Raw genomic sequence first — 50,368 nt, 5'->3', positions numbered from 1 at the left:
ACTGTTATTTTGAAAACAAGGCGGCAGCAGCTTGCACCACTTCCACCTTGAATATATTTTGCTCTATTTGCACCGCATTTCGGTGTTTACACAGAATTTGGGACAGACCCGAACCTCAAAAAAATGGCAAGGTGGAAATGGAATGACTCTGCCCATTTCCTATTTTCGATTCTATTTTCCCGAATATGTGCTGAAAACCCGGTTGCCGCCTAATTGCGCAACCGGTTTTTTCGACAGGCTGGGCATTTCAAACGCAGTTTGAAATGCCCAGCCTGTTACGGGGGTTTTGGTCCGGTAATGGCCGGTGGCTTGGACCACTCAACCACATATGGTTTTTTCAATAACTGGGGCTATTTTCGGATGCACTCTGCTTCTCCTTTGCTGCCGCACATTGGCAGTTTGGGATAGCTGGGCACCATTCATTGCCAGTCTTCCGCAACCACCGGGCTGCGGCAGCAAAAAGAGAACGGCAGAGCATCCGGGCGGGACCCGGAGTTTCTACTGTAGCCAAGACCGAACATAGGAGTCCAAGCTCACGACTACTACCAGTCCAAACCCCCGTAACAGGCGCCGCGCCCGTTCCGGGCGAAGCCCGGAATGCCGCCGCCAGAGCCTTTTTCTCTTACACCATCAAAAGGCGCATTCTCTTTTTCCTCTCCAGGAAAAAGAGAATGGGGGTGTTGCCCCGCGGCGGAGCCGCAAGCCTTCGGGCTTCCCCGGCACTCCTCCTGCACTCCGGGACGGGGCGCAAAACAAAGGGGGCGGCATCCGCCGCCCCCCTGTTTTCCGGTTACATCTTCTCCGGCGCGTCCACGCCGATGAGCTTCAGACCGTTTTTCAGCACGATCCGGGCGCAGTCCGCCAGCTTCAGACGGGCTGCGGCCACCTGGGGCTCCTCGCCCTTGATGCGGCAGGCGGTGTAGAACCGGTGGAAGCAGGCCGCCAGCTCCTGGAGGCAGCGGTTGATGTGGCTGGGATCGTAGTCCCGGGCCGCCAGACGGATCTCCTCGCAGTACTGGGCCAGCTGCTTGATGAGGGCTTCCTCGGCCTCGCCGGGCAGCAGGTCCATGTCCACGTCCGCCACAGCGGGGACGGTCATGTGCTCCGCCTCCATGGCCCGCAGCAGGGAGCAGATACGGGCATGGGCATATTCCACGTAGTAGATGGGATTCTCGGAGTCCTCCCGGACCGCCAGGCCCAGGTCGAATTCCATCTGAGTGTCCGGTTTGGCGTTGAAGAACCACCGGGCGGCGTCCACGGGCACCTCGTCCAGCAGATCGGACAGGGAGATGGCCTTGCCGGTGCGCTTGCTCATCCGAACGACCTCGCCGTCCCGCAGCAGCTTCACCAGCTGCATCAGCACCACGTCCAGACGGTTGGTGCCGTCCAGACCCAGAGCGTCCACGGCGCCCTTCAGACGGGCCACGTGGCCGTGGTGGTCGGCGCCCCAGATGTTGATGACCCGGTCAAAGCCGCGGACGCCGAACTTGTTCCGGTGATAGGCGATGTCGGCTGCAAAGTAGGTGTAGAAGCCGTTGCCCCGGCGCAGCACGTCGTCCTTCAGGTCCAGCTTCTCGATCTCCTTCTCGGACTTGCCCGCCTTCCGCAGGTTCTCCGCTAGGATCTCGGCGGTCTTCAGCCACAGGGCGCCGTCCTTCTCATAGGTCCAGCCCCGGTCCGTCAGAAGCTGCACCGTGTCGGCCACAAAGCCGCTCTCATGGAGGGAGGACTCGAAGAACCACACGTCGTAGTTGATCTTGTAGCGCTGGAGGTCGGACTTCATCTTGGGCAGGTTCACGCTGAGACCGTACTGGGCCAGGGTGTCCCGCCGCTCCGTCTCGGGGGCGTTCAGCAGCTTGTCCCCATTGGCGTCATAGTAGGCCTGGGCCAACTCCTTGATGTCCACGCCCTGATAGCCGTCCTCGGGGAAGGGGACATTCTCCTCGCCCTTGATGATCTGGAGATACCGGGCTTCCAGGGATTGGGCGAACTTGTCGATCTGGTGACCGGCGTCGTTGACGTAGAACTCACGGGTGACGTCGGCACCGCAGGCGGAAAGCACGGAGGCCAGGGTGTCGCCCAGCACGCCGCCACGGGCATTGCCCATGTGCATGGGGCCGGTGGGGTTGGCGGAGACGAACTCCACCATGATCTTCTGGCCCTTCAGGTTTCCGGCGGTGCCGTAGTCCGGGCCCTCGGACTCCACGGCGGCCAGCACGTCCCGGTACCAGGTGCGGTTCAGACGGAAGTTCAGGAAGCCGGGGCCGGCGATCTCGGCGGAGGCGAAGTAGCTGCCCTCCAGGTCCAGATGCTCCAGCAGGATCTGGGCGATGTTCCGGGGCGGCATCCGCAGGGCCTTGGAGGCGGACAGAGCGAAGGTGGTGGTGAAGTCGCCGTTCCGGGTGTCCTTGGGGATCTCTACGGGAGCGGTCTTGACCTCCGCCTGGGGGAGCTTTCCGGCGGCCGCGGCGGCCTGATAAGCGGCCATGGTCAGGCTGGCGGCCTGGTCTTTTGCGTTCTGGATCATGTTAATCATATGAATACCCCTCTTTTTAATTAGGAATTAGGAATTAGGAGTTAGGAATTAAGAACCGGGAGTTGAGAATCAGGAATTTAGCAGCGGCCAATTTCTCATTCCTCATTCCTGATTCTTAATTTTTCGTCCGTACCCGGATGCGGAAGGCGTTCTGTCCGGTGGCGGTGTGCTGGATGGCGATGGAGTACCGGATGTCCAGCAGGCCGCCACGCTCTGTCAGGCTGCATCGGAGACGGCTGGTCTGGATGTCCACGCTGAGGGCACCGAAGGGCGTCTCATACAGGGAGGTGTGGCGGCAGCCCTCCTGGAATACCATCTGGGAGTTCACCTTGCCGGTGCGGGTCAGCACCACTTGACCGTCTTTCACCGTGAAGGTGGTGGTGGTCCCATCCAGGCCGGTGAGGGCCGTCTCCTCGTAGGACAGCAGGAAGCCCTCCTCCGTGACGGTCATGGTCCCCTCGGTCATCAGCTCCGAGTGGTCGCCGTCGGTGCCGTCGAAATTCTGGATGGCCCGGATCGTCAGGATGACGGGAATGGTCTTGGTGTCGGTGTTCGTCAAAGTCAACCCTCCTATGCTGCTGTGCAGATCCTCCCGGAGAAATGGGGAGGGCGGCCACGGAAACAATGGCCGTTACAAATAATATATTATACTATGGCAGAGCGGGGGTCGCAAGACGATTTTTCCGGCTTTTCAAAATTTTTGCGGCAATTTCTCGCCGAAAGAGTATAGCTTTTTTATGGAGAGTTTGCTATAATCCTCTCGAGTATCAAAAACATGCGCAAGAACCATTGCCTGGACGACTGGATCGGAGGTGTCTGAAGTCCATGAATATTGAATTGACGGAACAGCAGTACCGGTATCTGCTGGATTTGGTGTACGTAGGGAACTGGGTGATGAATTCCGCCCGGGAGAATGACCGCATCCGGGAATATGACCAAGTGGAGAGTCTGATCTTCTCCCACGCGCCGGCCCACGGCATGAAGAAGCTGGTGGAGCTGCTGGACGGAGAGATCATCCCGTCCCGGGCCTTTGCCGACGGCGGCATCCATGAGGCCATCGCGGACTACGAGGATGTGGCGTTTTACGAGATCCTGGCGGAGGAGATGGCCCTGCGGGACATGGACGGCGAGCCCCTGACACGGGAGAACTACGAGCAGCTCATGGAGCGCATCGACACGTATCTGGACGAATTCGACCAGCACGGGACGGATCATATCTCGGTGGATCTGGATGATGAGTAAAGCGAGTAAAGGGGGAGCAGGCTCCCCCTTTAGAATCCCCGCCACCAGTCTGCGGAGTGGTGCCGCCCAGGGCGGCTGGGGTCTCGGTATTTTTCCGCCGCACAGAAGGTGAATTGCCCCGCAGGGGCAAGAGAAGCCCCTCTGGAGGGTGTCGCCGGAAAAATGATTATGGCATCTTTGTTTGCCCGGAGGCAAACAAACCGGGGGAAACCTATGGTTTCCCCCTGGCCCCTCTTCCTTTTTTGAGGGGCTTTTTTCTTAATCGATCATTTTTACATAAGCAGAAAAGAGGAGCGTTATGGAGGAGAAAGCGAAGGTCTATTTTGCGGATTTCCGCGCCGACTGGCGGGAGAATCTGCCGCAGAAGCTGGCCCGTCTCATGCGGACGGCGGGCTTTGACACCATTGACATGGACGGCAAGTACGTGGCCATCAAGATGCACTTCGGCGAGCCGGGGAACCTGGCGTACCTCCGGCCCCAGTGGGCCCGGGTGGTGGCGGATATGGTGAAGGAAAAGGGCGGCAAGCCTTTCCTCACCGACTGCAACACCTTGTATGTAGGCGGTCGGAAGAATGCCCTGGACCATCTGGAGTCCGCCTATCAGGATGGCTTCACTCCCTACGTCACCGGCTGCCACATCCTCATCGGCGACGGTTTGAAGGGAAGCGACGACGTGGAGGTGCCGGTGGAGGGCGGACAGTACGTCAAGTCCGCCAAGATCGGCCGGGCCATCATGGACGCCGACGTGTTCATCTCCCTGACCCACTTCAAGGGCCATGAGCAGACCGGCATGGGCGGCTGTCTGAAGAACATTGGCATGGGCTGCGGCAGCCGGGCCGGCAAGATGGAGATGCACAGCGCAGGCAAGCCCTTCGTGAAGCAGAAGAAGTGCATTGGCTGCGGGGCCTGCGCCAAAATCTGCGCCCACGGTGCGCCGCTGATCGCCGACGGCAAGTGCACCATCGACCACGACCGGTGCGTGGGCTGCGGCCGCTGTCTGGCCCTGTGCCCCAAGGACGCGATTCAGGTGGGCTGCGACGAGGTGCTGGACATCCTGAACTGCAAGATCGCCGAGTACACCAAGGCCGTGGTGGACGGCCGGCCCTGCTTCCACATCGCCCTGGCCCGGGATATGTCCCCCAACTGCGACTGCCACGCGGAGAACGACGCCCCCATCACCCCGGACGTGGGCATGTTCGCCTCCTTTGATCCCGTGGCACTGGACCAGGCCTGCGCCGATGCCGTCAACGCCCAGCCCGCCCTGCCCGGCTCCGCCCTGTTTGACGAGGGCTGCGACCACGAGGACCACGACCACCTCCACGCCGTCCATCCGGACACCCGGTGGCAGGTGGCTCTGGAGCACGGCGAAAAGCTGGGCATCGGCACCCGGCAGTATGAGCTCATCAGGATTTAAGACCAGGAGTCTGCAAAAGCTCCCCGGACGGCAATTGCCGTCCGGGGAGCTTTTGGTCATATATCGGGGGAGAGCGGTCACGCTTTCAGACCCTTCAGCTCCCACCGGCGGCCCCGGTAGCGGGCCACGAAGAAGACGGTCCGGCAGACCCAGTCGATGTACATGGCGAACCAGATACCCAGCACACCGAATCCCAGACCGCGGGCGAACCAGACGCCGAAGATCACCCGGAAGATCCACATGGACAGGGAGGAGACGGTCATGGTAAAACGGGTATCTCCCGCGGCCCGCAGAGTCTGGGGCAGCTGGAAGGCGAGGGGCCACAGCAGGATGCCCACGCCGCCGTGGGAGAACAGAATGACCCGGGCGTAGGCGTTGGTCTCCTCAGACAGGCCGTAGATCCAGAGGATCACCGGCATCAGGGCGAAGATCAGCAGATTCGTCAGCAGCATGGATGCATAGCCCCACTTCATCAGCTTCCGGGTGTAGAAGCGGGCCTTTTTCATGTCTCCGGCGCCCACGCACCGGGACACCACCGTCACCATGCCGAGGCCGATGGACTGAGGCGCCATGCACTGGAAGGTGCCGACGATGTTGCCGATGGCGTTGGCCGCCACAGAGGCGGTGCCGAACACCGTCACCGCCGACAGCAGCATCAGCTTGCCCAGCTGGAACATGCTGCCCTCAATGCCGTTGGGAACGCCGATGTACAGGATGTTGCGGATCATGCTTCGCTCATGACGAAAGGAGAAGGGCCGGGACAGGTGCAGCACCAGATCCTTCCGGAACAGCAGCACCACCATCAGGACCGCCGCCACGATCTTGGACACCAGCGTGGGGATGGCCACACCGGCCACGCCCATGTGGAAGCCGAAGATCAGGATGGCGTTGCCGGCCACGTTGATGCCGTTCATTAACAGGGAGACGACCATGGAGATGTTGGAGTTGCCCATGACCCGGAACAGCGCGGCGCCGGCGTTGTAGATGGCCAGAAAGAACGTGGACGATTCCACGATCATAAAATAGGTGTTGGCATAGGCGGCCACGTCGGCCTCGATGGCGCCGAACACCACATGGAGGATGAAGCCCTTCAGAAGATACAGCAGCGCCGTGATGACCAGCGCACACTCTCCCATAAACAGAAAGAGCTGCTGGGCGGAGTGGTTGGCCTTCTCCATCTCCCGGCGGCCCAGATACTGGCCCGCCACAACGGCGCCGCCGGTGGCCAGCGCCGCGAAGGCACTGACCAGAAGGACGTTCACCGAGTCCACCAGGGACACGGCAGATACCGCCGCCTCGCCCACCCGGGCCACCATCATGGAGTCCGCCAGACCCACGGTGATGGCCAGCAGCTGCTCAATGACCAGCGGAATGATCAGCTTTCGCAGGTCCCTGTTGGAAAATTCAATCGATGTCTCTGACTGCATGGAGTTCCTCTTTCATGTCCGACTGCCCGTAAAAGGCCCGGGGACTGGCGTGAAATGTGTTCTGGAAGGCCCGCAGGAAGGTGGAGTATTCCTGGAAGCCGGACTGCTCGGCCGCCTTCATCACCGGCACGCCGCTGCGGATCAGCTCTCCCGCCCGCAGCAGACGCTTCTGGTTGATATACTGGTGGACGGTGTAGCCGGTGACGGCTTTGAACCGGTGCATCAGATAGTACCGGGACAGGTAGAACTGCCCCGCCAGGGTGTCCACATCCAGCCGGTCCGTCAGATGGGCGCCGATATAGCGCAGGACAGCCTCCATCTTGGGGTCCACCCGGTAGGAATCCGTCTGCTCCGCGGTCCGGTCCTTGAGAATGTCTCGGTTTACCTGGATCAGAAGCTGCTGGCAAAGGGTGTCCGCCAGCAGAGCGCCGCCGAATTCCCGGGAGCGCAGAGCCTCCTCCAACTCCTGGATGGCGGCCATATAGCGCAGCTTCTGCTCCGGATCCAGACGCAGCAGGTGGAAATTCCGCTGCCGGGCCAGCTCGAAGCAGGCGGCCAGATTCGTGTCGGAGCCGCCCCGGCGTTCCAGCCAGTCCCGGCCCAGCCAGACCACCACCCGCTCGTAGGGGGCGGAGGGATCGATGGCCACCCGATGGATGGAGCCCCGTCCCACCAACAGCAGGTCCCAGGGGCGGAGAAAGTAGGTGACGCCCTCCACCACATAGGTCACCTGTCCGCCCAGGCACAGGATGAGCTTGTCGAATTCGTGGTAATGATCCTCCAACTGCTGGGCGCGGCTGTCCTTCAAATGGAACAGCCGGAAGTCCTCGCATAGATAACCCCGTTTGTCCGCATTTGCGCCCATCTGTTGACCACCGCCTTTCGCCGCAGCTGCGGCCGCTATATCTTACCGCACTTTCCGCCAGGTTACAATCAGAAAACAGACGAAAATTCCGAGAAAAATCGATGGAATTTGACCAAATCGTCCAGAGGGCGCAATGGGCGAAATCCTGTTTTTCAGGCCGCTTCCGCCCAAAAATTTATGAAATTCGGAGAATTGCATTGACAGTGCCTTTTTGCTATACTGAATAACGGTGTAAAATCTTTGAAAAATTTTGGAGAGGAGCTGTCGTATGAGCCGTGCGGACGAGGTATTCATTCAGAACTGCCGGGATATTTTGGAGAACGGCGTCTGGGATACGGAGCAGGAGGTGCGCCCTCACTGGGAGGACGGAACGCCTGCCCATACGGTCAAAAAATTCGGCATCGTCAACCGCTATGACCTGCGGCAGGAATTTCCCATTCTTACCATCCGCCGGACCTACTGGAAGACGGCGGTGGACGAACTGCTGTGGATCTGGCAGAAGAAGTCCAACAACATCCGTGACCTGCGGGGCCATATCTGGGACGAGTGGGCGGATGAGAGCGGCTCCATCGGCAAAGCCTATGGCTATCAGCTGGGGGTGAAGCACCACTATCCCGAGGGGGATATGGACCAGGTGGACCGGGTGCTGTACGACCTGAAGCACAACCCTGCCTCCCGCCGCATCCTCACCAGCCTGTACAACCACGCGGACCTCAGCGAGATGCATCTGTATCCCTGCGCGTGGTCCATGACTTTCAACGTCTCCGGCAATGTGCTCAACGCCATTCTGAACCAGCGCAGTCAGGATATGCTGACGGCCAACAACTGGAACGTGACGCAGTACGCCGTCCTGGTGCATATGCTGGCCCAGGTCTCCGGCCTGGTGCCCGGCGAACTGGTCCACGTCATTGCGGACGCCCACATCTACGACCGGCACGTGCCCATCGTGGAGAAGCTGCTCTCCGCGCCCCAGTCCCCGGCGCCGGAATTCAGAATGGACGGTTCCGTGACGGACTTCTACCAGTTCACACGGGACAGCTTTGCCCTGGAGGGGTATACCCCCGCGGCCTTTGATGAGAAGATCCCTGTTGCCATTTGAGCGATCGAGGAGGAATACAGATTTATGAACGCCATCGTAGTCGTGGATGAAAACTGGGGCATCGGCAAAGAGGGAGGACTCCTGTTCTCGCTGCCCACAGACATGAAGCACTTCCGCTCCCTGACCATGGGCGGCACCGTCATCATGGGACGGAGGACCCTGGACTCCTTCCCCGGCGGCAAGCCCCTGAAGGGACGGCGGAACATCGTCATCACCCGGAACCATGCCCTGCACATGGAAGACGTGGAGACGGTGGACAGTCCCGAGGCGGCCCTGGCCCTGGTGGAGGGGGAGGACCCCGAAAAGGTGTGGGTCATCGGCGGCGGCAGCGTGTACACCGCTCTGGTGCCTCACTGCAAGCGGGTCTACCTGACCAAGGTGGACGCCACGGCGGGCGATCCCGACACGTATTTCCCCAACCTGAACAAGCTCCACAGCTGGAGCGTGGAGCAGACCAGCGAGCCGGTGACGGAGAACGGCGTCACCTACCGGTTCATTGATTATGTAAACAATAACATGTGAGTCCGGCAGCAGCTGAAACGGAACAAAGTCCCGGCGGGAACTCCCGCCGGGACTTTTCGCGCTGTGTGGGGTTTGAACGGTCCGCGGCCTTATGCCGACGGACCTTCGCCGTCCCGGAGACTGCACAGTCCGGCGCCGATGGCCGTGGCGAAGGTGGCGTTCTCCGGAATGATGTAGTGAATGCCGTAGAGCTTCTCGAAGTTCTGAAAATTGGGTCCCGCCTGGTCCAGGGTGGTCATGGAGCCGGTGAGCACCACCGTGCGGGCGCCGCAGCTCTGGCAGGCCAGTACCGTCATGGTGCCAATGGCCTGCAATACCAGATTCACCACGCCGGCGGCCAGATCGGCGGGGGAGGCGTCCTCCGCCAGATTGCCGAAGTTGGCGGCGGTCATGTCCGGGTCCAGGGTCGCGGCGGCGTTCCGGGAGATGTCCTTGATGGTCAGATCCACGTGGTTCAGGTCCCCCTGGGCCGCCAGCTTCTTGATCTGGCCGAACCGCTCCATGTCCACCAGCTTCCGGCACAGGCCTCCCAGGGTGCCGCCGCCGATGCCGCTGCCGCAGAGATGGCGCACCGTGCCGTCCTGCTTCGCGTACAGGAAGGCGGTGCCGGTGCCCATGGTCACCACCACGGCATCGTCCTGCCCGGACAGGGCCAGGGCGCCGGTGCCGCTGGCGGAGAACTCGTCCACCCGGCGGGTGGGGATGCCGTAGATGTCCCCCTCCACGTAGGACGCGCCCACGCCGGTGAGGACGATCTGCCGCACGTCGTTCAGGGACAGACGGTTGCTGTTGAGAAAATTGCCCAGGGCGCCGAACAGGGAGGTGAGCTGGTCCTCCGCCCGCACCCGGAGCATGGCCAGGACGGAACCGTCGGGCCGCAGGCCCACGATCTTGGTGGTGGAGCCGCCGATGTCGATGCCGAGAATGATATCCATGGAAAAACCTCCAGTCGATGAGACGCCGTTACCGGATGACGTTCCAGTACAGATACAGGCCAAAGGGAATGAGGATCTGTAAGATCAGAATGGCCGGGATGCCGAAGCGGAAGGTCTTGTGGAGGGTCTTGTGATGCCAGACCCGCATGCCCAGCAAAGCGCCGACGCTGCCGCCGATGGCGGCCAGCAGGAACAGCGTCTTCTCCGGCACCCGGCGGGTGGCTTCATGGGTCTCCTTCCGTTTGGCCTTCAGCTTGTCGACGCCGAAGACAAAAAAGGTGACGATATTGATGAGGAGCAGCCAGCAGGCCAGCCAGCCCCAGGGCGAGCCCAGGACGGCCCAGATGAAATCATTGTGGGCCTCCGGCTGATAGACGGCGAGAACTGTGACCATGGCGGCACCTCCGCATAAAAACAGGTTGACCGGAAAAACCGGACAAGTCATTCTACCAGATAATCCCCCTGTTTTCAACCCTGTCCGGCCGGGGACTGACCAAAAGCGCCGCCGACGGTCCGGCCATATCGTCCATCCGTCGGAAATGGCTGGACGGCGGCGAAAAATCCCCGTATACTATGGGCAGAAGGGGGGCGGAGCGCTTGAAGGCGGAAGTGAAGCTGGACCCGGCGGAGCCGGAGGTCCGGGTGGTGATCCACGCGCCTGCCGTCACGGAGGAGGTGCGGGAGCTGCTGGCCCGGCTGGAGCCGGGGGCGGGACTGCTCCCCGGCTTCCGGGGAACGGAGGTGACACCTCTGGACCCGCTGGACATCCTGCGGTGCTACGGGGAGGACAAGGGCGTCTTCGCCCAGACGGAGACGGGGACGTATCAGCTGCGGCTGCGGCTGTATGAGCTGGAGCGGCGGCTGCCGGGGGACCGGTTCGTCCGGGTCTCCCACTCGGAGATCGTGAATCTGCGGAAGGTGACGGCCCTGGACCTGTCCCTCACCGGCACCATCCGCATGACCCTCACCGGCGGCGTCACGGTGTACGTCTCCCGCCGGTACGTGAAGAAGATCAGGGAGGTGCTGGGATTGTGAGCGAGCGCAAGGAACTCTTCCGGGAAGTGCTGCGCCGGGCGGGCATCGGATTTCCCTGCGGCGCGGCGGCGGTCTATCTGGTATTCCTGTTGGGAGGACTGTTCGCCTTTCCGGTACAGGAGGGGAACAGCGTTCCGGTGGTGACCGCCGCCATGGTGGAACAGTGGGGAAATCCCGTCACGGCGGCCCTGGTGCAGTTTTTATGGTCCGGCCTTTTGGGTGCGGTGCTGGAGACGGCAGAAGTGCCCTTCCGGCTGGAGCGGCACACCTGGATCTGGTCGGGCGTTCACTTCCTGTTGACGGCGGCGGTGTTTTCACTGGTGGGATACCAGTGCCGGTGGTTCCCCTACCGGGAGACATGGCTGTGCATACTGGGGCTGCTGTTGCTGTGCTATCTGCTGATGTGGGCAGTGCGGTATGTGGGCTGGCGGCAGGATGTCCGGGCCATCCGCAAAGGCGTGGGCCTACCGGAGGAGCCGGAGCGTCCCGTCTGGCGGAGGGCTGTGCCCTACGGGCTGCTGGCAGTGGGCGTGGAACTGATGCTGCCCTGGCTGCTGCGGGTATTGGACGCCCGGGACGTGCCGGTGCTGACCGGAATTTTCTATCCTTTCCTCATTCTGCCGCTGTTCTGCTTTTTCAGCAGTGCATCTCTGGGGAAGCGGTGCCGGCGGCTATGGCTGTGCTACCCGGTTCTTTGTGGTGCGCTGACGCTGCCGTGTGTGTTCCTGCTGTACAACTCCAGCGCTCTGTTCCAGGTCTGGGTGGCGGCCATCGCCGCTCTGGCGGGAGGATTGCTGGGGACGCTGCTCCGCCAACGGACGAAGCGCGGGTGAGAGAGGCGGCGGATCGGTCAAAGGGAGGAACCACGGAAATGAGGGAGGCATTGCGGCGCGTCAGTCTGGCTATGCTTGCAGCCGCGGTCATATGCGTGGGCTGCACGCTGTCCGCGCCCAATCTGGGCAGGACGGTTTATATCGGCTCTTTCAAGTTCGGAGTTGAGCTGTGGAGACTCTGCTATGCCCTTTATGTGCTGACCATGTGCGGCCTGTTCGTCGCCTCGTTCTTTGTAAAAGACCGCCGGAGATCAACAGGTGGGACGCCGGAGCAGCCCGGCGGTTCCGGACCGCCTGCTAATTTTTAGGGAAATTGGGAACAAACCAGCCTCCTCCGCCGTCTATACAGGCAGAGGAGGCTGATGCTTTTTGAAAAAGTGGAGTTTGTTCCTGGGCATCTATTTCTGCCTGTGCCTGATTCTGGGCGGCTGCGGGGCGGCCCAAACCGCCGGGAAGACCGGCGGAAGCGCCCCGGCGGGCGCGTCCGTCTCCGGAGAAGATCTCTCTGCCGGTGGGACCGAAGCGGCGGAGGGCGTCACGGAGACCTTCCGGGTCATTCAGGCGGACGGCGGCGTCCTGCTGCTGGCGAAGGAGAACGGCGATTCGGGGGACGTCTATACACTGGTGACGGAAAACCTGCCGTCTGATTCCGACGAAAATCTCACCGCCGGGGCGCTGGCGGAGATCACATACGACGGCATGATCCTGGAGACGTATCCCGCCCAGTTCGCCAATGTGACCTCCGTAAACATTCTGCCCGACGGCTTCAATGACCTGTGCGCCCTGTATCTGGACGTGCTGGAGGACCTGTGGACGGTGGATCCCGGCCTCAACAGCGACGGCCTGACCTATATCGGCGCGGACCTGTCCCGGACCCGTCTGACGGACAGCGAGCAGTCGGCGGTGGCCTGGGCCTTCGCCGCCCGCCACAGCGGGGAGCCGGTCACCGGCACCTTCCAGGAACTGGCAGAGCAGGGCTATTTCACCGCGTCCCACGTCAGCACCCTGGCACCGGAGGAGGGGGAGCCCATCCCGGCGGCGTGGTATCAGTGGGAGGACGGCTGCCTGTTCTCCGTCACGGAGACGGAGGGCGATGTGTATTTCCTGCCCGAAGGGGAGGAGGCGGTGTCCTTCGACGCGCAGAAGTGGCGTTCCGGGACGGGGGCTTATTTCTTCTGTGACTGCACCGCCTTCCGGGACCGGGACGGCCATTGGGTCGGGTATACCGTGGGCGCCGAGGCCATCTCCTGAGTGGGAAAATGGGGTGGAAAAATCCCGTTCTCTCTTGTAAATTCAGCCGGAAGGGAGTATACTATTTGCATTTGTACGGGAAATACACGTCCCTTCCATCATAACAAGAAAAACGGGTGAATCATTTATGAGTTACACAAAGATCGCGTCCATCTACGCCGACAGCGACGTCCATGCCGGCAAGGAAGTCACGGTGGGCGGCTGGGCCCGCACCATCCGGGACATGAAGAACTTCGGCTTCATCGAGCTGAACGACGGCTCCTGCTTCAGAAACCTGCAGGTGGTCATGGAGGCCGGAAGCCTGGAGAATTATAAGGAGATCGCCGCCCAGAACGTGGGCGCGGCACTCATCGTCACCGGCACCATCGTGCTGACCCCGGAGGCCAAGCAGCCTCTGGAGCTGAAGGCCGCCGCCATCGAGGTGGCCGGCCCCTCCACGCCGGACTATCCCCTCCAGAAGAAGCGCCACACCGTGGAGTATCTGCGGACCATCCAGCATCTGCGGCCCCGGACGAACCTGTTCTCCGCCGTGTTCCGGGTGCGGTCCGTGGCGGCCATGGCCATCCACGAGTTCTTCCAGAGCCGTGGCTTCGTCTACGTCCATACCCCCATCATCACCGCCAGCGACTGCGAGGGCGCCGGTGAGATGTTCCGGGTCACCACCCTGGACCCCCAGAATCCGCCCCTAAAGGACGACGGCACCGTGGACTTCTCCCAGGACTTCTTCGGCAAGCCCGCCAACCTGACGGTGTCCGGCCAGCTGAACGCGGAGAACTTCGCCATGGCCTTCGGCGACATTTACACCTTCGGCCCCACCTTCCGGGCGGAGAACTCCAACACCCAGCGCCACGCCGCCGAGTTCTGGATGATCGAGCCGGAGATGGCCTTCTGCGACCTGAAGGGCGACATGGACGTGGCGGAGGCCATGATCAAGTATATCATCAAGCGCACCATGGAGCGCTGCCCGGACGAGATGGCCTTCTTCAACCAGTTCGTTGACAAGGGCCTCATTGAGCGGCTGAACCATGTGGCGTCCTCCGACTTCGGCCGGGTGACTTACACCGAGGCCGTGGAGATCCTGAAGAAGCACAACGACCAGTTCGACTACAAGGTGGACTGGGGCACCGACCTCCAGACGGAGCACGAGCGGTTCCTGACGGAGCAGGTGTTCAAGCGCCCGGTGTTCGTCACCGACTATCCCAAGGAGATCAAGGCTTTCTACATGCGCCTTAACGACGACGGCAAGACCGTGGCCGCGGCGGACTGCCTGGTGCCCGGCATCGGCGAGATCATCGGCGGCAGCCAGCGCGAGGAGCGGCTGGACATTCTGGAGAGCCGCATCCAGGAGCTGGGTATGCGGAAAGAGGACTACTGGTGGTATCTGGATCTCCGGCGCTACGGCGGCTGCAAGCACGCGGGCTACGGCCTGGGCTTCGAGCGGATGGTGATGTACCTCACCGGCGTCAGCAACATCCGGGACGTGCTGCCCCATCCCCGCACCGTGGGCAACGCGGAGTTTTAAAGAAATTTCCAAGGGGGACTTCGTCCCCCTTAGACGCAGAAAGGATCCGGCCCCAATGAGGCCGGATCCTTTCTGCTGAACCCCCTCACCAGTGACATCGGTCACTGGTGTCGCCGCCCACGGCGGCTGGGGTATCGGTATTTTTCCGACGTACACGCCGCCGGAAAAATGATTCCGGCAGGTTCTTTTGCTGCGGGCAAAAGAACCGGGGGAAACCCACGGTTTCCCCCTGGCCCCCTTTCCCGGGATGGTGAGTGACGGGGACGCTGCGGTTCCAAGGACACTTTCTTGCGGGGTAGATGTCCTCACCGGTCTGTTTTTTCTCCGGCGGCGGGGAGATCCATGCCCTCCTCCCACAGGAGAATGGCGTCATCGCCCTGGCCCAGATAGATATGAGTGACCTCTGCCGCACCGCGTTCCTCCGCCGTCTCGTTATAGGCCGCCACATCGATCTCATAGTCCTCGTCCCACAGGCCGCCGACAGTACTGCGGCTGCCGATCAGGACCGGACGCAGAGGACGGACATACATGCTTCCATTCTCATCGTAGGTATAGCGAACCTCCCGCAGGTCTTTTTCGTCGTTGACAAACAGGTGGAAACGGACCACGCCGTCTTCCTGGGACAGGTCTGTGATCTCAATATCTCCGTTGTCCACCGGAAGCCAGTTGACGTTTGCCAGCAGCTGCCAGCCGCCGGTCAGGAAGCCGCAGAGGACGGCCGCCACGGCCGCGCCCCTCAGCCGCGCCCGCCATTTGCTCCGGGCCCACTCCTTTGAGATCTTCCGCACCGCCGCCGCATCGTCAGCGGCGGCTTTCTGCTTCTCCGGCAGCGGCGCGTCCAGGGCGGACAGCGCCTCCCGGCAGGTTTTGCAGGATGCCAGATGCTCCTCCACCGCCGCCTGACTGGCGGCGGAGCAAACGCCGTCGTGGTACAGCGGCAGCAGGTCCTGAATGATATCGCAGTTCATTCCAATGCCTCCTTCAGCTTTTTCCTGGCCCGGAAGTAGATGACCCGGGCCCAGCTCTCGGTCTTGCCGAACAGCTCGCCGATCTGCGCGAAGGGCAGCTCTCCGAAGGTCCGCAGGGAGAACACCTCTTTATACGGCTCCGGCAGCTGATGCAGCAGGTGGTGGAGCCGCCGGGCGGTGTCCCGGTCCGCAAAGCCCTCCTCGATGCCGCCGTCGCCGGGCTCTCCCTCCAATTCGCCCTGGTGCTTTTCCCGGCGGCACAGGGACAGATACTGATTCCGGGCAATCTGGCACAGCCACACCCGCAGCTGACAGTCCCCGCGGAAGGAGTCGATGGAGGTCAGGGCCCGGAAGAAGGTCTCCTGGGTCACCTCCTCCGCTGTGGCCGCATTTCCGGACAGCGCCAGCACATACCGGTATACGTCGGCGAAGTATCGCCGGTAGATCTCCTCAAAGTCCGGTTCCGTTACTTGCTCACCGCCTTTCGCACGTTTCATCCATAAGACGCCGGGGCTGTGGATCCGTTTCAAACTTCCCGGCTTTGTTCGGGCAAAAAAGAGGTATCACAGATGTGATACCTCTTTGTGTTCGGATGGGAACTGCTTACAGGATGTGCATGCCGCCCACGTAGTACTTGTTGTGAGAGCCGCTGTACAGATCGCTGATGATGACGCCGCCCTGAGAGGGGGAGGAGGAGTGGATGAACTGTCCGCCGCCGATGTAGATGCCCACGTGAGAGCAGGCCTTGCCGTTGGAGTAGGCGGGGTTGCAGAAGAACACCAGATCGCCGGGCTGCAGCTGGCTGCGGTCATAGCTCCGGGTGCCCTTGCCGCTCTGCCACTGGCTGGTGGCGGAGTGGGGCAGGGAGACGCCGAACTTATTGTATATGTACATGGTGAAGCCGGAGCAGTCGAAGCCGCTGGGAGAGGCGCCGCCGTAGACATAGCGGGTGCCCAGATACTGCTTGGCGGCAGCCACGATGCTGGCGCCGGCTTCGGAGGCGGCGGGAGCGGTGGTGGTCAAATCCACAAAATCGCTGCGGACATAGCCGGTGGTGCCGCTCTGGAAGGTGACGCCGTACCAGCCGTCCGCGAAGGAGTTGACGGTGACAGAGGTGCCCTTGGAGGCGGAGGTGACGATATTGGCCTCGGTGGAGGCTGCGTCACGGACGTTGACGCCGTCGCCGTTGATGCGGCCGGGAGCGGTGAACAGACCGTCCTGATCCGGGATCAGGTAGTCAGCAAAGATATAGCCGGACTGGCCGTTGAAGGCGATGGGATACCAGCCGTCCTGAGCGTCGCCCAGCACGGCGACAGCGGTGTTTTTCTCCAGATTGGTGATAATGGAGGAGGACGTACTGGCCTCTGTGCGCATTCTGACGCTGGAGCCGGTGACGGCGCCCACGTATGCCGCCTGATCGGCGGCCAGCGCGGTGGCACCCAGCAGGAGGGTGGTGACGGCGGAGAAGAACAGAACTTTGACTGCCTTGCCTGCAAAGTGTGTCATCAGTTACGTTTCCTTTCTGAATATCTTGTGTAGAGTGGGAAGGGACGGGAGAAAATCGGTTATTTCTCCTTGCCGGCCAGAGCCCGCTCCAGCCAGATGGCGCCGATATCCATAGCGGCGTAAAGACTGTCCTTTTCGCTCCGCTTGACGATGCGGTCCCGGGAACGCAGGTCCGGGTCCGTCAGCTGAAGCTGGACGGAGACCTTGGTGGCGACCTTCAGGTCCTGCACGGTCTTGGTGTCCAGAACCTGCATCATGATGATATATTTGTCAGCCATAGAGCCGTAATAGATCAGATTATCGACCCGGCGAAGGGGATGACCCCGGTAGACAAGGCCCTCGGCCTTGGTTTTCGTATCAGCCATAATATGCTCCTTTGAAACTTTTGTAACCGAATTGTAACATATCTTTTCCAATGTGTCAATATTTGCCCTTGTTTTTTCTGACGGAAAAAATCATCCAACATTTGACACAATCTATAAAAAACTGCAAAAAATCCCGCCGGAACAAGCGGAGAATCATTCCATTCTCCGGCTTGCCGGCGGGAAAATCCGTCGAAAGCTGATTACAAATTGTTACCGATTGTTACTGGTTCAGATAGTTCCGCACCAGTACCTGCAGCAGCTCGTCCCGATCGATCTTCCGGATGAGGGTGCGGGCGTTATTGTGGTTGGTGATATAGGTGGGGTCCTCGGACAGGATATAGCCCACGATTTGATTGATGGGGTTGTAACCCTTTTCCTCCAACGCCTGATAGACCGTGGAGAGGATCTGATGGATCTCCGCGTCCTTTTCCTGGGGGATGCGGAACTTCCGGGTAAAATCGTCCATACAGACACCACCTTTCCTTGCGCTGATCCCAAGTGATCCTGAATACACCTTAGTATACTCGCTTTTTCCCGGCCTGTAAAGAGAAATTTCAAAAACTCTCCCTGGAAGAAGACGCCGGAAGGGCCGCCGCGGCGGCCCTTCCGGAACATGGATGGATATGCAGGGCGGAGCTTTTTACCGCAGCACGGCGTCCAGCTCGGACTTCAGCAGCTCCAGGATGGACTTGACGTCTTCGTCGGCCTCTTCGGCGGTGAGGTTGCGGTCATCGGAGCGGAGGGTCAGGCTGAAGGCCACGCTCTTCTTGCCCTCGGGGATGCCAGTGCCGGTGTAGATGTCGAACAGGGCCACGTCCTTCAGCAGGCCCTTGGCGCCCCGGCGGATGCAGTCCTCCAGCGCGCCCACGGTGACGGCCTTGTCGCAGACCACGGCGATGTCGCGGGTGACGGCGGGGAACTTGGGCAGGGGATGGTACACCGGCATGCCGCCTTGGCAGGCGAACAGGGCGGGGAAGCGCAGCTCGGCGGCGTACAGCTCGCAGTCCACGCCGTAGTTCTCCGCCACGTGGGGATGGATCTGGCCCAGGACTCCCAGCAGCGTGTCGCCGCACCAGACCTTGGCGCAGCGGCCGGGATGGTAGGAGGGATTGGCGGTCTCCGCCTCGTAGCGGACGCCGGTGATGCGCATACCCTTCAGCACCGTCTCCACGGCGCCTTTCAGGGTGTAGAAGTCCATGTCCTCGCCGTATGCGCCCAGGGACAGCACCTTGGGCTCATCGGCCATGCCGGAGCCGTCGTTTTTGGCGAAGTAGGTCCGGCCCAGCTCATAGAGCTTGGCGGACTTGTTCCGGAAGTTGTAGTTCCGGGCCAGGATCTCCAGCATGGAGGGCAGGGTGGTGGTGCGCATGATAGAGGTGTCCTCACCCAGGGGGTTCAGGATCTTCATGGAATTCCGCAGGGGGGAGTCTGCGGGCAGGTCGATTTTGTCGTAATAGGCGTGAGAGATGAAGGAGTAGGTGATGATCTCGCTGTAGCCCGCCGTGCGGCACAGCAGACCGGCGGTGCGCTCCGCCTGCTGCTCCTCGGTGTAGCCCACACGGGGGGAGACGCCCCGGGACAGGGTGTCCGGGATGGCGTTGTAGCCGTGGAACCGGGCCACCTCCTCGGCGATGTCGGCCATGCCCTCCACATCGGCGCGCCAGGAGGGGACGGTGATGGTGTTTCCGTCCAGCTGGAAGTCCAGCCGGGTCAGGATGTCCCGCATCTCGCTCTCCGGCACGTCGATGCCCAGCAGGCCGTTGACCTTCTCCGGCTCCAGGGGAATGGTGTGGGGGGCGGAGTCCCTGGCGATGACGTCCATGACGCCGTCCACCACTTCGCCGCAGCCCAGCAGCTCCACCAGCTCGCAGGCCCGCTGAACGGCCTTCATGGTGTTCATGGGGTCCAGACCCTTCTCGTACCGGGCGGAGGCGTCGGTGCGCATGCCCAGGGCCAGGGCGGTGCGGCGGATGGAGGCGCCGTTGAAGTTGGCGGACTCGAACAGCACCTGGGCGGTGTCGCCCACGATCTCGCTGTTGGCGCCGCCCATGACGCCGGCCACGCACACGGGCCGGTTCTCGTCGCAGATGCAGAGCATATTGGTGGTCAGCTGATGGTCCTTGCCGTCCAGGGTCTGGATGGTCTCGCCCTCCCGGGCGGTGCGGACGATGATGTGGCCGCCCTCCACGCAGGAGAAGTCAAAGGCGTGCATGGGCTGGCCGTACTCCAGCATGACGTAGTTGGTGATGTCCACGATGTTGTTGATGGGCCGGACGCCGGAGTTCCGCAGCCGCTCCCGCATCCAGGCGGGGGACGGGCCGATCTTCACGTTTTTCACCATCCGGGCGGTGTACCGGGGGCACAGGTCCGGGTCGTCGATGTCGATGTCCACCAGCTCCGCGATGCTGCCGCCGCAGCCCTTGATCTCCGGAGTGTGGAGAGTCAGGGGCTTGTTGAAGGTGACGGCGGCCTCCCGGGCCAGACCGATGACGCTGAGGCAGTCGGGCCGGTTGGGGGTGATTTCGAACTCCACCACATGATCATCGGCGCCGATGACGGCGGCGATATCGTCGCCGGGCTTCACGCCCTCCTCATGGAGGACGAAGATGCCGTCGGGGATGCAGTGGGGGAACTCCTTCTGGTCGGCGTGGAGGTCCTCCAGGGTGCAGATAGTACCGGACTTGGTGTTGTAGGCCACCAGATCGCCCTCATGGATGTTGGCGCAGGCAGTGGCGGCGTCCACGGTGTCCTCTCCGGTGTACAGCTTCAGGTCATAGGTGAAGCCATCGCCCACCACGGAGGTGACCCGGGCGGCGATGACGGGGCCGTAGATCTTGTGGCCGGGCTGGACGCCGGCGGGGATGGAGGGCTTGTCCTTGTCCAGGGGCTTGTAGTCGTTCAGCAGGGCGGCGGGGGTGATGACGGCGTAGGGATAGTCATGCTCGGCGGTGAGGCCCAGCTCCTTCAGGGAGCAGAGCATGCCGTTGGACAGCACGCCCCGGAGCTTGCCCTTGGTGATTTTCACGCCGCCGGGCAGCAGGGAGTTGTGCTTGGCCACGGGCACCAGATCGCCCACGTGGATGTTCCAGGCACCGGTGACGATCTGGGTGGGCTCATCGCCGCCCACGTCCAGCTGGCAGACCCACATGTGATCGGAGTCGGGATGGCGCTCCATGGAGAGAATGCGGCCCACGGCCACGTTTTTCAGGGAGTCGTTGAGGACGGTGGTGGTCTCCACCTTGGAGCCGGAGAGGGTCATGGCCTCGCAGAAGTCATGGTCGTTGGCATCCACCTGAACGAACTCATTCAGCCATTTACGGGAAAGTAACATATATCAAACACCTCATAAATCAAAGGATTGACGCGACAGGAAAAGGGGAATCCGGGAAAGGTGCAAAGGAAAAGGGAGGGGCCAGGGAACCGCAGGTTCCCGGTTCTTTTGCCCTCCGGGCAAAAGAATCTGCCGGAATTATTTTTCCGGCGGCGTGTACGTCGGAAAAATACCGAGACCCGTGCGCCCCTGGGGCGCACACACCAGTCCGCAGACTGGTGAGGGGGAATCTAAAGGGGGGACGCAGTCCCCTCTTTAAAACTGCTTCAGGAACCGCACGTCGTTCTCGAAGATAAGCCGCAGGTCGCTGATCTTGAACTGACCCATGGCCAGACGCTCCAGACCGAAGCCGAAGGCGAAGCCGGAGTAGACCTCCGGGTCCACGCCGCAGTTCCGCAGCACCTTGGGATGGACCATGCCGGCGCCCAGCACCTCGATCCAGCCCTCGCCCTTGCAGGTGGGGCAGCCCTTGCCGCCGCACTTGTGGCACTGGATGTCCATTTCGCAGCTGGGCTCGGTGAAGGGGAAGTGATGGGGGCGGAACCGGGTGACGGTGCGCTCACCGTAGATGCGGCGGATGACGGCGTTGAGGGTGCCCTTCAGGTCCGCCATGGTGATGCCCTTGTCCACCACCAGACCCTCGATCTGATGGAACATGGGGGAGTGGGTGGCGTCCACCTCGTCCTTGCGGTACACGCGGCCCGGGGAGATCATGCGGATGGGCACGCCGTAGGTCTCCATGGCCCGGATCTGCATGGGGGACGTCTGGGTCCGCAGCAGGGAGGCGGAGTCCTCGGTGAGATAGAAGGTGTCGGACCACTCCCGGGCGGGATGGTCGTCGGGGGTGTTCAGCTTGGTGAAGTTGTAGTCGGACTGCTCGATCTCCGGGCCTTCGAGAATTTCAAAGCCCATGCCGATGAAGATGTCCTTGATCTCGTCCAGCACCGTGTACATGGGGTGCTTCCGGCCCACCTCCACGGGCTTGCCGGGGACGGTGACGTCCACGGTCTCGGCCTCCAGACGGGCGGCCATGGCCTTCTCCGCCAGCACGGCGGACTGGGCCTCGATGGCCTGCTCCAGGGCGGCGCGGACGTCGTTGGCCATCTGGCCCATGACGGGGCGCTCCTCCGGGGACAGCTTGCCCATCTGCTTCAGGACGGCGGTGAGCTCACCCTTCTTGCCCAGATACTTGACCCGGAGGGCCTCCAGCTCCGCCCCCGTCCGGGTGGCGGCGATGGCCTCCAGCGCACTATGGCGAATGGATTCCAGTTGTTCTTTCATATCAAAACTCCTTTACTTGGATGTGGATGACAAATTCAGAAATGGGCGGCAGCGTACCAGCACCAGTACATGGCAAAGCAGGACCCCAGCAAAATGGGAAGGTATCCGGCGGCTACCGGCCAACCCCGGCGGATGCCATGGCGCAGGGCGCTCCACAGGGCCAATCCCAGTCCCACCCCGCAGAACAGGGGGTAGACGCCCAGCATCATCAGCATGAACAGCGGGAGACAGGCGGGATAGGGCAGCAGAAAGCCGAACAGCGCAATATACAGCACCGGCAGGAGCCGCAGGCTTACCTGGTACGGGATGGTCCCCGGTTCGCGGCGGTCCATGGGCGTCTCCTCCTTACGGGGCACCTCCCGGGCAGCAAAAAAGCCCTCCGTCCCAACTCCTTGGGACGAAAGGCACGTTCCTTCCGCGGTACCACCCAGCTTCGCGCCATGGGGCGCGCACTTGCAGCCCGGATAACGGTGGGCGGACCGCCATGTCTCCATGGAAGCTCCCGGGCGAACCAAACCGGGCGTCCGCAGTCTGGCTTGCAGCCGGTGACCAGACCTCTCTTGGCGGCGTATCGCGGTTATTTTCCCGTTCATCGCTGATATCAAATAACACTTATAACACACAAACAGCCAAAATGCAAGAGAAAAATCCCATTCCGGCGGGCTTTTCCGGACAAGGCGCCGTTGCAATCCGCCGCCGGCCTCCTTATAATAAACGTGATAATCAACGTGATCACAAAAACGACGCAACAAGGAGGAAGCGCACATGAGACTTGCCACGGCGGAGCAGATGCGGGAACTGGACTGGCAGGCCATTCAGGACCGGCAGATTCCCTCCATCGACCTGATGGAGCGGGCAGCGGAGGGCGTGACGGAGGCGGCGCTGTCCCTGCTGCCGGACAGACCGGGAAAATGCCGGGCGGCGGTGTTCTGCGGCGCGGGAAACAACGGCGGCGACGGCATCGCCGCCGCCCGGATGCTGTTTCTGGCGGGGGTGAAGGTCCGGGCGTTTCTGGTGGGCCGCTACGACCGCCTGACCCCCGACTCCCTGGAGATGACGGGACGGCTCAGCGAGTGCGGCGTGGAGCTGGAGCCCTTCGACCCGGACAGCGACGACCAGCGCCGGTGGACCATGACCGCCCAGGTGTGCGTGGACGCGGTGTTCGGCGTGGGCCTCAGCCGGGACGTGGCCCCGGACTCCGCCTTTGCCGCAGCCATCCAATGGATGAACGACAGCCCCGCCGGGATCGTGGCGGCGGACATCGCCTCCGGCGTGGATGCGGACACCGGGGCCATCCGGGGCTGCGCCGTCCGGGCGGACCGGACAGTGACCTTCTCCCTGACGAAGATCGGGCAGCTGGTGGGAGACGGCGCGTTGCTGTCCGGCGAAGTGACGGTGTGGGACATCGGCATCCCGGCGGAGCTGATTCGGAGCGTGCCCTGCCGGACCTTCTCCCTGGAGACGGAGGCCGTCCGCTGCGCCCTGCCCCGCCGGAGGCCCGACGGCCACAAGGGCACCTTCGGCAAGGTGCTCATCGTGGGCGGCGCCGTGGGCTACACCGGCGCGCCGTATCTGACGGCCTCCGCCGCCGTGGGGTCCGGCTGCGGGCTGGTGTACCTGGGGGTGCCGGAGGCCATCTGGCCGGTGGAGGCGGCCAAGTGCGTCTCCGCCATGCCCTTCCCCCTGCCGGACCGGGACGGAAAGCTGTGCGCCGCGGCCCTGCCGGAGATCCGGAAGAAGCTGTCCGGCTGCGATGTGCTGGCATTGGGGCCGGGACTGGGCCGCTCCTTCCAGACAGAGCGGCTGGTGCGGGAGCTGCTGGAGGAGACGGAGAAGCCGGTGGTGCTGGATGCCGACGGCATAAACGCGCTGGAGGGTCATATAGATGTACTGGACCGGCGGCGGGGCCGGGTCACCATTCTGACGCCCCACGACGGGGAATTCGCCCGCCTGGGCGGAGATCTGTCCGGCGGGGACCGGGCGGAGACAGCCCGGCGCTTCGCCGTGGACCACGGCTGCACGCTGGTGCTGAAGGGCCACCGTACCCTGATCGCCGCGCCGGCCGGAACGGTGCTGGTGAACACCACCGGGAACTCCGGCCTGGCCAAGGGCGGCAGCGGCGACGTCCTCACCGGCGTCATCGCGTCGCTGCTGGCCCAGGGAGCGTCCCCGGTGTGGGCGGCGGCCTGCGGCGTCTGGCTCCACGGCCGGGCGGGGGATCTGGCGGCGGAGGAGCTGACGGCCTACGCCATGACGCCGGAAGACGTCATCCGCGAAATGCCGCAGGCATTTCGCGAATTAGGAGTTAGGAATTAGGAATGATTTTTCCGCCTCCTCCTCAATTCCTAATTCCTCATTTCTAATTCCTAATTTTGAATCGGGGTGTTTCGGTGCGCAGATGGAAGACATGCGTACCAATGATGGCCCTCTGCCTGCTGCTGGCCGGATGCGGCGCGGCGGGAGAGGGGGAACCCGCTGGGGACGCCGACGCGCTGCGGCAGACCTACCGGGAGATGGCGGGCTGCGCCATGACGGCGGAGGTGACCTGCGGCGGGGCGGAGGACGTGACGGCCTTCACGGTGCGGTGCCAGTACGACCCGGCGGGGGAGAGTACCGTGGAAGTGACCGCGCCGGATACCGTGGCGGGCATCCGGGCCACTGTGGACGGGGAGACCATGGCCCTGGTATACGACGGGCAGGTGTTTCCTCTGGGGAACCTCAGCAGCGAGGACATCGCCCCGGTATCCTGCCTGCCCCGGCTGATGGATGCCCTGCGGGACGGCTGGCTGCTGGAGGAGAACGGCGAAAAGATGGACGGCGAGGACTGCGTCCGGCTGAGCCTGGACCAGACGGGGGAAAACGGCGGCAAGGTGGTGTCCACCCTCTGGCTCCGCCGGTCCGACGGAACGCCGGTACTGGGGGAGATGGCCGTGGAGGACACGGTGATTTTGCAAGCCCGGTTTACAGACTTTGCATTTGGTGATATAATCACAAAATAGCATTTTTCTGCATGCCCCGTCCTGATAGGACGGGAGGATACCAAAGAATCCAAAGGGGATACGCGCATGGACACGATATTGCGGCGGACCTGGGCGGAGATCGACCTGGACCGTCTGGCGGATAATTATGAGAAGCTGCGGCATCAGATGGGGCCGGAGGCCAAGTACCTGGGCGTGGTGAAAGCCGACGCCTACGGCCACGGCGCCGTGATGACGGCGAAAAAGCTGGAGAAACTGGGGGCGGACTATCTGGCCGTCTCCAATGTGGAGGAGGCGGAGGAGCTGCGCCATCACGGCGTGGGCCTGCCCATCCTGCTGCTGGGGTACACCCCGGCGGAGATGACCGAGACCCTTGTGGACAACAATGTGACCCAGGATGTGCCGTCTCTGGAGATGGCCCGGGCCTATTCCCAGGAGGCCCGGCGGTGCTGCCGGACCCTGCGGGTCCATCTGAAGCTGGACACCGGCATGGGCCGTCTGGGCTTCCAGTGCGACGAGGCCCACTTTGACCGGAGCCTGCGGGAGATCCTGGAGGCCGTCCGGCTGCCGAATCTGGAGTGGGAAGGCGTGTTCATGCACTTCTGCGTCTCCGACGAGCCGGAGAAGCCGGAGAGCGCGGCATTCACCCGCCTCCAGTATGACCGCTTCTGCCGCATGATCCGGGCGGTGGAGGAGGGGGCCGGGATGAAGTTCGCCATCCGGCACTGCTGCAACAGCGGCGGCGTACTGTTCTACCCGGAGTACGCCCTGGACATGTGCCGCCCCGGCATCGTGCTGTACGGCACGGAAAAGATGTCCGTCGATTTCGGATTGAAGCCGGTGATGACCCTGAAGAGCACCATCGGCCCCATCAAGGAGTACGCGCCGGACACCTCCGTCAGCTATGGCCGGACGTATGTCACCGGGGAGAAGCGGCGCATCGGCGTGGTGCCCGTGGGCTATGCAGACGGACTGCCCCGGACGCTGTCCAACCGGTGGAGCCTGATGACCAAGGACGGTCCCGCGCCCATCCGGGGCCGCATCTGCATGGATATGTGCATGGTGGACCTGACGGACCTGCCCAACGTCCGCACCGGCGACGAGGTGGTGGTTTTCGGCGACGGGAATCCGGTAGAGGACATGGCGGAGGCCGTGGGCACCATCACCTACGAACTGCTGTGCGCCGTCTCAAAGCGGGTGCCCCGGGTGTACATCGAGAATGGCCGCGTGGTGGATCGGCACTTGCAGCTGATGCTGTGACATCTCTGCCGCCCCGGCGCCTCCGTCACAGGACGGCGGACTCCGCATACAATGGAATGGGGCGGGAATTGGGCTTTTCAGCCCCTTGACAAAGTATAAATTCCGCAGCCGCGTGGGAGAATGAAAGTGGCCTCACCGCCGGGCGTCCGGCGGCGACGGGTACTACTTTCGGCGGAGTGTGAACTTTGTGGATACAAGTGTGAAGCGCGGTGAGATCTATTATGCCGATCTCTCTCCTGTGGTAGGCAGCGAACAGGGGGGCGTCCGCCCGGTGCTGATCATTCAGAACGACACCGGCAACCGGTACAGCCCCACCGTCATCGCGGCCGCCATCACGTCCCAGACCGGCAAGGCCCGTCTGCCCACCCACATCGAGCTGCCGGTGGAGGAGGAATGCGGTCTGACCAAGGACTCCGTGGTCCTGCTGGAGCAGGTCCGCACCCTGGATAAACGCCGGCTGCGGGAGCGGATGGGCCGCGTGGACGACAAGATCATGGAGAAGATCGACACGGCAATCGCGGTGAGCTTCGGGCTGCCGCACGACCGCATGGTTTGAGGGGCCATGTCCGCGGAAAGGGAATACATACTTCCTTTTCCGCGGATGGGCCGTCCCGATACAAAAGACTGTCAGGAGGTACATATGCGACACAGAGGATGGATGGCGAGGGTTCTGTTTCTGGCGCTGACGGCGGCGGTGAGCGCCACCGTGTTCGCCGCGGCGGCGGAGCCCGGCTCTCAGAGCGACCCGCTGGTGACTCTCAGCTATCTCAACGACACCTATCTCGCCCAGGTGCTGGACAAGGTGGACGCCAAGATCGCCCGGCGGAACAGCACCCTCAGCGCCCAGATCGACCTGTCCGGCGCCGACGTGGTGCTGCCGGACAGCGGAAGCAGCGCCGCCTTCAGTGTGGTGACGCTGTCCCAGGGCCAGACCCTGACAGGGGCCATCGGCTGCGAGGTGATGCTCCGGGTGGGCACCGCCAGCTGCGTGTCGCCCTCCTCACCGGGACTCATCGACGAGACCTCCGGCTCCACGCTGGACGACGGCAAGGCCCTGACCCAGAACCATCTGTACATGATGACCATTGACGGCCGGGGCGTCAAGGCCACCGCCGGAACGGTGAAGCTCCTGGTCCGGGGCGGGTATACCATTGCGTGAATTTTCCAAAACCGCATAAATCAGCCCCGCCGGCGCATAGACTGTGCCGGCGGGGTATTTTTCTGCGGAGCGGGGGTGCGGCGTATGGACAGGGTACCGGTGGTGCTGAACGGACAGACCGTGGGGGATCTGACGGCGGCAAAGGAGGGACTTTACGTCCGCTGCCAGGCCCGGTGCCGCCTGGAACCGGGGACGCTGGCCCGACTGTACGCGGTGGGGAAGACGGGGGAGGCCCGGCTGGGCATCCCGGAGCCCCGGGACGGCGCCTTCTGCCTGGACCGCCGGGTGGCGGCCCGGGAGCTGGAGCCGGCAGGCTTTCTGTTGCGGGGAGAGCTGCGGCCGGTGGGGGCGCCGGAGGAGGACACCGGTGCGTGGCAGCCGGTCTCCGATCCGGAGCGGTTGTTCCGGGGGGACTTCCTGCGCCGGGAGCTGCGGGGCTGTCAGGGCGTTCTGACCCGGACGGGGGACGGTGTGCGGTACGTGGCCCTGCCCTTCGACTGCCGCCGGCCCTTCCTGCTGACGGGACTGTTCTGCTTCGCCCGGGTGCGGCGCATCGGGGGCCGGGATTACGCGGTGTTTGCCTTCGACCGCTGGGAGATGCCGGTGTTCCGGTGAGCGGCCGACGCCGAAAGTTCCGGAAAAGCGCCACAAGATTGAATTTATGTCTACCAAATTTCCAAAAGATGTGATATACTATCTCTAACTACAGACCGTTCTGGTCCGTGGTCCCACGGAAATGCCAAGGAAAACCGCCGGGAGCACCGGCGGAGATACGGAGGTAGACCATGAGATGTCCATTTTGCGGTTACAGTGAGAGCAAGGTGATCGATTCCCGGCCCGCCGACGAGGGCAGCAGCATCCGCCGCCGCAGAGAGTGCCTCTCCTGCCGGAAGCGGTTCACCACCTATGAGACGGTGGAGAGCCTGCCCATGGTGGTCATCAAGAAGGACGGCAGCCGCCAGAGCTTCGACCGGAACAAGATCCTCCGGGGCATGATCCGGGCCTGTGAGAAGCGCCCGGTGTCCCTGGGCGCACTGGAGACCATCGCCGACGAGATCGAGCAGGACCTCCAGAACTCCATGGAGCGGGAGATCCGCACGGAGGTCATCGGCGAGCAGGTGATGACCCGCCTGAAAAAGGTGGATGAGGTGGCCTACGTCCGCTTCGCCTCCGTCTACCGCCAGTTCAAGGACATCGACACGTTTATGACCGAGCTGAACAAGCTGCTGGCGGACAAATGAGCCGCCGGAGGGCTACAGGATATTTTTCAGGCTGAACCGCTCCATCTCGGCCAGCAGGCGGAGCTGGTCCCGCAGATCCGCCACCTCCGCCTGAAACTCCGAGGGCTCCTGTTCCCCGGCAAAGGCGAAGGCCCGGCGGTACATGGCCTCCGCATCGTCTACGGCGTCGTGCTTCTCCACGATGTGGAGGTAGGTCTGATGGCCGGACCAGTCGTCGTAGCTCTGCTGAAGGGCGTCTCCGGCGGCGTCCCAGTCGCCCTCCGACGCCAGCGCCGCCGCTGTCTCCAACTGGGCGGACCACCGCTCTGTGTGATCGGTCATGAGCTGGCAGTTCCAGGCGGAGAAGGCCAGAATGCCGCAGAGAGTAAGGATGGGCGCCAGAAACGACTTCATCTCCCGCCCTCCTTCTCCAGACAGCAGACCGACCCGTCTCCCGCCAGGGTGAACAGGAACACCTCTTTCGGGGAGCGCAGTCCCCGGGCAGTGAGCTGCTCCCGGAGCCAGTCCTCCGTCTTCTCACAGAGGGCCAGGTTCCGCCGCAGGACCCGCCCGTCGTTGATGAGGATCAGGGGCAGGGTCACGTCGTCCTCCACCGGCTGGCGGAGCTGCTTCGCCGTTGGCGGCTGTTCCTGTGCCCACGGGAGGATGGACAGCTGGCCGGAGTTCTCCAGCACCGCGTATTTCACGGCGGAGAGGTCGCAGTAGCCCTGGGTCCGCAGCTCCTCCATCAGTTCGTCGATGGTGAAGCGGTTTTTCCGCATGGCCGCCTGACAGACCCGTCCCTGGTCGATGAGCACCGTGGGGACGCCGCAGGCCAGGTCCCGGAACCGCAGGCTCCGCAGGGACAGCTGGCTCAGCAGCATGGACAGCGACAGCAGTGTCAGAATGGGGATGACCCCCGCCAGCAGCGGGATGCCGAAGTCCTGCATGGGCACTGTGGCCAGGTCCGAGACCATCATGGTCAGCACCAGCTCGCTGGGCTCCAGCTCGCCGATCTGCCGCTTGCCCATGATCCGCAGACCGGCCATGATGAGAAAATAGAGGATCACCGTGCGGAGAAACGCGGTGGCCATTGACATCCCTCCCTGACGGAGAGAGTATCTGCCGGAGAGGTCATTTTTATCCATTTTGGATATTTCCCCGCACCGGGGATCTGTCATATACTGTTGTTCACAGCGTCCAAATCGCAGTAGGGAAAGGAGGTCCATGGGTCCGTCCCATCAACAGCGCCATGTGCCCGGCACCGGTGTGCCGGGATAACGAGGAGAGGGGAGCGTCAGGACACGGTCCTGCAATCGAACTTTCGGCGGATGCCCCTCCGCGCCCACGGGCGCGCACATCCCGTACAAATACGCGGGCGACCGCGGAACAGAAGCGGGATGACCGTGGTGAAAAGGCAAATGAACTGCGCGTTTGTCCTTCTCGATAACCAACCACTCTGTAATGACTATCAGGAGGATTTTTGACTATGTGCGGAATTGTCGGATTTGTGGGAAGAGAGCAGGCGGCCCCCATTCTGCTGGACGGCCTCCAGCGGATGGAGTACCGGGGCTATGACTCCGCCGGCGTGGCGGTGCGCTCCGAGGAAAAGGGCCTTCAGGTGAAGAAGACCAAGGGCCGGCTGAAGGTCCTCAGCGACCTGATCCACGGCGGCGCGGACCTGGAGGGCTGTCTGGGCATCGGCCACACCCGCTGGGCCACCCACGGCGAGCCCAACGATATCAACGCCCATCCCCACGTCAGCGAGAACGGCCGTATCGCCCTGGTCCACAACGGCATCATTGAGAACTATCTGGAGATCAAGGAGCACCTCCAGAAGCTGGGGGTCAACTTCGTCTCGGACACCGACTCCGAGGTGGTGGCCCAGCTGCTGGAATACCACTACAACGAGTGCCACAATATGATGGAGGCGGTGGGCCGGTGCCTGCGCCGCATCGAGGGCTCCTACGCCTTCGGCATCATCTGCGCGGACTATCCCAACACCCTCATCGCCGCCCGGAAGGACAGTCCCCTGATCCTGGGCTACGGCGAGAACGGCAACTTCATCGCCTCCGACGTGACGGCCATCATCAAGTACACCCGGGATGTGGCCTACATGGACGATGGCGAGATCGCTGTGCTGACCCCGGACTCCATCGACGTGTTCGACGACGAGCTGGTGCCCGTGGAGAAGGAACACCACACCGTGGACTGGGATGTCTCCGCGGCGGAGAAGGGCGGCTATCCCCATTTCATGTTCAAGGAGATCATGGAGCAGCCGGAGGCCATCCGGCGCACCGTGTCCCCCCGCATCAAAAACGGCCGTGTGGTGCTGGACGGCATCACCCTGACGCCGGAGTACGTCCGGGACATCTCACGGGTGTTCATCATCGCCTGCGGCTCGTCCTACCACGTGGCCATGGTCAGCAAGTACAACTGGGAGCGGCTGACCCGCCGTCCGGTGGAGGTGATGCTGGCCTCGGAGTTCCGGTACTGCGACCCGCTGGTGGATGAAAAGTCCCTGGTCATCGTCATCAGCCAGTCCGGCGAGACGCTGGACACCATGGCCGCCATGCGGGAGGCCAAGCGCCGGGGCGGCCGGACGCTGGCGGTGGTGAATGTGGTGGGTTCCTCCATCGCCCGGGAGGCGGACGACGTGCTGTACACCTGGGCCGGTCCGGAGATCGCCGTGGCCACCACCAAGGCCTACTCCACCCAGCTGGCACTGATGGATCTCATCGGCCTGTATCTGGCGGATGTGCTGGGCACCGTCAGCCCGGAGGAGTACGACGCCATCGTCCGGGGGACGGAGGCCCTGCCGGAGCAGATGGAGAAGGTGCTGGAGACCACCAAGGACGTCCAGTACTTCGCCTCCCGCTATTTCAACCACGATTCCATCTTCTTCATCGGCCGGAACCTGGACTACGCCATGGGCATGGAGGGCTCCCTGAAGCTGAAGGAGATCAGCTACATCCACTCCGAGGCCTACGCCTCCGGCGAGCTGAAGCACGGCACCATCTCCCTCATCGAGCCGGGCACGCTGGTGGTGGCTCTGGGGACCTACGGGCCGCTGTTCGACAAGGCCATGAGCAACGTGGTGGAGGTGAAGGCCCGGGGCGCCGAGGTGCTGGCCCTGACCACGGAGGAGTTCCGGGAGAAGATGGAGAAGACCGCCGACGCCACTGTGGCCGTGCCCACGGCCCATCCGGTGCTTCAGCCCTCCCTGGGCATCGTGCCCCTCCAGCTGTTCGCCTACTACGTGGCACTCCAGCGCGGCTGCGACATCGACAAGCCCCGGAATCTGGCGAAGAGCGTCACCGTGGAATAAGATTTCCCCTACGGAAAATAGGAAACAGGACCCCATCCCGGCTGTCCAGCCGGGACGGGGCCTTTGCACTGCCCTTGCCGGAAGTTGTGAACTTTCTATGAAAAAGGAAAGGTTAACATAAGATACCAGTTGACCCCATGGAAAAGATTTGTTATGATGGCAGACAAGGCAAGTACTGGAAAGGACCCCCGCGGAGACTTTGCCGCGGGGACTTTTTGCGGATATTTCTTCGACATTTTTCACCAGAGGGAGACGAAAATGGGCAAGAACAGACTGACAAAACGCATCCTGGCCCTGTCCCTGGCAGCGGCCATGGTCCTGCCGGTGTGGGCGCGGGCCGCCTATCAGGACACCGCTGGCCATTGGGCGGAGCCTGCCATCGAGAAGTGGAGCGGGGACTACCACATCCTCAACGGCTATGAGGACGGCACCTTCCGGCCGGACGCCACCATCACCCGGGGCGCCTTCGCGGGCATTCTGTCCCGGTTTCTGAAATACACCAAGGAGGCCGACGCCTCCACCTTTTCCGACACCGCTGGGGACTACTGGGAGAGCGACATCCTGAAGCTCAACGCCGCCGGGGTGTATCTGGGCAACAACGGCCAGGCGCTGATCTACCACAACATCAGCCGCCAGCAGGCCGTGACCATGATCGGCCGGGCCTTCGGCCTGGCGGAGACGGAGGGCGAGTTGCCCTACGCCGACGGCTACGTGGTCCAGGACTATGCCAAGGGATACCTGCTGACCATGTACAACGCCGGGTACATCACCGACGTGGGACTGGACCGGTGCTTCCGGCCGGAGACCCCCATCACCCGTGCGGAGGTGGTGAACCTGCTGAACAGCATGATCTCGGAGCTGTTCCAGGACAGCGGCACCTACACGGAGAATGTGGAGGGCACGGCCCTTGTCACCGCCGTGGACGGCGCGGAGTTCAGCAATCTGACCATTTCCGGTGACCTTATTCTGGCCCCCGGCGTCACTGGCACCGTCACCTTGCGGGACGTGACCCTGACGGGCACGGTGCGGAATCTGGGCACCGGCATCGTGGAGACCATCACCACGCCTCAGGAGCAGCCCGTTGAGGAACAGCCCGCCGAAGATCCGGAGCGGGAGTATCCCTGGATCGAGGCGGACCGCACCGCCGTGGACGGCAACTACAAGGTCTCGGTATATGACGATCTGGAGCGGAACACCCTCACCGCCGATGACTTCTACTGGGATGACCGGGGCCGTCTGGTGTGCACCAATGAGGACTTCCGGACCCGGTTCGGTATCGACGTGTCCGCGTACCAGAACCGGCGCTGCCCCAACAACACCATCGACTGGGAGGCCGTGGCCGACGACGGTGTGGACTTCGCCATGATCCGGGTGGGCCTCCGGGGCTACAGCGGCGGCACCATCCTGTCGGACGCCTTCGGCACCCAGAACATCGACGGCGCCATGGAGGCGGGCATCGAGACCGGCGTGTACTTCTTCTCCCAGGCCATCACCGTGGAGGAGGCCATCGAGGAGGCGGACTTCGTCCTGCGCATCCTGGAGGAGCATGAGATCGACGGCCCCGTGGCCTACGACTGGGAGTTGGGCACCACCTCCTACCGGGCCCACAGTCTGGCACCGGAGATCGCCACTGCCTGCGCCGTAGCTTTCTGCCAGCGCATTGAGGAGGCGGGCTATCAGCCCATCGTGTACATGGGCAAGGAGGTGGGCTACAACAAGTATAACCTGCCCCAGCTCCAGGACTATCCCATCTGGTTCCCGGAGTACCGCTATCCCGTCAGCTCCCCGGAGCGGGTGTATCCCAGCTTCTACTATCAGATGGACTACTGGCAGTTCTGTGACGGCGACACCCGGTACACCACCGCCGAGGTCAACGGCATCACCGGCCCTGTGGACATGAACCTCCAGTTCATCCGCCGGAAATAAACGCATGAAAACCAGATGCCCCCCGCTGCCGGAAACCGGCGGCGGGGGGCTTTGCTGTCCGTATGGCTCATGCAGCTCCGTCCAGCGCGGCGGCGAAGTCGTCCAGATGATCCCGCAGGTTCTCCGGCACGTCCTCCGCCCGCATCCACAGCACCGTCCGGCCCTGCCGGAGCAGCAGATACTGGACATCCCCGTCCGCTGTGTACCAGACGCCGTCGAAGCGGCTGTCCGCCAGCGGCTCCGCCGACGCTGCCATGGGATTCACGCTGTCCGGATACTCCTCTTTCAAAAACGCCCGGAAGGACTCGCTCCGGGTGGCGCCGGGGAACTCGTCGCGGAGGATCTCCCGGGTCAGCGCCTCCGCCAGCCCCGGCACCTTCAGCCGCCAGAAGTTGGTCCGGCCCTGAAGACGGCTGTCCTGGCCCATGGCGAAGGTGACGCCGCCGTCGCCAATGGTGTAGCTTTCGCCCAATATACTGTCCGTCCGGGTCACGTAGTTGGCCGCCCGGCGCTCCGGCGACGCTCCCAGATCCTCCACCTGCACGTAGGCGATGGGCCAGGAACACCCGGCTGGGTTCCCCGCCCACCGCTCCACCACAGGCTCCAGGGCGGAGAAGCAGGGAATGAGAAGAAGTTGGAGAGGAATCAGCGCCGTGACGCCCCAGAACCACCACCGGCGGCCCTGACGGTACGGCGCACTGTGTTCCATGGGGATGCCGGCCCGCAGGGGCTTCAGCAGCCGCCGCAGGGCGAGCCAGTCGTTCAGGGCCAGTCCGCCCCACAGCAGGCTCATCTGGAAAGCGGCGGGCCGGAAGACCAGCAGGGCGGTGGGTTCCTGGATCACCTGCCAGACGGAGATACGCATGAGATTCAGCAGGACGATCCCCACCGACAGGGCGAACAGCACCGCCCACAGAAAGGTATTGAGCAGCAGCTTCCTCCGCAGCCGCCCGAAGGCGATGGCCTGGGTCTCCGGGTCTGTGTGGATGGGGGACGGGTCCGGGCGGCAGGCCCGGAACAGCCACAGCGTATGATCGTAAGTAGAGACGACGAACTCCCACCCGGCGGCGCCGTACAGCTCCGCTTTCTCCGGGTCCGGCCGGAGATTGCCGTCGCCGGGCTCCAGCCGGTAGACCTCCGCCCGGGGCTCCCCCTTGTCGAACAGGGCGCCGTAGTCGCCCCAGAAGCCGGTGATGAGACGGCCCTTCCGGGCCTGTTCCCCCAGCCACGTCTCCATGGCCGGGACATTGTACACGCTGGTGGGCAGGACACGCAGCATGGCGATCCCTCCTTATCTGAAATCATTTAAAACTGTTTGGAACCGGCAGCTACTCCGCCAGCGCCGCCGCCAGGGCCTCCGGATGGTCCCGCAGGTCCGCCGGACCGTCATACTCCACCGTCAGGACGGCACAGCCCAGCCGGGCCACGGCGTACTGCCGTCCATCCCCCCGGCCCCAGTAAAAGCTGTCCAGCGTGGAGACGGGACAGGCCGTCAGGTCAATATAGTGGCTGCGAGTGGTCATATATTCCACCAATTCCCGCTCCAGCTCCTCCGCCAGCGGGACTGTCAGCAGGCGGTAATACTCCGTATGTGCGCTGTCCGTCACAACACCGGAGGTGTCCGCGGCATAGTGGTCCACCTGGTACATCCGGGGGATCAGCTCCAGCTGTTTCGTGTATGCCCGCCAGACGTCCGCCTCCGTCAGCGACGGATTGAGATCGGTGACATCCACGTACCAGGCGCGGGCCATGGCTTCGGGATCGTCGTCCATCCGGTGGAATCTGTCGGCGTTGAACAGGCCGTTGCACACGATATAGAAGTAGCCCACTATGAAGGCCAGCCACAGGACCCGTGTCCGCCATTGTCTGGCCCGGTAGGGGGCGGGGCGGTCCATGGGGACGCCGGTGTGAAGCCGCCGGTACAGCCGCCGCAGCGTCCGGATGGTCCCGACGCCCGAGGCCGTCATCCCTACAATGGACAGGCACCAGAGCGTGAACTCTCCCGGCGCATCGTTCTCCGACATATTGAGCAGGAAGCCCCGGCCATTTCCGGGCAGCGCCAGAACAATGACAAACAGCAAAGCCACCAACAGCAGGTCGATGAGATAGCTCCGCCAGACCCGCCGCCGCAGCCAGCGGTAGCCCTCCGCCTGGGTCACCGGATCCGTGTCCATCTCCGGCGCCCCGGGGTCGTCGCACCGCCAGACGTGGAAGCTGTCGGAGATGGCGGCGGCGTACCGCCAGCCCCGCAGCTCGCAGAGCTCCCGCTGCTCCGCGTCCGGCTCTTTTTCCTTCCGGGTCAGGGGCGTCAGGCGATAGCGTGTGGGCCGGGGCTCCGACCGCTCGAAGGTCCCTGCCGTCCGGAAGAAGCGGTAGTCGAAGCCCGTCAGCTGCCAGCCGTCCTTTGCCATGTCCTCCAGCCACGTCTCCACCGCCGCCGGGTCGTAGCGGGCGGGGAGGATCTCGCTGCACGTCTGGCCGCAGGCCGAACCCAGGGCCTTGTTCTCGTTGTCCATGTGCGCTCCTTTCTTCAGTCCGTGTCCGCCAGCACCGCCGCCAGCTCCGGAAGGTGGTCCCGCAGGTCCTCCGGCGCGGCGGTGCGGCAGTACAGCACCCGGCCGTCCTTCCGGGCGGCGAAGTGCTGGATGCCGTCAGAGTTGACATAAAACGCATCATCAAAGCAGTCTGTGTCCAGCGTCTCCGCCGGGAGACCGCCGTCCTCCGGGATGTAGGCCTCCGCCAGTTCCCGCAGCAGAGGGCCGGACAGGGCAGGAAAGTACGGGAGATAGACCGTCTGCTGGGTGTCGCAGACGATGCGGATGAGATCTTTGGTGCTTCGTCCGCTGTCCCTCCACAGCAGATCGCAGTCTCCCTGGGCCACGGTGACAGTCCTGCCCAGGAACGTGCGGAAGCGGGTGACTTTCGCGCCGTCCGCCGTGCCGCCCAGCGCGTCTACCGCCGCAAAAGGCGTCAGGTCGTCGGCGAGATCCACATGTTCCGGTTCCCAGACGGACAGCATCCCGCAGGCCAGATACAGTGGGATGCCGCAGGCGGCCAGCAGATAGACGGTCCGGAAGGGAATGCGGGACTTCCGACGCTCCATGGGTACCCCGGCCCGGAGACTCCGCATCAGCCGCCGCAGGGTCCGGAGACCGGAGAACTGGACGAAGGCGGTATAGACCAGCAGCAGGGCGAGATACACCACCAGCCAGCTTGTTTCCGCGTCCTGCATGATGTTCAGCAGGAAGTGGCGGTCCCGGGCCAGATTATAACCGGCGATCCCCACCATTCCTATGATATAAGCCAGCCACAGCGCCATTTGGAGCAGGAACCGCCGCCACAGATAGTCATAGGCGTAGCTGTCCGCCGTGGGGTCCGTCCGCAGGGGGACGGGGTCCGGCGACGTGGACCGCCACACCAGAAAGGCGCCGCCTCTGGTACGGCAGACGTACTCCCAGCCCGCGGCGGCGTAGTCCGCCAGCTTCTCATCCGACGGCTCGTACTCCCGCTTCGCCGCCGGTTCCAGGCAGAACCGGCACTCCGACGGCACGCCCTCCGCAAAGGACGCCCAGTTCCGAAGCACCCGGCCCCGCCGGGCCTGCCGCTCCAGCCAGTCCTCCAGTCCGGGGACATCGTATTCGCCGCAGGGCATCCGGTCGCCCCAAAGAAAGTTCCGCAGCCAGTTCAGCACCCGTTTCATGGTTCGCCGCCTCCTCTTTCCGGCAGTCCCAGGGAGGACAGATACAGCTGTCCCTCCCGCTCGCCGTCGGCTACGCACAGCCGCAGCCGGCCTAGCTCCTCCCGGTACAGGGCACGGCCCCGCTCCGTGATGCGGTAGGTCCGCTTCCGGCCCTCTACCGCCGTCTCCTCGATAAGCCGCTCCTCCTGGAATTTGGCCAGGATGGTGTACAGCGTGCCGGGGCCCAGGGTCACCCGTCCGGCGGTGGTGTCGTCGGTGTACTGCATGATCTCCGTGCCGCACCGCTCCTGCCGCAGCAGGGACAGCAGAACGTAGAACATGGGCTCCGTCAGTACCCGCAGCGGTTCTCTGGCCATGTGCTCCACTCCTTTTATCGTAAAGCGATATCATTAGTCGATATTATCTGCTCTCAGTGTAATATCGCCTAACGATATTGTCAATAGAGAACCGGGAAATTTCTGCAAAAATCACCAGAACGCTTCCGGAAGAGGGGGAGCGTGCCAGGCCTGCCAGGTTTTGTGGCTTGTTACCGTTTGTCATTTCCTGTATCATTTCGTTACGAAATCACCACAGAAAGGAAAGACTTCCATGAAGGAAAGACTTTTGGCAGGCGCTGCCGCCGCCCTGTTGTCCCTGACCGCCCTGACGCCCACCGCCGCCGCGGCCCGGATGGTGCCGGTGACGGTGAACGGATCTCTGCTCCCGTCGGCGTCCTATCTCAGCGGCGGCGTCACCGCCGTGTCCCTGCGGGCGCTGCTGGAGACGGCGGGCTGGACCGTGACCTGGGACAGTCAGGCGGGACAGGCTGCCGCCCGGTGCGGGGACGCGTCCCTCACCGCACGGCCCGGAGAGACGGTGCTGACGGTGAACGGCCAGGACCGGGCCACCACGGCGCCGGTGTTTCTGCGGGAAGGGCGTACATACGTGCCGGTGCGGTCCCTGTGTCAGGCCCTGGGCTGGGAGGTGTGCTGGGACGGCGCCCTGGGCGGCGCCGCCGTCACCACCGGCATCCAGGTGAACGGCGCGGCGGCGGAGGGACCCGCCTGGACGGAGGAGGACCTGTACTGGCTCAGCCGGGTCATCAGCGCCGAGAGCCGGGGCGAGTCCTTCCAGGGCCAGCTGGCGGTGGGCAGCGTGGTGATGAACCGGGTGGCCTCCGATGAGTTCCCCGACACCATCCGCGAGGTGGTCTTCGACTGCAAGGACGGCGTCCAGTTCGAGCCGGTGAGCAACGGCACCATCTACGACGAGCCGTCGCCCCTGTCGGTGACGGCGGCGAAGCAGATCCTCAGCGGCGGGGAGAGCGTGGTGGGGGACTGCCTGTACTTCTACGCCCCAGCGCTGTCCCAGGGGAAGTGGATCAACGCCAACCGGACGTATTACACCACCATCGGCTGTCACCGGTTCTATCTGTGACGGACGGGGAACGGCGGGCCGCATTGACTTTTTTCCGGCGGGGGGATACAATAAGGCTATTCCAACGACAAAGGAGCCTTCGCCATGCTGTTTTCCAAACATCCGCGGACCCTCTACGGCAATGCCCCTGTTCATGAGGTCATCTGCCAGCTCCGCTTTCCCACCATTCTCTCCATCAACAACACCGAACCGGCGGACTTTCAGGAGGCCATCCGGGACGCCTTCCCCCGGTATGTGAAGCGTCAGGAGGCGGCGCCGCCCCAGCTGGTGGGCGCCGGCGGCCCAAATCCCCAGCTCCGGCAGGCCCCGCCGGTGAGCAACTACAACTTCCTCTCCGCCGACAATCTGTGGAAGCTGAATCTGACCCAGAACTTCATCGCCCTGTCCACCCTGCGCTATACCGGCTGGGAGGACTTCGCCCACCAGCTGGACAAGCCCCTGGCGGAGTTCATCTCCATCTACAAGCCCGCCTTCTTTGAGCGGGTGGGCCTGCGTTATGTCAACGTCATCTCCCGGAAGAAGCTGGGTCTGGAGGGCACGCCCTGGGCGGACCTGATTGCCCCGGCTTACACCGGCCCTCTGCAGGAGCCGGACGTCCGGGAGGAGAACTTCCTGAACTGCGCGGCAGACCTGCTGCTGAAGCTGGACTCCAGCTGCCAGGCCAAGATCCACGCCGGTCCCGGCCGTCTGAAGGCCGCGCCCAACGCGCCCCAGGACCCGGAGGTGAAGTTTGTCTTCGACATGGACCTGTCCATGGGCGGCCAGCTGTCCTGCACGCTGTCCGCCGGAGCGCTGGAGACCCTTCACGCCCACGCCACGGAGATCTTCGAGGGCGCCGTCACCGACACCCTGCGGAACGCCATGGACCCTCAGTGAGCCTGCGGCGCCGGAACGAAAATAACCGGGCGGTATCACATTTCCGTGATACCGTCCGGTCTTTCTGTCTGCTGGATTCAGCTGACGGCTCATGACTGGCTGGGCGTCCCGGGCTTCTTCGGCTGCCGCTCCGCGGCGGCCACGCCCAGGGTGATGAGCACCGCGCCTGCCACGGCCACCGGGGAGATGGGCTCCCCCAGGAAGAACGCCGCCGCCAGAATGGTGATGAAGGGCACGGCGTAGAGGAAGCTGTTGGTGGCCACCACGCCCAGCTGGGTAAAGGCCTCGTTCCAGCACACGGAGCACACGGCGCTGCCCAACAGGCCCAGAAACAGGTAGTTCAGGATCACCTCCGGCAGGAGCAGGGGCTCCAGCGGTAGGGGCGCGCCCTCCAGCAGCACCATGGGCACGGCGGTCACCATGCCCCAGAAGAGGATGCGGCGGCTGATGAGCAGGGAGTCGTACCGTCCGGTGAACCGCTTCATCAGCACGGAGTAGCAGGACCAGAAAACGGCGGCCAGCACCGAGAGAAGATCGCCCTTTGGATTCAGCTTCAGGAGAAACGCGCCGTTGAACACCACCAGCACGGCCCCGGCGAAGGCCACCAGTAGCCCGATCACCGTACCGGAGTGGAACTTCTCGTCCGTGGTGAAATGGGCCATCAGGGCGGTGAAAATGGGGGCGGTGGCTACCAGAATGCTGACGTTGGCGGCCTGGGTGGTCATGAGGGCGGTGTTCTCCGCCAGGGCATACAGGGAGCTGGAGAACAGTCCCATCAGGAGGAAAAGGACCTCCTCGCCCTTTTGCAGCCGGAGCCGCCGGGGCCGCAGCAGCCACAGAAAGCCCTCCGCCAGAATGAAGCGGATCAGCATGATCTGGGTGGGCGTGTAGTATCGGAGAAGGACCTTGGTGGAGATGAACGTGGCACCCCACACCACCACGGTGAACAGGGCGCAGATGTAGCCCAGCAGCTTGCCCCGGTTTTTCATAAAAAATTCCCCCAGTCTGCCTGTCAACGGCGCAGATCAAGCATTCGGACAGAGAGAGGGCGGCTCTGTGTTTTTCGATGAACCGTGTTTTTTCAAGGAAATTCCCTCTGTCAGAGACAGCTTATCACACGGGGGAGAAAAAGGCAATATGTAACGGCGGGAGCAATGCCCCCGCCGTGGATTCAGCGGTCCCGCTGGTCGTTGGCCTGGTTCTGCTTGCGGTTTTCCTTCTGATTTTCCTTCTGGTTCTGGTCGTTGTTCTGACGCTGGTTATTGTTCTGATTGTTGTTCTGGTTCTGGTTGCGCTGATTGTTGTTCTGCATAGCTCATGCTTCCTTTCCATAGTATCAGGGTTCAGCTCCTGAGTACGGCCCTATTCTGCCCGGGCCGGCGGCGGTTTATGCGCGGAATATCCCGCCGTCCGGCGTGCCGCGGGAAGAACTGATTTTTATCGTGTTTTTTCAAAAAATGATTGACACCGGGAAGAACATGTGCTATATTATTTCAGCAAAACAAAGCAGGCTGAACGCATCCGCCTCACCTCCAGCGATCGCAAAGAGGTTTACATGGTGATCAGACCGCCGAAGAGCGGTTTGTTGACATGACGCCCTCCGTCCTGTGGACGGAAAGGGCGTGCTGTCCGGTGAGATCACGCGGATGCCGTTGCGGCATCCGCGTTTTGTCATATTCTGAATGGAGGTGCTTCGACCATTAGTAAAGCAGTGCATGAACTGAATGAGGACATCCGCGACAAGGAAATCCGTCTGATCGGGGACGACGGCGCCCAGCTGGGTATCATGTCTTCCGCAGACGCTCTGCGGATCGCCGATGAGAAGGGTCTGGACCTGGTGAAGATCTCCCCGCAGGCTGTGCCCCCTGTGTGCAAGCTGATGAACTACGGTAAATTCAAGTTTGAACAGGGCAAGCGGGAGAAGGAAGCCAGAAAGAACCAGCACGTTGTGGAGATCAAAGAGGTCCGCATGTCTCCGGGCATCGACATCGGCGATTTCAACACGAAGCTCCGGAATGCGCAGAAGTTCATTGCCGACGGCAACCGCGTCAAGGTCTCTGTCCGCTTCCGCGGCCGCGAGATGGCCCATACCGAGATCGGCCGGGACCTGCTGACCAAGTTTGCCGAACAGTGTGCCGAAACAGCAACATTGGAGAAGTCGCCGAAGCTGGAGGGACGGATGATGTCCATCTTCCTCGCTCCCAAGGCAGGCAAGTAAATCCACATTCAATTGTTTTCAAATAACGGAAGGAGATTGCAATTATGCCGAAGCTGAAGACCCATAGCGGGGCCAAAAAGAGATTCAACCTCACCAAGACCGGCAAGGTCAAGCGCGCCAAGGCTTTCAAGAGCCACATCCTCACCAAGAAGGACACCAAACGCACTCGCCGCCTGCGTGCCATCAGCTATGCCGACGCCACCAACGTGGAGGCCGTCCGCAAGATGATTCCCTACAAGTAAGCTACGAGACGTTTTAGAATAGGAGGATAATCGAAAATGGCAAGAGTGAAAGGCGCGATGATGTCGCGCAAGAGAAGAAATAAGACCCTGAAGCTGGCCAAGGGCTACTGGGGCGACAAGTCCAAGCACTTCAGAATCGCCAACGAGGCGGTCATGAAGTCCGGCGTTTACGCCTATGCCGGCCGCCGCCTGAAGAAGCGTGATTTCCGCTCCCTGTGGATCACCCGTATCTCCGCCGCCTGCAAGCTGAACGGCATGAACTATTCCACCTTCATGCACGGCCTGAAGGTCGCCGGTATCGCCATCAACCGCAAGATGCTGGCCGAGATGGCCGTCAACGATGCCGCCGCTTTCACCCAGCTGACCGAGATCGCCAAGAAGGCCTGATTTTCTGTTGACGCAGATCCCTCCCCGGAGAACTTCCGGGGAGGGTTTTCGTATGCCGGGATCCTGTATAAAAATCGTCCATTCTGTCCAAACTCTGGAAAGAAGCGGATACATAGCCGGGCCACCGCTTTCGGAAAAGCGCCCGGCGGCGCATGGAGGTTTTTATGACAGATACCAACAATACGGCAAAGACGTCGCGGCGCTGGAAGCGTCTGGAGCTTGCGCTGCTCATCGGCCTGCTGGCCGCGCTGATCTGGGGGATGTGGTCCATCCGAAGCCAGCAAGTGCTGGCGGACAAGGTGGTGCGGCTCCACATCCTGGCAAATTCAGACTCGGAGGAGGACCAGGCCCTGAAGCTCCAGGTCCGGGACGCCGTTCTGGAGCGGGCGGAGGAGATCCTGGAGCGCGCCCATGACCGAAGCGCGGCGGAGGAGGATCTGCGGGAGGCTCTTCCGGAGCTGCGGGAGATCGCACTGGAGACGGTGGCCGCCCAGGGTTATGACTACGATGTCACGGCGGAGCTGACTGACGCCGCCTTTCCCACCCGGGAATACGACGGCTTCACCCTGCCAGCCGGAGAGTATCTGGCGCTGCGGCTGGTCATCGGGGCGGGGGAGGGGCACAACTGGTGGTGCGTGGTATTTCCGCCCCTGTGTGCCCAGACCACCACTGACGTGGCCCAGACCGCCATGGCCGCCGGACTGGACGGCGGCGACGTGAGCCTCTTGACGGAGGAGAGCCAGGGCTACGTGCTGAAATTCAAATCCATCGAGCTGTGGGAGGGCCTGCGGCAGCGGTTCGGCTGACGGGATGGGTCCGTCTGCGGGCCGCGCTGTGAAATGAATGGGAACATTGATATTGGGTGTTGCGATTACGCAATATTTGCGATATAATATAGAGAAAATCGTTTAATTATAGCAGAGGCCATAGCGTTTCTGGTTCCGACCGGCGGGAGGCCGGGGATGCCGTCTATCCGGAAGGCGTCCGAATGAGGAGGAGACATGACTTTGGATGTGGTTGCTCTAGGGGAACTGCTGGTGGATTTCACCGCCCTGGGCACGGATCAAAACGGATACCCCACCATGGCTGGCCATCCGGGCGGGGCACCCAGCAATTTTCTGGCGGCGCTGAGCCGCTACGGCGCCGGCACCGCCCTGCTGGGGAAGGTGGGCGCCGATCATTTTGGCTCTCTGCTGCTGGAGACCCTGCGGCAGGCGGGCGTGGACACCAGCGGCGTCCTGACGGATCCGTCAGTGTTCACCACCCTGGCCTTTGTGACGCTGGACGGGCAGGGGAACCGGTCCTTCAGTTTCGCACGGAAGCCCGGGGCGGATACCTGCCTGCGTCTGGAGGAACTGGACCTGTCCCTCATTGATCAGGCCCGGGTCTTCCACTTCGGAAGTCTGAGCCTTACCGATGAGCCTGCCAGAACGGCCACCCGTGAGGCGGTGGCCTACGCCCGGCAGCGGGGCAAGCTCATCACCTGCGACCCCAATCTCCGCCGTCCTCTTTGGACGTCTCTGGACGAGGCCCGGAAGCAGATCCTGTGGGGGATCAGCCAGGCTGACGTGGTGAAGATCAACGGCGAGGAGATTCGGTTTTTGTGGAACTGCGGCCCGGAGGAGGGTGCAGATCGCCTGTTGGAGGAGTACGGCGTCCAGCTGACCATGGTGACGCTGGGAGAGAAGGGCTGCTATCTCAAGAACGCCTCCGCGTCCTGCCGGATGTACTGCCCGCCTGTCCGCCCGGTGGACAGCACCGGAGCGGGGGATATCTTCGGCGGCGCCGCTCTCAGCCGTCTGCTGACGCTGGGCAAAGCCCCGGCGGATCTGACGGAGCAGGAGCTGGAGGAAGTGGCGCGGTTCGCCTCCACTGCCGCCAGCCTGTCTACGGAGCGCTCCGGCGGCATCTCCAGCATCCCGGATCTGGAGAATGTGCTGGCACGGATGCATACATTTTGACAGACAGCGCAATGCCGCCCCGAAGCAGCTGCTTCGGGGTGGCATTTTCTGTCTGGGCACAAGGCCCGGAAGAGAAGGGAGAGACGTTATCTTGCGATCTCGGTGCCGATCTCCTGGAGCTTCTTGTCCACCCAGGGACGCACATAGGTGCCGTGCTCCACGATGTCCTTCATGATGCCCTCCTCGGTGACGACCACCTTTTCAGCGGCGGCCGCGATGGCCTCCGCGTCCTCCGGGCGGATGACGATGACGCCGTCGGCGTCGCCCACCAGGATATCGCCGGGACGCACCACGATGCCGCCCACCGTTACCGGCGTGTTGATCTCGCCGGGGCCGTTCTTATAGGGGCCGTTGGGGGTGACGCCGATGGCGTAGACCGGGAAGTCCTCCATCTGGCCGATGGCCTCGGAGTCCCGGATGCTACCGTCCACCACGATGCCCGCCACGCCGCGGCTGCGGCAGTAGGTCACCATCAGCTCACCGAAGATGGAACGGCTGGCGCTGCCGCCGGCGTCGATGACGAACACGTCGCCGGGCTGGGCCATGTCCATGGCCTTGTGGAACATCAGGTTATCCCCCTCGGGCACCTTGATGGTGAACGCCGTTCCCAGCAGCTTGCTGCGGTTCATGGGACGGATGCGGTAGTTCATGGCCGCGGTACGGCCCATGCAGTCGTCGATGTTGGCCACCGGGATGTCCGCAAACCGCTGCACCAGCTCCCTGGCGGGACGCTGGATATTCTCAATGATCAGATTGCCCTTGCTCATGCTTGTTCTGCCTCCAATTATCGTTGGATCCGGCTCATGGCGGCTCGGATCTGGGTCAGCGCCCGCTTCAGATCCTCCTCGCTGGCGGCGAAGGAGAACCGGACGCAGCTGTCGTCGGTGCCGTAGGCGACGCCCGGTACGCCCACAACCTTGGCGTTTTTGAGGATGTAGTCGCAGACGCCCTCAGAGTCCATGCCGGGGATGTCGAACTTCACCCAGGCGTAGAAGGCGCCCTCGGGGATGCTGCACTCCACGCCCTCAATGGCGTTGAGGCCGTTGACGAACAGATCGCGGCGGCGCTCATAGCTCTGGCGCATCTCCTCAATCTCTTCCGTGCAGTCCAGCGCCACCACGGCGGCCTTCTGGATGAAGCCGCTGACGCAGGTGACGGTGTGCTGGAACAGCTTGTACATCACCGCCTTGATCTCCGGCGTGGTGGCCAGATAGCCGATGCGCCAGCCGGTCATGGCCACGCTCTTGGAGAAGCCGTTCATGGTGATGACCCGGTCCGCCACAGAGGGATAGGAGCCCATACTGACGTTCTCATGGCCGGTGTAGGTGATGCGCTCATAGATCTCGTCCGCCAGAAGCGCCAGATTGGGATGGCGCAGCAGGAACTGCTCCAGCACATCCGCCTCACTCCGGGTCAGGGTCCGGCCGGTGGGGTTGTTGGGGTAGTTGATGATGAGCATTTTCGTCCGGTCTGTGACGAACTGCTCCAGCTGCTCCAGGGTGATACGGTAGTTGTCCTTCCGGGACAGCCGGACGGGCACCGGCTTGCCGCCGGAGGCCTCGATGATGGAGGGATAGGAGACCCAGGCAGGCTCCAGGTACATGACCTCATCTCCAGCGTTGACGAACGTCCGCACCGCCAGATAGACGGCGAACTTTCCGCCCGGCGTCACCACGACGCCCTCCGGAGAATAGTCGCAGCCATTCTCCTCTTTCAGCTTTTTCACGATGCGCGCCCGCAGCTCCGGCAGACCGGCGCCGACGGTGTAGTGGGTGTAGCCTGCGGCCACCTGGCGGTACAGCTCCTCCCGGATCTTCTGGGGGGTATCGAAGTCCGGCTCGCCGCCGGAGAGATTGACGACCTCCGGGTCCGCCGCCTGGAGCTGCCGGGCCTTTGCCATGAAGGTCATGGATTTGGAGGGCTGGAGCCCTAGGATCTCCTGATTGAATTGCAGCATTACTTTGCTTCCTTTCCATTTGCGCTGCTGCCGAAGACAGCCTTATCCAGCCGGCCCAGCTGGCTGGCGATGATGGTGGTGCCGGTGAGATCGCTGACGTTGTTCAGAACGGTGTGGGCGGGGTCAATGGTGGGCCAGATAGCGGCCAGGATAGGCACCATGGACAGAGGCATTCCCAGTGCCTCCAGCAGCACGGTGGACATGACCACGCCTGCGCCCTTGACGCCGGCGGCGCCGATAGAGAGGATGATGCCCAGGAACACGAACTGGGCGATGCGGCCGAAGGAGATGTCAAAGCCGTAAAGATGAGAGGAGAAGACGCAGAACAGGCCGATGAACAGGGCGAAGCCGTTCATGCCGCAGGTGTTGCCCAGAGGCAGGGTGAAGCCGTAGATATTCTCGGGAACGCCCAGCTTCTCCTCAGCGGTGCGGATGGAGACCGGCAGAGTGGCCGCGGAGGAGGTGGTGGAGATGGCCACCAGCATGGGCTCCGTGATCTTCTTCATGAAGCGGACGCCGTTCAGCTTGGCGAAGAGCTGTATCAGTAGAGGATACAGGACGAACAGGATCAGCACGGCGCAGATATTGTCGGTGATCAGGAAGCTGATGACTTCCTTCATGGTGGCGGAGCTGATGGTGCTGACCATGGTGGCCATCAGGGAGGCGATACCGATGGGAGAGAAGGCCATGACGAATTCCGTGATCTTCAGCATGGTTTCGCTGGCCTCGTCGATGATGTGGACCAGTCTGGAGACCCGCTCGCCCAGATACAGCAGGGCCACGCCCAGGAACAGGGAGAAGATGATGATCTGGAGCATATTGGCGTTGGCCATGGCCTGGACCACGTTGTCCGGGAACCAGGAGACCACATTGTCAATGAAGTTGTAATTCACGCTGTCCACCTGAGCGGAGGGGTCCAGGAACTCCGTGGTGCCGCTGCCGAGGTTGACGAGGAACGCCGCCGCAATGCCGATGATGGAGCAGAGGCCGGAGGTGATGACGATGTACAGCACGAACCGCAGACCCACGGTACGGAGCTGCTTCGCGTCGCCCATCTTGCAAACGCCGCTGGTGATGCTGAAGAACACCAGAGGAACGATGAGCATCTTCAGCATTCTCAGGAAGATGCTGCCCAGGGGAGACAGCATTTCCGCCGCCTGCGGAGAGATAAAGCCGATAGCGAGACCGATGACGATGCCGATGAGGATCTTCTTGCCAAGGGATAATTTCTTCATGGAGAACCCTCCTGAAATTTTTAAATAAAGATATTTTTAATTTTTTATTTATAAATAAAAATATCTTTATTTGTATGATATTATAGTGTCCGTGGGAAATGATGTAAATTGACGAATTCACAAAAAATTCACAAACCTTTTTGCCCTTTTGTGAAAAATCAACGGATGCCATCTGGATTTTTCAGGAACGATATAGTACAATAGGTCGGAAAAACGGCAGGCGTCCTGCTTTCCGCAGAGAAAGGAAACAGACTTTCATATATGAATGACAGACTGAATGAATTGCTGACCGTGGCCCAGCTTTCCCCAAAGCTGAAGATCGTGGCCGATTATGTGGTGGATCATCTGCAGGAATGCTGCTTTCTGTCCTCCATGGAGCTGGCGAAGAAGCTGGATATCAGCTATACCACCGTCATCCGGTTCACGCGGCAGCTGGGGTTTTCCGGCTATCCGGAATTCCAGAAGTTTCTGCGGGAGGTGTACGCGGACAACAGCGAGATCATCAATGAGTCCATCGTGATCCCGGTGGAGCGGCTGAACGAGGCCGGCAAGCACAGCTACAGTACATCCACACAGGATTCCGTCATGAAGTACGTTCTGGCCAATATCCAGGGGACTGTCGCCAACAACTCGGAGGCCCAGTACGAGCGGGCGTGCAACATTTTGCTGGAGAGCAACGCGAGATATATTCTGTCATCCCGGGGCTGTGACTGCATCGCGGATTTCCTTCACGTCATCATGCGGCAGACCCTGCCCCATGTGCATCACTTTGTGAACCGGGCACAGAATATCTTTGACTTCGTCAGCGACATTGGCAAGGGGGACTGCGTCATCTCCATCTCCTTCCCTCGCTACTCCAATCTGACCCGACTGGCGACGGAGATGGCCAAGAAGCAGGGCGCTAAGGTGATCGTCATTACGGACAAGCCCACCAGCGTGCTGGCGCCCTACGCGGACGTTCTGCTGCTGGCCCGGTGCGAGAGCTGCAATTTCTACAACTCCTATGTGGCGCCTATGCTGACGGCGGAGTTTTTGTGCGCCTGCCTGTCCCGGATGACCAACGGCGCCAACCGGGATATCCTGAAGCGTATCGACGAGTACACCTCCCAGGTTGGTTTCTACTGACTGCTGCATCAAAAAAGAGCAGCTCCGTTCTGAAACGGAGCTGCTCTTCAGGCTGTCGAAAAAGTCGAGCATAGCTGGGCTTTTTCGCATTTATATGGTAAAATAAGCATGGGTGATGAAAGATGCTTGAACGAGGGAAGCTGGATCGTGGAATCGTAGAAATCGTGGATACAGAAAGTTTGGTGCCGAAAGATCATCTGCTGCGGAAAATAGATGCGGCGGTAGATTTTAACCGACTCTACGAAATGGTGGAACTGCTGTACAGCGAAGATAACGGACGGCCCAGCGTGGACCCAGTGGTACTGTTCAAGATGGTTCTGATCCAGCATCTGTACGGACTGCCATCCCTGCGGAGAACAGCGGAAGAAGTCAGCGCAAATATGGAAATGTCAAGAAATGTGCAGTCGGAAGACACCCAAAATCTGAAATGCTGACAATATGCGCGTGCTAAGCGGCGCTCTGCCGGTGGTTGGCCGCCCACTCCCGGTAGCGCACGGGCGGCAGGCCCTGAGGATTGCTCGTATAGATCCGGATGCGATTGTAATAGGCAAAAACGTACCGGAAAATGATCGTCTTGACCTGTTCTCTGGGTCTGTCCCAAATTCTGTGTAAACGCCGAAATGCGGTGCAAATAGAGCAAAATATATTCAAGGTGGAAGTGGTGCAAGCTGCTGCCGCCTTGTTTTCAAAATAACAGTAGATCGTGGGCATGTCAAGGGCGGGGGCGCCAGCCCCCGTTCATCTTGATCCTTGACATGCCGGTATGCAGCAGGTTATTCCGGCATGCGATCAGCAAAAAATACTGCCAGCTGAGCATGAATCATGCTCCAATCCTGTCTCCGGCCAGTCCATTTCTTTGTGATATCAATCATGGCCAGATACAGCATTTTCAGTAGGCTGTCATCGGTGGGGAACACGGATTTTGCCTTGGTCACCTTCCGAAGCTGACGGTTGAAGCCCTCGATGGTGTTGGTCGTATAGATCAGACGGCGAACCTCTTGGGGATACTTGAAATAGGTACTCAGATTGGGCCAATTATCCCGCCAGGAGAGACCATCCCAAATTTTGTGTAAACCTCCGATGTGGTGTAGAATAGAAGCACCACATCGGAGGTTTACACAAAATTTGGGATGGTCTCTGTTCTCTCGGCAGCTTGTAAGCCGCGATCTGATAGATCTTCTCCTTTTTGAGCGTGGCGAAAAAACTCTCCATCCGCGCATTATCAAAGCAGTACCCAACGCCGCTGAG

At 62.2% G+C, this 50,368-nt stretch carries 53 protein-coding genes; 27 read left to right on the top strand and 26 right to left on the bottom strand.

The window, feature by feature from the left end; translation table 11 throughout:
- Positions 1-790 precede the first annotated feature (790 nt).
- Both argS and ACTNBU_RS05745 read right to left on the bottom strand, forming a co-directional pair.
- Positions 791-2,536, bottom strand: a complete 1,746-nt coding sequence (gene argS, locus ACTNBU_RS05750) for an arginine--tRNA ligase (RefSeq protein WP_441031693.1) — start codon at positions 2,534-2,536, stop codon at positions 791-793.
- A 115-nt stretch (positions 2,537-2,651) separates the two neighbouring features.
- Complete coding sequence (locus tag ACTNBU_RS05745; protein ID WP_441031691.1) at positions 2,652-3,095, bottom strand: DUF1934 domain-containing protein; 444 nt, start codon at positions 3,093-3,095, stop codon at positions 2,652-2,654.
- A gap of 266 nt (positions 3,096-3,361) precedes the next feature.
- Here ACTNBU_RS05745 and ACTNBU_RS05740 point away from each other — a divergent pair, with 266 nt between their 5' ends.
- Both ACTNBU_RS05740 and ACTNBU_RS05735 read left to right on the top strand, forming a co-directional pair.
- Complete coding sequence (locus tag ACTNBU_RS05740; RefSeq protein ID WP_441031690.1) at positions 3,362-3,778, top strand: hypothetical protein; 417 nt, start codon at positions 3,362-3,364, stop codon at positions 3,776-3,778.
- Between the two features lie 298 nt (positions 3,779-4,076).
- A complete protein-coding gene (locus tag ACTNBU_RS05735; protein WP_441031688.1) occupies positions 4,077-5,192 on the top strand; it encodes a DUF362 domain-containing protein in 1,116 nt (371 codons plus the stop codon).
- A 77-nt stretch (positions 5,193-5,269) separates the two neighbouring features.
- Here the strand turns inward: ACTNBU_RS05735 and ACTNBU_RS05730 are convergent, their stop codons facing one another.
- Complete coding sequence (locus ACTNBU_RS05730; RefSeq protein WP_441031686.1) at positions 5,270-6,619, bottom strand: MATE family efflux transporter; 1,350 nt, start codon at positions 6,617-6,619, stop codon at positions 5,270-5,272.
- Positions 6,597-7,484, bottom strand: coding sequence for an AraC family transcriptional regulator (locus ACTNBU_RS05725; RefSeq protein ID WP_441031684.1), 888 nt, complete (start codon positions 7,482-7,484; stop codon positions 6,597-6,599). Before ACTNBU_RS05725 ends, ACTNBU_RS05730 begins: the two co-directional genes overlap by 23 nt.
- Positions 7,485-7,752: 268 nt before the next feature.
- On the opposite strand from ACTNBU_RS05725, the gene thyA reads away from it, so the two are divergent.
- Together thyA and ACTNBU_RS05715 are read left to right on the top strand one after the other, a co-directional pair.
- Positions 7,753-8,583: a thymidylate synthase gene (thyA, locus tag ACTNBU_RS05720; RefSeq protein WP_441031682.1), complete on the top strand. Its 831-nt coding sequence runs from the start codon at positions 7,753-7,755 to the stop codon at positions 8,581-8,583.
- A gap of 24 nt (positions 8,584-8,607) precedes the next feature.
- Positions 8,608-9,105: a dihydrofolate reductase gene (locus ACTNBU_RS05715; protein ID WP_441031681.1), complete on the top strand. Its 498-nt coding sequence runs from the start codon at positions 8,608-8,610 to the stop codon at positions 9,103-9,105.
- 89 nt (positions 9,106-9,194) lie between these two features.
- On the opposite strand, the gene ACTNBU_RS05710 is transcribed toward ACTNBU_RS05715, so the two are convergent.
- Both ACTNBU_RS05710 and ACTNBU_RS05705 read right to left on the bottom strand, forming a co-directional pair.
- Positions 9,195-10,040, bottom strand: coding sequence for a BadF/BadG/BcrA/BcrD ATPase family protein (locus tag ACTNBU_RS05710; RefSeq protein ID WP_441031679.1), 846 nt, complete (start codon positions 10,038-10,040; stop codon positions 9,195-9,197).
- Positions 10,041-10,068: 28 nt separating this feature from the next.
- Positions 10,069-10,434, bottom strand: coding sequence for a DUF1294 domain-containing protein (locus ACTNBU_RS05705; protein ID WP_441031678.1), 366 nt, complete (start codon positions 10,432-10,434; stop codon positions 10,069-10,071).
- A gap of 203 nt (positions 10,435-10,637) precedes the next feature.
- On the opposite strand from ACTNBU_RS05705, the gene ACTNBU_RS05700 reads away from it, so the two are divergent.
- From ACTNBU_RS05700 to asnS, 5 genes are all read left to right on the top strand, one after another.
- Positions 10,638-11,075: a LytTR family DNA-binding domain-containing protein gene (locus ACTNBU_RS05700; RefSeq protein WP_441031676.1), complete on the top strand. Its 438-nt coding sequence runs from the start codon at positions 10,638-10,640 to the stop codon at positions 11,073-11,075.
- Positions 11,072-11,908 (top strand): DUF3021 family protein, encoded by an 837-nt coding sequence (locus ACTNBU_RS05695; protein ID WP_441031674.1) that lies wholly within the window; start codon positions 11,072-11,074, stop codon positions 11,906-11,908. Before ACTNBU_RS05700 ends, ACTNBU_RS05695 begins: the two co-directional genes overlap by 4 nt.
- Before the next feature lie 38 nt (positions 11,909-11,946).
- Positions 11,947-12,216, top strand: coding sequence for a hypothetical protein (locus ACTNBU_RS05690; RefSeq protein ID WP_441031672.1), 270 nt, complete (start codon positions 11,947-11,949; stop codon positions 12,214-12,216).
- A 61-nt stretch (positions 12,217-12,277) separates the two neighbouring features.
- On the top strand, positions 12,278-13,159 hold the full coding sequence (locus ACTNBU_RS05685) for a hypothetical protein (protein ID WP_441031671.1): 882 nt from the start codon (positions 12,278-12,280) through the stop codon (positions 13,157-13,159).
- A 127-nt stretch (positions 13,160-13,286) separates the two neighbouring features.
- The gene (gene asnS, locus ACTNBU_RS05680; protein WP_441031669.1) at positions 13,287-14,681 is read left to right on the top strand and encodes an asparagine--tRNA ligase; all 1,395 of its coding nucleotides are present in this window, start codon (positions 13,287-13,289) and stop codon (positions 14,679-14,681) included.
- Positions 14,682-14,986: 305 nt separating this feature from the next.
- Here asnS and ACTNBU_RS05675 read toward each other — a convergent pair whose 3' ends face one another.
- The 8 genes from ACTNBU_RS05675 to ACTNBU_RS05640 form a co-directional block, all read right to left on the bottom strand.
- The gene (locus tag ACTNBU_RS05675) at positions 14,987-15,649 is read right to left on the bottom strand and encodes a zf-HC2 domain-containing protein (protein ID WP_441031668.1); all 663 of its coding nucleotides are present in this window, start codon (positions 15,647-15,649) and stop codon (positions 14,987-14,989) included.
- Positions 15,646-16,146, bottom strand: a complete 501-nt coding sequence (locus tag ACTNBU_RS05670; RefSeq protein ID WP_441031667.1) for an RNA polymerase sigma factor — start codon at positions 16,144-16,146, stop codon at positions 15,646-15,648. The genes ACTNBU_RS05675 and ACTNBU_RS05670 overlap by 4 nt, the downstream gene beginning before the upstream one ends.
- A 106-nt stretch (positions 16,147-16,252) precedes the next feature.
- Positions 16,253-17,155, bottom strand: a complete 903-nt coding sequence (locus ACTNBU_RS05665; RefSeq protein ID WP_441031665.1) for a C40 family peptidase — start codon at positions 17,153-17,155, stop codon at positions 16,253-16,255.
- 59 nt (positions 17,156-17,214) lie between these two features.
- Positions 17,215-17,520, bottom strand: a complete 306-nt coding sequence (locus tag ACTNBU_RS05660) for a hypothetical protein (RefSeq protein WP_441031664.1) — start codon at positions 17,518-17,520, stop codon at positions 17,215-17,217.
- 220 nt (positions 17,521-17,740) lie between these two features.
- The gene (locus ACTNBU_RS05655; protein ID WP_441031663.1) at positions 17,741-17,986 is read right to left on the bottom strand and encodes an IreB family regulatory phosphoprotein; all 246 of its coding nucleotides are present in this window, start codon (positions 17,984-17,986) and stop codon (positions 17,741-17,743) included.
- Between the two features lie 174 nt (positions 17,987-18,160).
- Positions 18,161-20,851: a phenylalanine--tRNA ligase subunit beta gene (gene pheT / locus ACTNBU_RS05650; RefSeq protein ID WP_441031662.1), complete on the bottom strand. Its 2,691-nt coding sequence runs from the start codon at positions 20,849-20,851 to the stop codon at positions 18,161-18,163.
- Between the two features lie 255 nt (positions 20,852-21,106).
- Positions 21,107-22,132, bottom strand: coding sequence for a phenylalanine--tRNA ligase subunit alpha (pheS, locus tag ACTNBU_RS05645; RefSeq protein WP_441031660.1), 1,026 nt, complete (start codon positions 22,130-22,132; stop codon positions 21,107-21,109).
- Between the two features lie 35 nt (positions 22,133-22,167).
- Positions 22,168-22,464, bottom strand: a complete 297-nt coding sequence (locus ACTNBU_RS05640; RefSeq protein WP_441031658.1) for a hypothetical protein — start codon at positions 22,462-22,464, stop codon at positions 22,168-22,170.
- A 433-nt stretch (positions 22,465-22,897) separates the two neighbouring features.
- Between ACTNBU_RS05640 and ACTNBU_RS05635 the strand changes: the two genes are divergently transcribed.
- The 7 genes from ACTNBU_RS05635 to nrdR all read left to right on the top strand — a co-directional run bounded on the left by ACTNBU_RS05635 (position 22,898) and on the right by nrdR (position 28,770).
- Positions 22,898-24,448: an NAD(P)H-hydrate dehydratase gene (locus ACTNBU_RS05635; RefSeq protein ID WP_441031656.1), complete on the top strand. Its 1,551-nt coding sequence runs from the start codon at positions 22,898-22,900 to the stop codon at positions 24,446-24,448.
- Between the two features lie 101 nt (positions 24,449-24,549).
- The gene (locus tag ACTNBU_RS05630; RefSeq protein WP_441031654.1) at positions 24,550-25,131 is read left to right on the top strand and encodes a hypothetical protein; all 582 of its coding nucleotides are present in this window, start codon (positions 24,550-24,552) and stop codon (positions 25,129-25,131) included.
- Positions 25,132-25,197: 66 nt separating this feature from the next.
- Positions 25,198-26,370 carry an alanine racemase gene (gene alr / locus ACTNBU_RS05625; protein ID WP_441031652.1) on the top strand — a complete coding sequence of 391 codons (1,173 nt, stop codon included), beginning with the start codon at positions 25,198-25,200 and terminating at the stop codon, positions 26,368-26,370.
- Between the two features lie 187 nt (positions 26,371-26,557).
- A complete protein-coding gene (locus ACTNBU_RS05620; RefSeq protein ID WP_441031651.1) occupies positions 26,558-26,926 on the top strand; it encodes a type II toxin-antitoxin system PemK/MazF family toxin in 369 nt (122 codons plus the stop codon).
- Positions 26,927-27,010: 84 nt separating this feature from the next.
- Positions 27,011-27,529, top strand: a complete 519-nt coding sequence (locus ACTNBU_RS05615) for a hypothetical protein (RefSeq protein WP_441031649.1) — start codon at positions 27,011-27,013, stop codon at positions 27,527-27,529.
- An 84-nt stretch (positions 27,530-27,613) separates the two neighbouring features.
- Positions 27,614-28,144 carry a hypothetical protein gene (locus tag ACTNBU_RS05610; RefSeq protein ID WP_441031647.1) on the top strand — a complete coding sequence of 177 codons (531 nt, stop codon included), beginning with the start codon at positions 27,614-27,616 and terminating at the stop codon, positions 28,142-28,144.
- Positions 28,145-28,314: 170 nt separating this feature from the next.
- The gene (nrdR, locus tag ACTNBU_RS05605) at positions 28,315-28,770 is read left to right on the top strand and encodes a transcriptional regulator NrdR (RefSeq protein WP_441031645.1); all 456 of its coding nucleotides are present in this window, start codon (positions 28,315-28,317) and stop codon (positions 28,768-28,770) included.
- 12 nt (positions 28,771-28,782) lie between these two features.
- Here the strand turns inward: nrdR and ACTNBU_RS05600 are convergent, their stop codons facing one another.
- Positions 28,783-29,163 (bottom strand): DUF4363 family protein, encoded by a 381-nt coding sequence (locus ACTNBU_RS05600; protein ID WP_441031643.1) that lies wholly within the window; start codon positions 29,161-29,163, stop codon positions 28,783-28,785.
- Positions 29,160-29,843 carry a DUF421 domain-containing protein gene (locus ACTNBU_RS05595; protein ID WP_441031641.1) on the bottom strand — a complete coding sequence of 228 codons (684 nt, stop codon included), beginning with the start codon at positions 29,841-29,843 and terminating at the stop codon, positions 29,160-29,162. The genes ACTNBU_RS05600 and ACTNBU_RS05595 overlap by 4 nt, the downstream gene beginning before the upstream one ends.
- 395 nt (positions 29,844-30,238) lie before the next feature.
- On the opposite strand from ACTNBU_RS05595, the gene glmS reads away from it, so the two are divergent.
- Entirely contained in the window at positions 30,239-32,077 is a 1,839-nt protein-coding gene (gene glmS, locus ACTNBU_RS05590; protein WP_441031639.1) for a glutamine--fructose-6-phosphate transaminase (isomerizing), read from the top strand.
- Positions 32,078-32,335: 258 nt separating this feature from the next.
- The gene (locus tag ACTNBU_RS05585; protein ID WP_441031637.1) at positions 32,336-34,003 is read left to right on the top strand and encodes a GH25 family lysozyme; all 1,668 of its coding nucleotides are present in this window, start codon (positions 32,336-32,338) and stop codon (positions 34,001-34,003) included.
- A 67-nt stretch (positions 34,004-34,070) separates the two neighbouring features.
- On the opposite strand, the gene ACTNBU_RS05580 is transcribed toward ACTNBU_RS05585, so the two are convergent.
- From ACTNBU_RS05580 to ACTNBU_RS05565, 4 genes are read right to left on the bottom strand one after another with little or no spacing between them, the layout of a single operon-like run.
- Complete coding sequence (locus tag ACTNBU_RS05580) at positions 34,071-35,282, bottom strand: DUF2812 domain-containing protein (protein WP_441031635.1); 1,212 nt, start codon at positions 35,280-35,282, stop codon at positions 34,071-34,073.
- Positions 35,283-35,331: 49 nt separating this feature from the next.
- Positions 35,332-36,519 carry a DUF2812 domain-containing protein gene (locus tag ACTNBU_RS05575; protein WP_441031633.1) on the bottom strand — a complete coding sequence of 396 codons (1,188 nt, stop codon included), beginning with the start codon at positions 36,517-36,519 and terminating at the stop codon, positions 35,332-35,334.
- 14 nt (positions 36,520-36,533) lie between these two features.
- Positions 36,534-37,703, bottom strand: coding sequence for a DUF2812 domain-containing protein (locus ACTNBU_RS05570; protein ID WP_441031631.1), 1,170 nt, complete (start codon positions 37,701-37,703; stop codon positions 36,534-36,536).
- Positions 37,700-38,059: a PadR family transcriptional regulator gene (locus tag ACTNBU_RS05565; RefSeq protein ID WP_441031629.1), complete on the bottom strand. Its 360-nt coding sequence runs from the start codon at positions 38,057-38,059 to the stop codon at positions 37,700-37,702. Before ACTNBU_RS05565 ends, ACTNBU_RS05570 begins: the two co-directional genes overlap by 4 nt.
- 232 nt (positions 38,060-38,291) lie before the next feature.
- Between ACTNBU_RS05565 and ACTNBU_RS05560 the strand changes: the two genes are divergently transcribed.
- Both ACTNBU_RS05560 and ACTNBU_RS05555 read left to right on the top strand, forming a co-directional pair.
- Complete coding sequence (locus ACTNBU_RS05560) at positions 38,292-39,119, top strand: cell wall hydrolase (protein ID WP_441031628.1); 828 nt, start codon at positions 38,292-38,294, stop codon at positions 39,117-39,119.
- Positions 39,120-39,203: 84 nt separating this feature from the next.
- Positions 39,204-39,995 carry a TIGR04255 family protein gene (locus ACTNBU_RS05555; protein WP_441031626.1) on the top strand — a complete coding sequence of 264 codons (792 nt, stop codon included), beginning with the start codon at positions 39,204-39,206 and terminating at the stop codon, positions 39,993-39,995.
- An 89-nt stretch (positions 39,996-40,084) separates the two neighbouring features.
- Here ACTNBU_RS05555 and ACTNBU_RS05550 read toward each other — a convergent pair whose 3' ends face one another.
- Entirely contained in the window at positions 40,085-40,984 is a 900-nt protein-coding gene (locus ACTNBU_RS05550; protein WP_441031624.1) for a DMT family transporter, read from the bottom strand.
- Between the two features lie 182 nt (positions 40,985-41,166).
- Complete coding sequence (locus ACTNBU_RS05545; RefSeq protein WP_441031622.1) at positions 41,167-41,307, bottom strand: hypothetical protein; 141 nt, start codon at positions 41,305-41,307, stop codon at positions 41,167-41,169.
- A 399-nt stretch (positions 41,308-41,706) separates the two neighbouring features.
- Here ACTNBU_RS05545 and infC point away from each other — a divergent pair, with 399 nt between their 5' ends.
- The 5 genes from infC to ACTNBU_RS05520 all read left to right on the top strand — a co-directional run bounded on the left by infC (position 41,707) and on the right by ACTNBU_RS05520 (position 44,803).
- Positions 41,707-42,213, top strand: coding sequence for a translation initiation factor IF-3 (gene infC, locus ACTNBU_RS05540; protein ID WP_441031620.1), 507 nt, complete (start codon positions 41,707-41,709; stop codon positions 42,211-42,213).
- A 44-nt stretch (positions 42,214-42,257) separates the two neighbouring features.
- A complete protein-coding gene (gene rpmI / locus ACTNBU_RS05535) occupies positions 42,258-42,455 on the top strand; it encodes a 50S ribosomal protein L35 (RefSeq protein ID WP_441031619.1) in 198 nt (65 codons plus the stop codon).
- A gap of 36 nt (positions 42,456-42,491) precedes the next feature.
- On the top strand, positions 42,492-42,842 hold the full coding sequence (rplT, locus tag ACTNBU_RS05530; RefSeq protein ID WP_441031617.1) for a 50S ribosomal protein L20: 351 nt from the start codon (positions 42,492-42,494) through the stop codon (positions 42,840-42,842).
- A 164-nt stretch (positions 42,843-43,006) separates the two neighbouring features.
- Positions 43,007-43,648, top strand: coding sequence for a stage II sporulation protein R (spoIIR, locus tag ACTNBU_RS05525; RefSeq protein ID WP_441031615.1), 642 nt, complete (start codon positions 43,007-43,009; stop codon positions 43,646-43,648).
- Positions 43,649-43,843: 195 nt separating this feature from the next.
- Positions 43,844-44,803 (top strand): carbohydrate kinase family protein, encoded by a 960-nt coding sequence (locus tag ACTNBU_RS05520; RefSeq protein ID WP_441031614.1) that lies wholly within the window; start codon positions 43,844-43,846, stop codon positions 44,801-44,803.
- 86 nt (positions 44,804-44,889) lie between these two features.
- Here ACTNBU_RS05520 and ACTNBU_RS05515 read toward each other — a convergent pair whose 3' ends face one another.
- From ACTNBU_RS05515 to ACTNBU_RS05505, 3 genes are read right to left on the bottom strand one after another with little or no spacing between them, the layout of a single operon-like run.
- Entirely contained in the window at positions 44,890-45,570 is a 681-nt protein-coding gene (locus tag ACTNBU_RS05515) for an RraA family protein (protein ID WP_441031612.1), read from the bottom strand.
- Positions 45,571-45,587: 17 nt separating this feature from the next.
- Complete coding sequence (locus ACTNBU_RS05510) at positions 45,588-46,760, bottom strand: pyridoxal phosphate-dependent aminotransferase (protein ID WP_441031610.1); 1,173 nt, start codon at positions 46,758-46,760, stop codon at positions 45,588-45,590.
- A complete protein-coding gene (locus ACTNBU_RS05505; protein ID WP_441031608.1) occupies positions 46,760-47,995 on the bottom strand; it encodes a dicarboxylate/amino acid:cation symporter in 1,236 nt (411 codons plus the stop codon). The genes ACTNBU_RS05510 and ACTNBU_RS05505 overlap by 1 nt, the downstream gene beginning before the upstream one ends.
- Before the next feature lie 261 nt (positions 47,996-48,256).
- On the opposite strand from ACTNBU_RS05505, the gene ACTNBU_RS05500 reads away from it, so the two are divergent.
- Positions 48,257-49,120, top strand: coding sequence for a MurR/RpiR family transcriptional regulator (locus ACTNBU_RS05500; protein ID WP_441031606.1), 864 nt, complete (start codon positions 48,257-48,259; stop codon positions 49,118-49,120).
- Positions 49,121-49,242: 122 nt separating this feature from the next.
- Positions 49,243-49,554 (top strand): transposase, encoded by a 312-nt coding sequence (locus tag ACTNBU_RS05495; protein ID WP_441031604.1) that lies wholly within the window; start codon positions 49,243-49,245, stop codon positions 49,552-49,554.
- Between the two features lie 339 nt (positions 49,555-49,893).
- Here ACTNBU_RS05495 and ACTNBU_RS05490 read toward each other — a convergent pair.
- A partial coding sequence (locus tag ACTNBU_RS05490) for a transposase (protein WP_441031602.1) occupies positions 49,894-50,368 on the bottom strand: 475 nt, incomplete at its 5' end.

This window comes from Dysosmobacter sp. HCP28S3_G4 (assembly GCF_052065175.1).
In the GTDB taxonomy this organism is placed as follows: domain Bacteria; phylum Bacillota; class Clostridia; order Oscillospirales; family Oscillospiraceae; genus Oscillibacter.
Note: the sequence above shows the minus strand (reverse complement) of the source record. Positions and strands in the feature narration are given on the sequence as shown.

What these genes read in the sequence shown, in the direction of transcription:
- glmS (WP_441031639.1), top strand. Translation starts at nt 30,239, where the DNA reads ATGTGCGGAATTGTCGGATTTGTGGGAAGAGAGCAGGCGGCCCCCATT.
- ACTNBU_RS05710 (WP_441031679.1), bottom strand. Translation starts at nt 10,040, where the DNA reads ATGGATATCATTCTCGGCATCGACATCGGCGGCTCCACCACCAAGATC.
- pheT (WP_441031662.1), bottom strand. Translation starts at nt 20,851, where the DNA reads ATGTTACTTTCCCGTAAATGGCTGAATGAGTTCGTTCAGGTGGATGCC.
- ACTNBU_RS05585 (WP_441031637.1), top strand. Translation starts at nt 32,336, where the DNA reads ATGGGCAAGAACAGACTGACAAAACGCATCCTGGCCCTGTCCCTGGCA.
- ACTNBU_RS05595 (WP_441031641.1), bottom strand. Translation starts at nt 29,843, where the DNA reads ATGGCCACCGCGTTTCTCCGCACGGTGATCCTCTATTTTCTCATCATG.
- nrdR (WP_441031645.1), top strand. Translation starts at nt 28,315, where the DNA reads ATGAGATGTCCATTTTGCGGTTACAGTGAGAGCAAGGTGATCGATTCC.
- asnS (WP_441031669.1), top strand. Translation starts at nt 13,287, where the DNA reads ATGAGTTACACAAAGATCGCGTCCATCTACGCCGACAGCGACGTCCAT.
- ACTNBU_RS05560 (WP_441031628.1), top strand. Translation starts at nt 38,292, where the DNA reads ATGAAGGAAAGACTTTTGGCAGGCGCTGCCGCCGCCCTGTTGTCCCTG.
- ACTNBU_RS05550 (WP_441031624.1), bottom strand. Translation starts at nt 40,984, where the DNA reads ATGAAAAACCGGGGCAAGCTGCTGGGCTACATCTGCGCCCTGTTCACC.
- ACTNBU_RS05495 (WP_441031604.1), top strand. Translation starts at nt 49,243, where the DNA reads ATGCTTGAACGAGGGAAGCTGGATCGTGGAATCGTAGAAATCGTGGAT.
- ACTNBU_RS05505 (WP_441031608.1), bottom strand. Translation starts at nt 47,995, where the DNA reads ATGAAGAAATTATCCCTTGGCAAGAAGATCCTCATCGGCATCGTCATC.
- thyA (WP_441031682.1), top strand. Translation starts at nt 7,753, where the DNA reads ATGAGCCGTGCGGACGAGGTATTCATTCAGAACTGCCGGGATATTTTG.
- ACTNBU_RS05500 (WP_441031606.1), top strand. Translation starts at nt 48,257, where the DNA reads ATGAATGACAGACTGAATGAATTGCTGACCGTGGCCCAGCTTTCCCCA.
- pheS (WP_441031660.1), bottom strand. Translation starts at nt 22,132, where the DNA reads ATGAAAGAACAACTGGAATCCATTCGCCATAGTGCGCTGGAGGCCATC.
- ACTNBU_RS05735 (WP_441031688.1), top strand. Translation starts at nt 4,077, where the DNA reads ATGGAGGAGAAAGCGAAGGTCTATTTTGCGGATTTCCGCGCCGACTGG.
- ACTNBU_RS05520 (WP_441031614.1), top strand. Translation starts at nt 43,844, where the DNA reads ATGACTTTGGATGTGGTTGCTCTAGGGGAACTGCTGGTGGATTTCACC.
- rplT (WP_441031617.1), top strand. Translation starts at nt 42,492, where the DNA reads ATGGCAAGAGTGAAAGGCGCGATGATGTCGCGCAAGAGAAGAAATAAG.
- ACTNBU_RS05555 (WP_441031626.1), top strand. Translation starts at nt 39,204, where the DNA reads ATGCTGTTTTCCAAACATCCGCGGACCCTCTACGGCAATGCCCCTGTT.
- ACTNBU_RS05545 (WP_441031622.1), bottom strand. Translation starts at nt 41,307, where the DNA reads ATGCAGAACAACAATCAGCGCAACCAGAACCAGAACAACAATCAGAAC.
- ACTNBU_RS05570 (WP_441031631.1), bottom strand. Translation starts at nt 37,703, where the DNA reads ATGAAACGGGTGCTGAACTGGCTGCGGAACTTTCTTTGGGGCGACCGG.
- ACTNBU_RS05705 (WP_441031678.1), bottom strand. Translation starts at nt 10,434, where the DNA reads ATGGTCACAGTTCTCGCCGTCTATCAGCCGGAGGCCCACAATGATTTC.
- ACTNBU_RS05615 (WP_441031649.1), top strand. Translation starts at nt 27,011, where the DNA reads ATGCGACACAGAGGATGGATGGCGAGGGTTCTGTTTCTGGCGCTGACG.
- ACTNBU_RS05640 (WP_441031658.1), bottom strand. Translation starts at nt 22,464, where the DNA reads ATGGACCGCCGCGAACCGGGGACCATCCCGTACCAGGTAAGCCTGCGG.
- ACTNBU_RS05725 (WP_441031684.1), bottom strand. Translation starts at nt 7,484, where the DNA reads ATGGGCGCAAATGCGGACAAACGGGGTTATCTATGCGAGGACTTCCGG.
- ACTNBU_RS05630 (WP_441031654.1), top strand. Translation starts at nt 24,550, where the DNA reads ATGATGGCCCTCTGCCTGCTGCTGGCCGGATGCGGCGCGGCGGGAGAG.
- ACTNBU_RS05675 (WP_441031668.1), bottom strand. Translation starts at nt 15,649, where the DNA reads ATGAACTGCGATATCATTCAGGACCTGCTGCCGCTGTACCACGACGGC.
- ACTNBU_RS05660 (WP_441031664.1), bottom strand. Translation starts at nt 17,520, where the DNA reads ATGGCTGATACGAAAACCAAGGCCGAGGGCCTTGTCTACCGGGGTCAT.
- ACTNBU_RS05575 (WP_441031633.1), bottom strand. Translation starts at nt 36,519, where the DNA reads ATGGACAACGAGAACAAGGCCCTGGGTTCGGCCTGCGGCCAGACGTGC.
- ACTNBU_RS05610 (WP_441031647.1), top strand. Translation starts at nt 27,614, where the DNA reads ATGGACAGGGTACCGGTGGTGCTGAACGGACAGACCGTGGGGGATCTG.
- alr (WP_441031652.1), top strand. Translation starts at nt 25,198, where the DNA reads ATGGACACGATATTGCGGCGGACCTGGGCGGAGATCGACCTGGACCGT.
- ACTNBU_RS05715 (WP_441031681.1), top strand. Translation starts at nt 8,608, where the DNA reads ATGAACGCCATCGTAGTCGTGGATGAAAACTGGGGCATCGGCAAAGAG.
- ACTNBU_RS05665 (WP_441031665.1), bottom strand. Translation starts at nt 17,155, where the DNA reads ATGACACACTTTGCAGGCAAGGCAGTCAAAGTTCTGTTCTTCTCCGCC.
- ACTNBU_RS05510 (WP_441031610.1), bottom strand. Translation starts at nt 46,760, where the DNA reads ATGCTGCAATTCAATCAGGAGATCCTAGGGCTCCAGCCCTCCAAATCC.
- ACTNBU_RS05600 (WP_441031643.1), bottom strand. Translation starts at nt 29,163, where the DNA reads ATGAAGTCGTTTCTGGCGCCCATCCTTACTCTCTGCGGCATTCTGGCC.
- ACTNBU_RS05565 (WP_441031629.1), bottom strand. Translation starts at nt 38,059, where the DNA reads ATGGCCAGAGAACCGCTGCGGGTACTGACGGAGCCCATGTTCTACGTT.
- ACTNBU_RS05730 (WP_441031686.1), bottom strand. Translation starts at nt 6,619, where the DNA reads ATGCAGTCAGAGACATCGATTGAATTTTCCAACAGGGACCTGCGAAAG.
- ACTNBU_RS05740 (WP_441031690.1), top strand. Translation starts at nt 3,362, where the DNA reads ATGAATATTGAATTGACGGAACAGCAGTACCGGTATCTGCTGGATTTG.
- spoIIR (WP_441031615.1), top strand. Translation starts at nt 43,007, where the DNA reads ATGACAGATACCAACAATACGGCAAAGACGTCGCGGCGCTGGAAGCGT.
- ACTNBU_RS05515 (WP_441031612.1), bottom strand. Translation starts at nt 45,570, where the DNA reads ATGAGCAAGGGCAATCTGATCATTGAGAATATCCAGCGTCCCGCCAGG.
- ACTNBU_RS05580 (WP_441031635.1), bottom strand. Translation starts at nt 35,282, where the DNA reads ATGCTGCGTGTCCTGCCCACCAGCGTGTACAATGTCCCGGCCATGGAG.
- rpmI (WP_441031619.1), top strand. Translation starts at nt 42,258, where the DNA reads ATGCCGAAGCTGAAGACCCATAGCGGGGCCAAAAAGAGATTCAACCTC.
- ACTNBU_RS05635 (WP_441031656.1), top strand. Translation starts at nt 22,898, where the DNA reads ATGAGACTTGCCACGGCGGAGCAGATGCGGGAACTGGACTGGCAGGCC.
- ACTNBU_RS05655 (WP_441031663.1), bottom strand. Translation starts at nt 17,986, where the DNA reads ATGGACGATTTTACCCGGAAGTTCCGCATCCCCCAGGAAAAGGACGCG.
- ACTNBU_RS05690 (WP_441031672.1), top strand. Translation starts at nt 11,947, where the DNA reads ATGAGGGAGGCATTGCGGCGCGTCAGTCTGGCTATGCTTGCAGCCGCG.
- argS (WP_441031693.1), bottom strand. Translation starts at nt 2,536, where the DNA reads ATGATTAACATGATCCAGAACGCAAAAGACCAGGCCGCCAGCCTGACC.
- ACTNBU_RS05670 (WP_441031667.1), bottom strand. Translation starts at nt 16,146, where the DNA reads ATGAAACGTGCGAAAGGCGGTGAGCAAGTAACGGAACCGGACTTTGAG.